The 43,556-nt window shown below is 47.3% G+C and carries 46 protein-coding genes, 5 tRNA genes and 2 pseudogenes (1 of these 53 running past the window's edge); 27 read left to right on the forward strand and 26 right to left on the reverse strand.

Features of this window, described 5'->3' with window-relative positions; all coding sequences use genetic code 11:
- A protein-coding gene (dnaN, locus tag AOG36_RS03965; protein ID WP_015106579.1) for a DNA polymerase III subunit beta crosses the window boundary here: on the forward strand, nucleotides 1–843 show its 3' portion. 240 nt of this gene lie to the left of the window's left edge; the window shows 843 of its 1,083 coding nt (coding positions 241–1,083); its start codon lies beyond the left edge, outside the window; the stop codon is at nucleotides 841–843.
- On the opposite strand, the gene AOG36_RS03970 is transcribed toward dnaN, so the two are convergent.
- From AOG36_RS03970 to der, 4 genes are read right to left on the reverse strand one after another with little or no spacing between them, the layout of a single operon-like run.
- The gene (locus AOG36_RS03970; RefSeq protein WP_015106580.1) at nucleotides 840–2,168 is read right to left on the reverse strand and encodes an NFACT family protein; all 1,329 of its coding nucleotides are present in this window, start codon (nucleotides 2,166–2,168) and stop codon (nucleotides 840–842) included. The two genes, dnaN and AOG36_RS03970, sit on opposite strands and share 4 nt — an antisense overlap.
- Nucleotides 2,165–3,634, reverse strand: a complete 1,470-nt coding sequence (locus tag AOG36_RS03975) for a DNA repair protein RecN (RefSeq protein ID WP_015106581.1) — start codon at nucleotides 3,632–3,634, stop codon at nucleotides 2,165–2,167. The genes AOG36_RS03970 and AOG36_RS03975 overlap by 4 nt, the downstream gene beginning before the upstream one ends.
- Nucleotides 3,631–5,376 carry an ATP-binding protein gene (locus AOG36_RS03980; RefSeq protein ID WP_015106582.1) on the reverse strand — a complete coding sequence of 582 codons (1,746 nt, stop codon included), beginning with the start codon at nucleotides 5,374–5,376 and terminating at the stop codon, nucleotides 3,631–3,633. Before AOG36_RS03980 ends, AOG36_RS03975 begins: the two co-directional genes overlap by 4 nt.
- Nucleotides 5,373–6,689: a ribosome biogenesis GTPase Der gene (der, locus tag AOG36_RS03985; protein WP_129593191.1), complete on the reverse strand. Its 1,317-nt coding sequence runs from the start codon at nucleotides 6,687–6,689 to the stop codon at nucleotides 5,373–5,375. Before der ends, AOG36_RS03980 begins: the two co-directional genes overlap by 4 nt.
- Before the next feature lie 206 nt (nucleotides 6,690–6,895).
- Here der and AOG36_RS03990 point away from each other — a divergent pair, with 206 nt between their 5' ends.
- Entirely contained in the window at nucleotides 6,896–7,612 is a 717-nt protein-coding gene (locus tag AOG36_RS03990; protein WP_015106585.1) for a hypothetical protein, read from the forward strand.
- A 213-nt stretch (nucleotides 7,613–7,825) separates the two neighbouring features.
- Here the strand turns inward: AOG36_RS03990 and AOG36_RS03995 are convergent.
- The 13 genes from AOG36_RS03995 to AOG36_RS04055 form a co-directional block, all read right to left on the reverse strand.
- A tRNA-Glu gene (locus AOG36_RS03995) sits at nucleotides 7,826–7,901 on the reverse strand.
- Between the two features lie 30 nt (nucleotides 7,902–7,931).
- Nucleotides 7,932–8,008: transfer RNA gene (locus AOG36_RS04000), tRNA-Asp, on the reverse strand.
- Nucleotide 8,009: 1 nt separating this feature from the next.
- A tRNA-Val gene (locus AOG36_RS04005) sits at nucleotides 8,010–8,085 on the reverse strand.
- Nucleotides 8,086–8,088: 3 nt separating this feature from the next.
- Nucleotides 8,089–8,163 (reverse strand) — tRNA-Glu (locus AOG36_RS04010).
- Nucleotides 8,164–8,165: 2 nt separating this feature from the next.
- Nucleotides 8,166–8,241, reverse strand: a tRNA-Lys gene (locus tag AOG36_RS04015).
- Between the two features lie 57 nt (nucleotides 8,242–8,298).
- Nucleotides 8,299–10,239 (reverse strand): transglycosylase domain-containing protein, encoded by a 1,941-nt coding sequence (locus AOG36_RS04020; protein WP_053825592.1) that lies wholly within the window; start codon nucleotides 10,237–10,239, stop codon nucleotides 8,299–8,301.
- Nucleotides 10,240–10,244: 5 nt separating this feature from the next.
- The gene (locus AOG36_RS04025; protein ID WP_053825505.1) at nucleotides 10,245–12,281 is read right to left on the reverse strand and encodes a methyl-accepting chemotaxis protein; all 2,037 of its coding nucleotides are present in this window, start codon (nucleotides 12,279–12,281) and stop codon (nucleotides 10,245–10,247) included.
- Nucleotides 12,282–12,307: 26 nt separating this feature from the next.
- A complete protein-coding gene (locus tag AOG36_RS04030; protein ID WP_015106588.1) occupies nucleotides 12,308–12,811 on the reverse strand; it encodes a chemotaxis protein CheW in 504 nt (167 codons plus the stop codon).
- 10 nt (nucleotides 12,812–12,821) lie between these two features.
- Nucleotides 12,822–15,260 carry a hybrid sensor histidine kinase/response regulator gene (locus AOG36_RS04035; RefSeq protein ID WP_015106589.1) on the reverse strand — a complete coding sequence of 813 codons (2,439 nt, stop codon included), beginning with the start codon at nucleotides 15,258–15,260 and terminating at the stop codon, nucleotides 12,822–12,824.
- 45 nt (nucleotides 15,261–15,305) lie between these two features.
- Complete coding sequence (locus AOG36_RS04040) at nucleotides 15,306–16,244, reverse strand: chemotaxis protein (RefSeq protein ID WP_015106590.1); 939 nt, start codon at nucleotides 16,242–16,244, stop codon at nucleotides 15,306–15,308.
- 69 nt (nucleotides 16,245–16,313) lie between these two features.
- Nucleotides 16,314–17,042 (reverse strand): UDP-2,3-diacylglucosamine diphosphatase, encoded by a 729-nt coding sequence (locus AOG36_RS04045; protein WP_306413974.1) that lies wholly within the window; start codon nucleotides 17,040–17,042, stop codon nucleotides 16,314–16,316.
- A 268-nt stretch (nucleotides 17,043–17,310) separates the two neighbouring features.
- Nucleotides 17,311–17,511, reverse strand: coding sequence for a sulfur carrier protein ThiS (thiS, locus tag AOG36_RS04050; protein ID WP_015106592.1), 201 nt, complete (start codon nucleotides 17,509–17,511; stop codon nucleotides 17,311–17,313).
- A 52-nt stretch (nucleotides 17,512–17,563) separates the two neighbouring features.
- Nucleotides 17,564–18,892, reverse strand: a complete 1,329-nt coding sequence (locus tag AOG36_RS04055; protein WP_015106593.1) for a short-chain fatty acid transporter — start codon at nucleotides 18,890–18,892, stop codon at nucleotides 17,564–17,566.
- A gap of 153 nt (nucleotides 18,893–19,045) precedes the next feature.
- On the opposite strand from AOG36_RS04055, the gene AOG36_RS04060 reads away from it, so the two are divergent.
- Genes AOG36_RS04060 through AOG36_RS04080 form a run of 5 tightly spaced genes read left to right on the forward strand, consistent with a single transcriptional unit; the run spans nucleotide 19,046 to nucleotide 22,418 of the window.
- A complete protein-coding gene (locus AOG36_RS04060) occupies nucleotides 19,046–19,666 on the forward strand; it encodes an MBL fold metallo-hydrolase (RefSeq protein WP_015106594.1) in 621 nt (206 codons plus the stop codon).
- Nucleotides 19,667–19,676: 10 nt separating this feature from the next.
- Complete coding sequence (locus AOG36_RS04065; RefSeq protein ID WP_015106595.1) at nucleotides 19,677–20,447, forward strand: HesA/MoeB/ThiF family protein; 771 nt, start codon at nucleotides 19,677–19,679, stop codon at nucleotides 20,445–20,447.
- A gap of 23 nt (nucleotides 20,448–20,470) precedes the next feature.
- Nucleotides 20,471–21,241, forward strand: a complete 771-nt coding sequence (motA, locus tag AOG36_RS04070) for a flagellar motor stator protein MotA (protein WP_015106596.1) — start codon at nucleotides 20,471–20,473, stop codon at nucleotides 21,239–21,241.
- Nucleotides 21,241–22,014: a flagellar motor protein MotB gene (motB, locus tag AOG36_RS04075; protein ID WP_053825507.1), complete on the forward strand. Its 774-nt coding sequence runs from the start codon at nucleotides 21,241–21,243 to the stop codon at nucleotides 22,012–22,014. The genes motA and motB overlap by 1 nt, the downstream gene beginning before the upstream one ends.
- Nucleotides 22,011–22,418, forward strand: coding sequence for a hypothetical protein (locus AOG36_RS04080; RefSeq protein WP_015106598.1), 408 nt, complete (start codon nucleotides 22,011–22,013; stop codon nucleotides 22,416–22,418). Before motB ends, AOG36_RS04080 begins: the two co-directional genes overlap by 4 nt.
- Here the strand turns inward: AOG36_RS04080 and AOG36_RS04085 are convergent.
- The 3 genes from AOG36_RS04085 to AOG36_RS04095 all read right to left on the reverse strand — a co-directional run bounded on the left by AOG36_RS04085 (nucleotide 22,402) and on the right by AOG36_RS04095 (nucleotide 26,773).
- On the reverse strand, nucleotides 22,402–23,127 hold the full coding sequence (locus AOG36_RS04085) for an HpaA family protein (protein WP_015106599.1): 726 nt from the start codon (nucleotides 23,125–23,127) through the stop codon (nucleotides 22,402–22,404). The two genes, AOG36_RS04080 and AOG36_RS04085, sit on opposite strands and share 17 nt — an antisense overlap.
- Before the next feature lie 109 nt (nucleotides 23,128–23,236).
- Complete coding sequence (gene glnA, locus AOG36_RS04090; protein WP_015106600.1) at nucleotides 23,237–24,676, reverse strand: type I glutamate--ammonia ligase; 1,440 nt, start codon at nucleotides 24,674–24,676, stop codon at nucleotides 23,237–23,239.
- Nucleotides 24,677–24,718: 42 nt separating this feature from the next.
- On the reverse strand, nucleotides 24,719–26,773 hold the full coding sequence (locus AOG36_RS04095) for a carbon starvation CstA family protein (protein WP_053825508.1): 2,055 nt from the start codon (nucleotides 26,771–26,773) through the stop codon (nucleotides 24,719–24,721).
- Nucleotides 26,774–26,833: 60 nt separating this feature from the next.
- On the opposite strand from AOG36_RS04095, the gene AOG36_RS04100 reads away from it, so the two are divergent.
- The 6 genes from AOG36_RS04100 to AOG36_RS04125 are packed head-to-tail and all read left to right on the forward strand — an operon-like array spanning nucleotide 26,834 to nucleotide 29,040.
- Nucleotides 26,834–27,223: a hypothetical protein gene (locus AOG36_RS04100; protein WP_015106603.1), complete on the forward strand. Its 390-nt coding sequence runs from the start codon at nucleotides 26,834–26,836 to the stop codon at nucleotides 27,221–27,223.
- Nucleotides 27,220–27,561 carry a hypothetical protein gene (locus tag AOG36_RS04105; protein ID WP_015106604.1) on the forward strand — a complete coding sequence of 114 codons (342 nt, stop codon included), beginning with the start codon at nucleotides 27,220–27,222 and terminating at the stop codon, nucleotides 27,559–27,561. Before AOG36_RS04100 ends, AOG36_RS04105 begins: the two co-directional genes overlap by 4 nt.
- Nucleotides 27,562–27,574: 13 nt before the next feature.
- The gene (locus AOG36_RS04110) at nucleotides 27,575–27,985 is read left to right on the forward strand and encodes an N-acetylmuramoyl-L-alanine amidase (RefSeq protein ID WP_015106605.1); all 411 of its coding nucleotides are present in this window, start codon (nucleotides 27,575–27,577) and stop codon (nucleotides 27,983–27,985) included.
- Nucleotides 27,985–28,209: a hypothetical protein gene (locus tag AOG36_RS04115; RefSeq protein ID WP_015106606.1), complete on the forward strand. Its 225-nt coding sequence runs from the start codon at nucleotides 27,985–27,987 to the stop codon at nucleotides 28,207–28,209. The genes AOG36_RS04110 and AOG36_RS04115 overlap by 1 nt, the downstream gene beginning before the upstream one ends.
- On the forward strand, nucleotides 28,206–28,670 hold the full coding sequence (locus tag AOG36_RS04120) for a hypothetical protein (RefSeq protein ID WP_015106607.1): 465 nt from the start codon (nucleotides 28,206–28,208) through the stop codon (nucleotides 28,668–28,670). The genes AOG36_RS04115 and AOG36_RS04120 overlap by 4 nt, the downstream gene beginning before the upstream one ends.
- A gap of 28 nt (nucleotides 28,671–28,698) precedes the next feature.
- The gene (locus AOG36_RS04125) at nucleotides 28,699–29,040 is read left to right on the forward strand and encodes a hypothetical protein (RefSeq protein ID WP_015106608.1); all 342 of its coding nucleotides are present in this window, start codon (nucleotides 28,699–28,701) and stop codon (nucleotides 29,038–29,040) included.
- A 249-nt stretch (nucleotides 29,041–29,289) separates the two neighbouring features.
- Here the strand turns inward: AOG36_RS04125 and AOG36_RS08675 are convergent, their stop codons facing one another.
- A complete protein-coding gene (locus tag AOG36_RS08675; protein WP_162200200.1) occupies nucleotides 29,290–29,430 on the reverse strand; it encodes a hypothetical protein in 141 nt (46 codons plus the stop codon).
- A 224-nt stretch (nucleotides 29,431–29,654) separates the two neighbouring features.
- Between AOG36_RS08675 and AOG36_RS04140 the strand changes: the two genes are divergently transcribed.
- The 7 genes from AOG36_RS04140 to AOG36_RS09000 all read left to right on the forward strand — a co-directional run bounded on the left by AOG36_RS04140 (nucleotide 29,655) and on the right by AOG36_RS09000 (nucleotide 34,181).
- Nucleotides 29,655–30,509, forward strand: coding sequence for a hypothetical protein (locus tag AOG36_RS04140; RefSeq protein ID WP_053825510.1), 855 nt, complete (start codon nucleotides 29,655–29,657; stop codon nucleotides 30,507–30,509).
- A gap of 5 nt (nucleotides 30,510–30,514) precedes the next feature.
- Entirely contained in the window at nucleotides 30,515–31,621 is a 1,107-nt protein-coding gene (locus AOG36_RS04145; RefSeq protein WP_015106611.1) for a hypothetical protein, read from the forward strand.
- A 12-nt stretch (nucleotides 31,622–31,633) separates the two neighbouring features.
- Nucleotides 31,634–32,563 carry a hypothetical protein gene (locus AOG36_RS04150; RefSeq protein WP_015106612.1) on the forward strand — a complete coding sequence of 310 codons (930 nt, stop codon included), beginning with the start codon at nucleotides 31,634–31,636 and terminating at the stop codon, nucleotides 32,561–32,563.
- A gap of 9 nt (nucleotides 32,564–32,572) precedes the next feature.
- Nucleotides 32,573–32,917, forward strand: coding sequence for a hypothetical protein (locus tag AOG36_RS04155; protein WP_015106613.1), 345 nt, complete (start codon nucleotides 32,573–32,575; stop codon nucleotides 32,915–32,917).
- 38 nt (nucleotides 32,918–32,955) lie between these two features.
- The gene (locus tag AOG36_RS04160) at nucleotides 32,956–33,183 is read left to right on the forward strand and encodes a hypothetical protein (protein WP_015106614.1); all 228 of its coding nucleotides are present in this window, start codon (nucleotides 32,956–32,958) and stop codon (nucleotides 33,181–33,183) included.
- Nucleotides 33,184–33,241: 58 nt separating this feature from the next.
- Nucleotides 33,242–33,754 (forward strand): DUF1804 family protein, encoded by a 513-nt coding sequence (locus AOG36_RS04165; protein WP_015106615.1) that lies wholly within the window; start codon nucleotides 33,242–33,244, stop codon nucleotides 33,752–33,754.
- A gap of 214 nt (nucleotides 33,755–33,968) precedes the next feature.
- Nucleotides 33,969–34,181, forward strand: a complete 213-nt coding sequence (locus AOG36_RS09000; protein ID WP_156294633.1) for a hypothetical protein — start codon at nucleotides 33,969–33,971, stop codon at nucleotides 34,179–34,181.
- A 127-nt stretch (nucleotides 34,182–34,308) separates the two neighbouring features.
- On the opposite strand, the gene AOG36_RS04175 is transcribed toward AOG36_RS09000, so the two are convergent.
- Complete coding sequence (locus AOG36_RS04175) at nucleotides 34,309–34,734, reverse strand: phage virion morphogenesis family protein (RefSeq protein WP_015106618.1); 426 nt, start codon at nucleotides 34,732–34,734, stop codon at nucleotides 34,309–34,311.
- Between the two features lie 66 nt (nucleotides 34,735–34,800).
- Between AOG36_RS04175 and AOG36_RS04180 the strand changes: the two genes are divergently transcribed.
- Both AOG36_RS04180 and AOG36_RS04185 read left to right on the forward strand, forming a co-directional pair.
- Nucleotides 34,801–35,628, forward strand: a complete 828-nt coding sequence (locus AOG36_RS04180) for a DNA adenine methylase (RefSeq protein WP_015106619.1) — start codon at nucleotides 34,801–34,803, stop codon at nucleotides 35,626–35,628.
- Nucleotides 35,629–35,691: 63 nt separating this feature from the next.
- Nucleotides 35,692–36,096, forward strand: coding sequence for a hypothetical protein (locus AOG36_RS04185; protein ID WP_015106620.1), 405 nt, complete (start codon nucleotides 35,692–35,694; stop codon nucleotides 36,094–36,096).
- A gap of 157 nt (nucleotides 36,097–36,253) precedes the next feature.
- Here AOG36_RS04185 and AOG36_RS04190 read toward each other — a convergent pair whose 3' ends face one another.
- Nucleotides 36,254–37,360 (reverse strand): phage head morphogenesis protein, encoded by a 1,107-nt coding sequence (locus AOG36_RS04190; protein WP_015106621.1) that lies wholly within the window; start codon nucleotides 37,358–37,360, stop codon nucleotides 36,254–36,256.
- The gene (locus AOG36_RS04195) at nucleotides 37,360–38,556 is read right to left on the reverse strand and encodes a phage portal protein family protein (RefSeq protein WP_015106622.1); all 1,197 of its coding nucleotides are present in this window, start codon (nucleotides 38,554–38,556) and stop codon (nucleotides 37,360–37,362) included. The genes AOG36_RS04190 and AOG36_RS04195 overlap by 1 nt, the downstream gene beginning before the upstream one ends.
- On the opposite strand from AOG36_RS04195, the gene AOG36_RS04200 reads away from it, so the two are divergent.
- From AOG36_RS04200 to AOG36_RS08235, 3 genes and pseudogenes are all read left to right on the forward strand, one after another.
- On the forward strand, nucleotides 38,537–38,782 hold the full coding sequence (locus AOG36_RS04200) for a hypothetical protein (RefSeq protein WP_015106623.1): 246 nt from the start codon (nucleotides 38,537–38,539) through the stop codon (nucleotides 38,780–38,782). The genes AOG36_RS04195 and AOG36_RS04200 overlap by 20 nt on opposite strands.
- Before the next feature lie 296 nt (nucleotides 38,783–39,078).
- Complete coding sequence (locus AOG36_RS04205; protein WP_015106624.1) at nucleotides 39,079–39,288, forward strand: hypothetical protein; 210 nt, start codon at nucleotides 39,079–39,081, stop codon at nucleotides 39,286–39,288.
- 186 nt (nucleotides 39,289–39,474) lie between these two features.
- Nucleotides 39,475–39,636, forward strand: a pseudogene (locus tag AOG36_RS08235) (transposase); the annotation flags it as partial.
- A gap of 278 nt (nucleotides 39,637–39,914) precedes the next feature.
- On the opposite strand, the gene AOG36_RS04210 reads toward AOG36_RS08235, so the two are convergent.
- The gene (locus AOG36_RS04210; RefSeq protein WP_015106626.1) at nucleotides 39,915–41,183 is read right to left on the reverse strand and encodes a DUF2130 domain-containing protein; all 1,269 of its coding nucleotides are present in this window, start codon (nucleotides 41,181–41,183) and stop codon (nucleotides 39,915–39,917) included.
- Nucleotides 41,184–41,495: 312 nt separating this feature from the next.
- On the opposite strand from AOG36_RS04210, the pseudogene AOG36_RS04215 reads away from it, so the two are divergent.
- Both AOG36_RS04215 and AOG36_RS04220 read left to right on the forward strand, forming a co-directional pair.
- A pseudogene (locus AOG36_RS04215) lies at nucleotides 41,496–42,142 on the forward strand (ParA family protein).
- Nucleotides 42,132–42,341, forward strand: a complete 210-nt coding sequence (locus tag AOG36_RS04220) for a hypothetical protein (protein ID WP_015106630.1) — start codon at nucleotides 42,132–42,134, stop codon at nucleotides 42,339–42,341. The pseudogene AOG36_RS04215 and the gene AOG36_RS04220 overlap by 11 nt, the downstream one beginning before the upstream one ends.
- Before the next feature lie 357 nt (nucleotides 42,342–42,698).
- Here AOG36_RS04220 and AOG36_RS04225 read toward each other — a convergent pair whose 3' ends face one another.
- A complete protein-coding gene (locus AOG36_RS04225; protein WP_015106631.1) occupies nucleotides 42,699–42,944 on the reverse strand; it encodes a hypothetical protein in 246 nt (81 codons plus the stop codon).
- Nucleotides 42,945–43,556: the final 612 nt, after the last annotated feature.

The following is a 43,556-nucleotide window of genomic DNA, read 5'->3' on the forward strand; positions in this document are numbered from 1 at the left end:
CTAGAAAATGGGGCTTTATCTTTAGAAACCAATGACGACTTCGTGCATATACGCTTCAAACGCTCTAAATTCAAACTCCCCTTGTTTGACCGCAATGATTTTCCAGCATTTCCTAGCCACGACAACCTACCCTTTTTGCACTTTAGCGACAGCGCGCTTAGCGAACACTTTAAAAAGCTCGCCCCTGTGATCAAAACAAACGCCTCTAAATACGAATTTGGAGGGGTGTTGATGGTACTTAAGGAGAGTTTGGAGCTGGCCGCCACCGACACCAAGCGTTTATCCTTAGTGCAAATGGATGCCGACAACATGCCCGCCCAAGCCCCCATGACAGAGTGTATCCTGCCTAAGCGAGCGATGCTAGAGATCAGCAAGCTCTTTGAAAGCGATTTTGATATGTTCTATGAGCCCAAAGACCCGACCATGCTCTTCTTTAAAAATGACGAAATGCTGCTTTATTCTAAGCTCATAGGGGGCAAATACCCCAATTACGAAGCGATTTTTCCCAAAGAGTTCGCCCACCAATTTGAGCTAGAAACCCAAAGTTTTAAAGAGGCGATCCAAATCACAAGTGCGCTCAGCCCCACGACTAAAATCGTGTTCTACCCTGAGCGCATAGAATTTGAATCGCTAGAAAATGAAAGCCCGAGCTTTTCTAGCACCTCCATAGAGGCCAAAACCCCACTAGAAGGCTTTGAGCTGCAGGCCCACGCCCGCCACTTACTAGATGCCCTAAACACCTCTGCAAGCGCAAATTTCACCCTCTCTTTAAACCAAAGCACTGAACCCTTTTTGGTGGAGAAAGACGGGTTTAAAACCCTAATCATGCCCTTTGTGTCCTAAAGGGCGACCACCACACTAGAGAAGTGCGTGTAGGTAACAAAAGCTTTATTGTCCCCCTTTTGGGTGAATTTGACATGCTTTTTTTGCGTGTAGTCGATCACCACCTTTAGGGCTTGTTGGCTCTCACCCGCATAAGTAAGCTTGGCAAGCAAGTGGCAGGCCTTGTGAAGCAGGCTAGTTGAGGGGCGGTTGGGGTGGGTGAAAAGGAGCATGTGTGCGCTTGGCTTGTCTTTAATGTGTGCCCAAGTGTCGCCACTGCGCCCCTCTTTTAATAGGGCACGGTTTTCGCTCTCATTGCGCCCAATGCCCACCCTCACCCCCTCAATCTCAAAACTCTCCCAATTGCTCGGCTTTTTACGCTTGCTCTGTTTGCTAGGGGTCAGCACCCTTAACTCGTCTAAATTGCTTTGGGGTAATAGGTCGATTTTGGCCTGCAAAAAGGCGATTTTAGACTCTAAATTCTCTTGTTGGATGGTGATATGTAAAGCCCTTTGCTGGCACTTCTTAGCCTCCTTAAACAGCTTATTGGTTGCATCGCTTAAGCTCCTAGAGTTCTTAGGTAGGGGGATTTGCTCGTTTTCTAAACACAGCACACCCTGATACAAACTTTTAGGCTCTAACGCGTGTAGATGGCATAAGATTAAAGAAGCTTGGCGTTGCTTTGTGTGGCTTAAATCTTCTAGCTCTTTGGGGCTAGCAAGGGTGTTTAAAATGGCTTTTAAACTCTCTTGTTTTTTGTGCCATGTGTTTTTAAGGCCATTTCTTTGGCTCTCTAGTTGCTTGTTCGTGGTTTGGGCATGCAATTCTTGCAACGCCTCTAGCAGGGCTGGAGTAGATAGTACTGCTTGGGGGAGGCGTTTAAAGGGGCGTTTTTCAAGGGGGCTTAAGGGGGTGTTTTTAAGCACGGGGCGCACACTCTGCTCTAGGGACACAAAATGTAAAGCTTCAAGCACCACGCCCTGGGGACTTAGTAAAATGGCATTGCTGTGCTTGCCCGTAAATTCTAATTGCAACACGCTTTGGACTTTTTTGTAGCTGGTGGCGCACTCTAAGACAATCTTTAAAATGCGGTCTTCATTCTCCAAATAGCAATCCACAATTTTGGCATTACTGGCGTAGCGCTCAAGCGCAAGGTTAAAGGGGGTCTTTGAGAGTTCTAGGGGCGTGGGGTCCAAGTAAATGTGGCTTACCCCCTTTTGCATGCAGGCTTTGAAGGGGTGGCTTGGGGTGTCTAGGCTTAGGATTTGTTTGGCGTGGCGGATGGTGATTTTAGATTGCTCTTTTAAAAGTTTGGCAAAGGCTAAGAGCAGAGCATAAGAAATCATGGCCTTGTCTTTAGCTTCATTTTGGCGTAGGCGATGGCTTCTTTACCCAAGTTGGCATCCACCATGCGCGCGATCTCTAGTGTCTGCTCCTCTTTGTTTAGGGGTTTGACACAGGTTTCTTTATTGTGCGGATAGACAAGGAAATGCTTGTTGGCTAGGGCGGGCAGGTGGGGGGCGTGGGATATGGCAATGATTTGGTAATGTGTGCTTAGCTCCTTTAAAATCTCTGCCACACATGCGCTCTCTTGCCCGCTTAAATTCGTATCCAACTCATCCACAAAAATTGTCTGTCCCCCCTTAGCCCTCTTATATGCCTTTAGGGCGAGTAAGCTTAAACGCAAGCGGCTGTATTCGCCCGCACTGATATTGGTGCTCTTGGTGTTAGCAAGGCAAAGCTCTAGGCTATCAAGCCCGCTTGCACTTAAAGCCGTGGCTTTGAGCTCTAGGCTGGGGGGTCTTAGAAGTAGTTTGTTTGTGTAGCCTTGTAAATCCGCTTGCATTTTAGCGAGATTGCTCTGCCTTTGCTCTTTAAGTTGCAGGGCTAAACGCAAACTCTCTTGCTCTAATTTGGTATGGCTTTCTTGCGCCTCTCTTAGGCTCTCTTGGTGGTGGTTATAGTCTTGGCAATCTTGCTGTAATTGCTCTAGCCTTTCTCTTGCAAGGGCAACACTACCATACTTTTTCACCACCCCGCCTAAACGGCTGATCTCATCTAGCAGGGTTTCAATGTCTAATGCCTCCAACTCCTCTAGGGCGTGCTGTGTGTCTAGTAAAAAATCCTGTGCCTCGCTTAAGAGTTGGTTTAAGGCACTGGCCTGGATTTCTGGCAGGGCTTTAGAAATTTTACTCGCCTGCTCTAGGGCTTCTAGGGCATCTTTCACCTCTGCGCTTTGTTTTTCTTGCATTTGGTGTTGCCTCTTGCGCTCTAAAAGCCTTTCATACGCCCCCTCGCTCAAGTCCAAAGATTGTAACTTAGACAGCTCAAAGCGGGCTAACTCGGCTTGCAGATCTAAATTTGCGCTTGTCTGCTCTAGGCTTTGCAAGCGGGCTTGGGCTTCTTGGTAAGCGGCATACACCTTTTGAAACTGCGTTAATAAATCGGGAGGGCTGTAGCTATCCAGTAGACTTAAGAGAAAATGCACTTGCAACTCTTGGGCTTGCTTGTAGCTAGAGATATGTAAGATCAGGGGAGCAAATTTTTCTTGTAATGCCTTTTTGGTGATGGGTTTGTTATTTAGAGTGTAGAAGCTCTTTTTATCCCTGCTAGCGCAGATTTTGCCTTGAGCCCACTTGGCCTTTAGGCTCTTAGCCTGCAAGGCTCTTAGCCCCACACTGGCTAAAATGCCCCCCACAAGCACGCTCTTCCCGCTCCCGCTCGCCCCGCTAATCACATTTAAATACGGACTAAACTCTAGTTTCGCCCTAGCAAACACCAGCCCGCCGACAATCTCTAAACTCTCAATCACTGTCCCACTCCAAAACCGATATTTTTAGTCGTGTCAAAATTGCCCCGCTTTTCCTTAACAATTTCAGCCACAAAGTCCTCTAGGCTAAATTTGGGGTCTTTGTAGGTGGCGACTTTGTAGGCGGTGTTTTTCACCACCAACGCGATTTGCCCCCCGCTTAGGGCATGTTTGGCAAGCTCTTTAGCAAGGCTCTTAGCATTTTCAGGCGGGGCATAGGGGGCACTCTTAGGCAAATACTTTTCCCAAAGTTGCACGCGTTGTTCGAAAGTGGGGAGTCTAAATTCTATCTTGTGGTTGAAACGGCGGGAGAAGGCGGTGTCCAGGGTTTCTAATAAGTTCGTGGTGGCGATCAGCACCCCCTCAAACTTTTCGATCTGGTGCAAAAAGATATTTTGCATTTGGTTATGCATTTTATCCGCCCCGCTGTTAGCGGTGGTACGCGTGCTCAAGAATTGGTCGGCCTCGTCTAAAAACAAAATGGGCGGGTTCTTGCACTGCTTGGCGATTTTTTGGTAGTCGTCAAAGATTTTGCGGACATTTTTCTCTGACTCGCCCACATACATAGACAGGATTTTAGAGCAGTCAAAACCCAAGACTTCTTTTTTCAGGCTCTTGGCAAGTGCGAGCGCGCTCATGGTCTTGCCCGTGCCCGGTGGTCCATAGAAAATGATTTTCGCATCAATGTCCTTATGGTTTTTCTTTTCAATCCCCCACTCTTTTAGCCGCTGTTGCATTTGCGGGTCGATTTGCTTGCGTAAAATCTCTAGGGTCTCCTTGGTCTTTTGGCTCAACACCACCGCCTCTAAGCCCTCTTTAGGCTCAAGGGCTTCGAATATATCACTGTCTTTAAGAATATGCTTTAAAGTGGCACTAGTGCGCGGGGGGGTGGGAGCAGTGATCGCCTCAAACACCATGTCTCTTAAAAAGAACTGGCGCACCAAACCATTTTCAAAGGGGTCTAAAAGCTCTTCATAGTCTATAATCTTTTTTTTAATCAGCGGGCTTAAAGGGCTCAATAAATGTGCACTCTCCACGCTGCTACCCCCATTCGCGCTTAAAAGTTGCATGAGATTTTGGTGCTGGCTTAGCGTGTCCTCCTCCTTGACAAAGTCCCGTGCGTTGTAGGCATCCTTCAAGAGCGCAAAGAATAAAAGAGTCTCTTTGGGGTTTAAGTGGTGCTTGTTTAAGAATTTTAACACCGCTAGGGGACTTTGCGTGGCGTTGGTGCGGGCGGTGATTTTATGCTCCAAAAGCTGCAAGTCTTCTTTGAGTTTTGCTTGCCCCCTTAGCCCCACTTTTAAGAGTTTTTGCAAAATCTCAATTTTTAAAAACCAATCGTTGAAGTAGTCTAAATGGTCGCTATAGGGCGTGATTTCTAAAAAGACGTGCTTGTTATGCCCCTTTTCGGCGAGCTTAAAGAAATGGTGGCTTAAAGAGAGGGTGCTATCTAGCAACTCTAAAAGCAAAATTTCCTGCCGTCTAGAGCGTTTTTCTTGTACCACCCACTCTAAATCCAAGAGGTTTTTAATGGAGTGCAAATAGGGCAGAGCCTTGTCCTCTTTGGCTTTAAAGAGGGTTTCTAGCAAATCGGCGACTTCTATGTCGCTCTGCCCCTTTAAATACTGCTTGGCTAGATATTGTAAAATCCGCCCTTCGGTGGGGTTGCACTTGAGGGCATAGAAAATGCGGGCCTTGCAAATGTCCTTGGTGTGGATAAAGTCTAAAAAATAGCTGGTGTTCATGGATTGATTGCGTCTTCCTTGCCTTTAGCAAGTAAAATAATGGGCGTGCCTAGAAAGCCAAATTTTGCCCGCAAAGTGTTGGTTAAATAGCGTTTGTAGCTAAAATGCAGGGCCTTGGGGCGGTTCATCACTAAGGCAATTTGGGGCGGGCAAGAGGCAAATTGCGTGCTGTAGTAAATACGCACAATCTTTCCATGATCACTAGGTAAGGGGTGTCGTTCAGTGGCCTCATTAATGACTCTATTTAGCGTGCTTGTGCTGATACGCATGGAGAAATAGCGGTGCACCTCTAGGATTTTGTCCTTAATCTGGGGGATATGGCGTTTGGAAATAGCACTAGCTGTCATGATTGGAGCGTGCTGTAAGAACTTAAACTTATGCCTGAAGGTTTGTAGAATATTCTCAAAGCTGGCGTGCCGGATATCCCACTTATTCAGCACCACCACCACACCTAGGCGAAACTCCTCGGCTAACGAGGCGATTTTTTCATCCAAATCCACAAAGGGTGCACTCACATCTAGGATCAAAAGCGCAATGTGTGCCCTTTCTAGCACCTTGCGGGTACGATCAAGCGCAAACTTCTCTAGCCCCTCAATCTTGCCCCGTTGGCGTAAGCCCGCTGTATCCACAAAGCAAATTTTTTGTCCATTATGCTCTATGCTCTCATCCACAGGGTCCATGGTCGTGCCCGCCACACTCGACACTAAGGAACGCTCCTTAGCCACTAGGGCGTTTAAAAGCGAGCTTTTACCGACATTGACCCGTCCAATGATGCCCACTTGGATTCTCTCTGGGGTCTCTAGCACTTGGGGGGCTTCTAGGGGTTTGAGCTTGAAATGCTTTAGTATGGCTTGGGTGAGCTTGTCTAGTCCCCGATTATGGCTTGCAGAGACAAAGAACATGTCTTTTATGCCCAAACTTACAAACTCATAGGCATTCAGGGTTTCGTTCTCATTATCCACCTTGTTAATGAGCAAAAAACAAGGGCGGTTTTTCTTTTGGATTGTCAAAATATGTTGTTTATCGGCATCTTGGGGGGGGACTTTGCCATCCACGACATACAAGATCAAATCGCAGCTTTGCACCGCTCCCATGTTGAAAGAGGCGATTTTGTCCCCAAAGATATGGGTGGGGTCAAAGCCCCCCGTGTCCCATAGCTCAACGCCATGCCCGGCGAGCAGGAAGGTTTGTTTTTTAACATCCCTTGTGGTGCCGGCAACATTGGAGGTGATCGCGCTGCGGGATTTTAAAAAACAATTAAACAGCGAGCTCTTACCCACATTGGGCATGCCTAAAATAGCGATTTTAAGCACCACACCCCCTTGCTATCGTTACAGGTTTCAACAGATTTGCAAGCCTTTCATTGCTTTAACCCACCCTTACAATCCAAATTATGATAAAATGGACATTTGTTTGCTGTAGGGTTAAAAACCCACCGAACGGGGCGATATTAGTAGCATTTGACTTAAAGAACGCTTGTATCCCTATTCTAGGGGTTTGGCGCGATAAAAGGGTTTTTATGGAGCGGATTTGGGCGCAAAGGGGGGGCTTGTTCTTGGCGTGTTGCTTAGGGGCGTTTGTGGGGTGCGGGCAACCCCCCAATGGCGGTGCACCCATCAACTACAATTTCAACTACAAGGAAGACATCACCAACACCGTCAACCACAACCACCTACAAACCACCAGGGCGACCGTCCCCGCCCAAACCCAAACCAAAACCACGCAAATCATCAAACTAAAGACAAACGGACCTAAAAAAGTGGTGTTCTCGCAAGAAAACTACTACCCCCTAAATGGACGGGAAGTCGGCATTGAAGAGTCGCATGGCAAGCTGTATTTAGACATTTTTTCCTACAAACTGCAAAAATTCATGCGCGGCGAAGACTTTTCAACTAAAAGACAAACCCAAATCTTTGCACTCAACAACAACTCCACCCAAATCACAAATATCGAAGGACGTATAAAGACTTACGAATACACCCAAACCAAGCAAAAAGACCACAGCATCAACACCCCCTACCAACGCTATGCCCTGCAACAAAAAACCCCGACCCGCTTTGAGATCGCCCTTGACAAAATCCCCTATGAGTTTGACACCCAGGGTTGCAGGATTGTGATTAGAAAGCAACTCATAGACACCTTTGCTAACAGCAAGGAGGTTATGATCAACCTGGACTTTAAACGGGAATTACGCAACAAAGCGGGCTTTGATTTATTTTTAGAATGTCCTTGGTAGCCCTTTAGCCCCTAGACTTGCTCTAAATGTGGGCTATTTCCCTACATAGCCCCCACGCCCACAAGTAAAGGGTGGCTAAGGTTGAGCACAAGGACAAACAAGGGGAGGTTAAAGGGTGGTTTTAAGTTTTACGCTGTGGTTATACTTAGGGCTATTAAGTGTTGGGCTATTAAATGTTTAAGGAGCTTTATTGGTGTTTTACGGGTTGATGGGTGGCGACCCCTGAAAGATTTGAACTTCCGTTTCCACCTTGAAAGAGTGGTATCCTTGGCCACTAGATGAAGGGGTCTTAAAATTTTAGGGGGAATTCTCGTATAGGTGGCGGAACGGACGGGACTTGAACCCGCGACCCCCTGCGTGACAGGCAGGTATTCTAACCAGCTGAACTACCGCTCCGTGGTGGTCGCTATAAGACTCGAACTTATGACATCCACCTTGTAAGGGTGGCGCTCTACCAACTGAGCTAAGCGACCTCGTGGTGACTCCTAGGGGATTTGAACCCCTGTAACCACCGTGAAAGGGTGGTATCCTAACCACTAGATGAAGGAGCCCCTGGTGACCCGTGTTGGATTTGAACCAACGGCCCATTCCTTAAAAGGGAATTGCTCTACCTGCTGAGCTAACGGGTCATTTGCAAAAAGTGTAATGATACACTATTTTAAGGGTTTTGTCAAGCCCCCAAATCCTTAGAATAAAAGCGGTGTGTTGCCCTGGCTTTGGCTAGGGATGGCTGTGCCCTTGATGGTGTAGAAGGTTTCTCCATTGATGCGCTGAGTGATGACATCCTCGGGGACCTCAAAGCGGCGTTTTAAATTGGGGTCAAACTTCAAGGCCTTTTTCATAAAGTCGCCAAAGACAGGCGCGGCCGCCATCCCCCCCGTCATCGCGTGCCCTATACCTGTGTTGTCATCCCTGCCAAACCACACGATCGTCTGCAAGCTGGGGCTAAAGCCGCAAAACCACGCATCCACATTATTATTGGAGGTCCCCGTTTTGCCCGCAACCTCTAGCCCGGGCACCTGCGCCTTGTGCCCCGTGCCCTTTTCCACGACATTTTTAAGTACCGCTAGAGTTAAAAAGGCCTTAGAGGGGCTTAAAATGCTCCTGGGTGTGATGAGTTTTAAGGGTTTATCATGCCCCTTAGAGTCGGTAACGCTTTCAATCAAGGTTGGTTCTATGATACTGCCGTAGTTGGAGAAAAGCGAGTATTGCATGCTCACTTCTAGAGGCGAAATGCTAAAACTACCCAGCGCGATGGACATGTTTTTGGGCAAGTCCTCAAAGCCAAAGGAGCTAAGCCCTCGATAAACGGTGTCAAAGCCCACATAGTCCACAAGGTTGATGGTGGCGAGGTTAAGCGAGTGGGTGAGGGCTTGTTTTAGGGTGACGAGGCCATTGACCTTGCGGTTGTAGTTTTTGGGCCGCCAGTGGCGTTGTTTAAGGGTGATGCCGCCTTTGTTATTAAAGCTGCGCGCCACATCAGGGATCAAAGATGCGCTAGAGAGTCCATTGTCAAAAGCAATTTGGTAAATAAATGGTTTTACAGCACTGCCCAGTTGGCGCTTGGCCTGGGTGGCTCTGTTAAAGGCACTCTTGTTGTGATCCACCCCCCCCACAAGGGCTAAAATGTGTCCGCTCTTGGTGTCTGTTACGACCATCGCACCATTGAGCGTTCTGTCCTCTTTTTCGTGTAGGGTGTGAGCGATTTTGTCATAGCCCGCCCTTAAAGAATCTCGGGCGAGCTTTTGGTAGTCCAAATCAATGTAGAGCTTGATGGTGTAACCCCCGGTTTTTAGGTCTGGCAAAAAGCCCAAGGTACGCACCACTTCATCCACCACATAAGGGGCGACATTTTGCGTGGTGGTGGTGTGGTAAACTTTGGGCACTTCATTTAAGGCGGTGTTCATCTCCTCTTGGCCAATCCAGCCTAGATCATACATCCGCTTGATGATGCTGTTGGCCCGTGTGAGCGAGAACTCGAGCCGCCTTGTGGGGTCGTAAAAGGAGGGAGCGCGAGGCAAGGACACAAGCATGGCGATTTCTTTCAGGCTCAAAAGGGCTAAGGGCTTCTTAAAGTAGCCTAAAGCCGCGGTTTTGATGCCATAAAAGCCATGTCCGAAAAAGGTTTGGTTGAAGTAGCGCTCTAGAATCTGCTCTTTGGTGAGCATCCGCTCTAATTTCAAGGCAAGCACCATTTCTCTAAGCTTGCGATCGAGCGTCTTGGCGCGGGTTAAAACCATGTTTTTGACCAATTGCTGGGTTAAGGTGCTGCCTCCCTCGGCGTATTTTTGGTTGCGTAGGTTTTTGATAAACGCGCGCATGATCGCATCCAAATTCACCCCATTATGCTCAAAAAATAGCGTGTCTTCCACGGCCAGCAGTGCCTCTACTATGCGCGGGGGAATTTCGTTGAAGTGGGCGTAAATGCGAAACTCTTTATCGTAGATGTTGGCAATGAGCCGCCCTTTCACATCTAAAACCTTGGTGGTGAGGTCTGGCTTGTAATCCACCACCCTTTTCAAATCTGTGGGAGCCTGCTCCCACAGATAAAACACATACCCACCCCCCAAAAAACCACCCAAAACCACGGGTAGAATGAATAAGACCCATAGGACTTTTTTAAGAATCTGCATTAAAATTTCTTCTTGTTTGCATCCTCTAAGATGTCTTTAGAAATGCGGTCAATATTGTTGCCCACTTCTAAAGAGGTGTTGGCGATGTTTAGGTTATTCTTTGTGTCCTCTTTAAAGGTTTGTAAAGATTCGTTGATGCCTTCCACGCTTTGGCTCTGTGCTTTGATGGATTCGGCGGTGTCGGCGATGCTCTGTACGAGGATATTGATGTTGCTCTCGATCTCACCTAAAGACTTTTGCGTTCTTTCGGCGAGCTTGCGCACTTCATCGGCGACCACAGCAAAACCACGTCCATACTGCCCCGCTCTGGCTGCTTCAATGGCGGCATTCAGGGCGAGTAAATTCGTTTGATCGGCGATGTCCTTGATGATCTCCACCACATTCCTAATGTCTTGACCCTGTACGATCATCTCCTCGCTCTTGTGGCTGATACCGGCGATGTTTTCAGTGATGGTCTCAATGGCTTGAGAGGTTTGCAATAAACTTTTATTTTGTTGGTTTGCGCTGTTGGTGAGCTGGTCCACACAGGTTTTTAAGCCTTGCGACTCTTTACCCAAGGCACTGGCAAACTCAAGCGAGGTGCGTAATCCTTTGGTGATCTCAGCTCCCAAAGCGTCTACAGCCTTTTCCATATCGCCCGAGGGGTTAGCAATGCCCTTGCTAAAATCCATGGCCTTATAACGCTCAAACGCCTCGTTGATTGTTTGCATGTGTGCACCGATGTGTTGTTGCAAGTAGACCACCACATCGTTGAACAAATCTCTAAGCTGTAAGAGATCAGGGTTGTTGGGCATGGCGGTGATTTGTTGTGTGAAGTCCCCTTCTTTGATGTGGCGCACCACGGTGAGCATGTTTTCAATAGTCGCGCTGTCGGTCTTGGTGTTCTCGTGGATTTTTAGGATGTTCTCGTTGATAGATTGCTGCATGTGGCCGATCTCATCGAGCATTTTGGGCTGGATGATGTGGACATCTTGGTTGTTTTTAGGGTCGTTGAGCAGTTTAAAGAAACTGCGCAAAGTGTTGGACACCACCCCGATGCGGCTGCCCACCAAATAGCGCACCAAGAAATACACCACCACCATCAAGACCACCACCACAATGAAACCCATCACGATGATCAATTTTTGGATGTAGTGGGCGGCGGTGAAGACCTCGTCCTTGCTGGCAAAGCGTGCCAGTGCCCAGTTGAATTTAAAATCATCCGGGCCAATCTTGCTGAAAATGTCAAAGGTTTTCACCACTAAAAAGCTGTCTTTGTTGTTGGCAATGGCGTGGTAGTCCAACACTCCTGAATGGTTTTGTTGCACCATTTTCAGCAAGTCTTGAGCTGTGTGGTCTGGGTTAATTTCGCTCAAAAGCCTGCCTTGGTATTTTTTATCAAAAACCAAGAGCAAATAGCCATTTTCTTGCAGTACAAAGGTGTCGTTTTTGCTACGCATCACGATGTCGCCAAAGCTGTCGATGTCGATGAAGGCGACCATCAGTCCCATTAACTTGGGGTGTTCATGTTCGCCCCGCACTAGGGGAATGGCGATATCAAAGCCAAAGATCTTTTGCCCCGCAATCTCTTTATAGTGGGGCTTGGTTTTTAACATCCTTTCATTTTTCACCACTTCGTTATAGATGTCAGAGTTGTAAAAACCATGTTTATATATAGTTTCAAAGGTATTGCCTATTTTGGTTGTAACATACGAGCCATTGGGATCGCCTATGGCGGTAACACTGATGATGCGCACATTGTTGTTACTGCTTAAAAAGCGGTGTACGAGGCGTTCTTGCTCCTTCGTGTTGTGCAATAAATCAATGGAAGCTAGATCGAGGCTTAGGGTGTTGAGCTGGGCAAAGGTGCGGTTCATCACCCGCTCTAAGCGGGCAGCCCCCTCATCGGTATTGAAGTGTAAGGTTTCTAGGGTGTTGACCTTAGTAACATCCCTGACTTGGCGGCTGATCACAATCCCCAGTGCCAAGATACCCAGCAACACCACCACACACACCCCCACAATGATCTTTGTACCAATCCCCAACTTAGAAAACATCAAATCCCTTTCTTGCACGCGTGCACTTAAAAGTCTTTTTTAAGGATTTCTTCCACTTTGAGGATGGAAACCAGTTTATCCTCTCTCTTACCGATGCCATAAATGAGTTGGTTGTTCTCCAGTAGGGTCTCTGGTACAGGATCGATGTCGGATTGTTTGATGCGGATTGCCTCAGTGAGCCGGTCGATGTAAAAGCCGGCAATTTGGTCGTTGTGGCGCACCACTAGATAGCGCATGTCTTTATTCAGCTTTTCAGCGGGCAAGCCAAACTTTAAGCGCAGACTAATTAAGGGAAACACATTGCCCCTTAAGTTAAACACCCCCAGCACATAATTAGGGGTTTCTGGTACACGGGTGTAGCCGATGGGCTTTACGATCTCTAAAATATTCAAAATGGGGATGGCATACTCTTCATTGCCAATGATGAACCCGATGAATTGTAGAATCTCTTCATTGTCCTCGGGCTTTTCATCCTTGCCACCCCTTTTTTGCTTCTCAAACAGCTCTTTTAGTGCCATCGCGTCTTGCATGCGCTCTCCTTTAGTCCTCTAGTTTAATGCTGCGTTTGACCACACTGGCTAAGTATTCGGGGCTGTAGGGTTTGGTGATGTATTCGGTCATCCCGCTCTCCACACCCCTGATGCGGTCGGTTTTAGTCACCCTTGAGGTTACGGCGATGAGAGGCAGGTTTTTAAACTTGTTGTATTTGCGCACTTCGGAGGCAAAGGTGTAGCCATCCATTTTGGGCATTTCAATATCTACCAACACGGCATCGGGCATTTTGTCGGCATTTTTCACCATTTCTAACCCCTCGATGCCATTGGTTGCCTCGAGCACTGTAACGCCTAGGGGTTTTAAAGATTTGCGCATCATTGCCCGGTCGGTGCTGCTGTCGTCAATGGCGAGCACGATATAGTCGCTGGGGGCGTTTTTGACATTAGAGTTTTGCGCCTCGCTCATGAGATTATTGACATTGACCTTGATATTTTTTGCCATCTCCATCATGGTACCCACATCCACGATCAAGGTGATCTTGCCATCTCCGCGTACCGTCGCCCCCGCAATGCCCTTCGTGCTTTTAAGGTAGTAGCCCAAAGACTTGATCACCACCTCCTCTTGTCCGACAAGATAGTCCACAATCAAGCCGATCTTTTGATCCGCTAACCCGATGATGACGACATACACCTCCCTAGAGCTCTCTAAAATCGCATCCACCTTAAAGATATCGGCTAGGCGCACGAGAGAGAGCACCTCATCGCGCAGGCGCAGTACGCTCTTGCCATCTACGCTGTAAATCTCGTCTTGGCTGATGCGCACGGTTTCAAGCACAGAAGAGAGCGGGATGGCGTAGTATTCCTCTTGCACACCCACGAGCAAAGCTTGGATGATCGCCAAAGTGAGGGGGATTTTGAGCTTTTGCGTGGTGCGCACACCCACCTCAGACTCTAACTCGATGATCCCATTAAGTTTTTCAATGTTGGTTTTGACCACATCCATGCCCACGCCCCGCCCAGAGACATTGCTCAAAGTCTTGGCAGTGGAAAAGCCGGGCTTGAAGATGATGTTTAGGGCTTCTTTATCTGTCATGGTGGCGGCTTCTCTTTCGGTGATCACGCCCTTTTCGACTGCTTTGGCTTTGAGTTTTTCAGGGTCTAGTCCCGCCCCGTCATCGCTGATCTTAATCACGATGTGGTTGCCCTCATTATAGGCACTTAGCTCCACGGTGCCCGTTTCAGGTTTGCCCAGCATTTTGCGATCCTCCGGCTTCTCAATCCCGTGGTCGCAAGAATTGCGGATGATGTGGATCAAGGGGTCGCCAATCTCCTCCACGATGGATTTATCCAGCTCAGTCTCCTCCCCATTGATGACCAAATCGATGCTTTTGCCAAGTTCGCGGCTCAAATCGCGCACCATGCGGGGGAATTTATTGAACACCTTGCCGATGGGTTGCATCCTTGTTTTCATCACGGCGAGTTGTAGGTCTGTGGTTACGGCTGAAATGGAAGACACCACTTGGTTCAACTCCTCTAGGAATTTCTCCCCATCATAGCGCTCCTCCACATCCCCGTAAATACGGATCAAGCGGTTTTTGCCCAGCACCAACTCCCCAATCAAATTCATCAAGTGGTCTAGCCGTCCCACATCCACGCGTACAGTCTGCTCGACCCCGATTGCGACCGACTTCTCGCCCTCTTTCTTGGGCGTGCCCGGCTTAGCGGTGGCTTGAGTCGATTTTACGGGTGTGGACTTAGGCGTGGGGGCATTTGGGGCTTTGGGTGCAGGAGTACTTTGGAGGTGTGCGCTTGGAGAAGGGGTATTTTGCACAGGGGTGTGTTGCACTGTATTGCTTTGCGCTTCTTCCTTCCTTTTCTCTGCACGGCGGGCTTTATCCGCCTCTTGGCGCAGTTTCAAGAGCCTTTCGATCTCTTTCTCCACCTCTTGGGGGCTCATGTTAGTGTAGTCGGGTTCGTTTTCGTGGCCAACCTTTGCCTCTACCTCTTCGTGGGGTTGTGCTTGGGGTTCTAGGGCGTGGTGCTCGGGTTTTGTTTCTTGGGCATTGGGGCTAACATTAGGGCTTTCTGACTCAGGCTCTTGTACGATCGCTTGCAACTCCTTGGTGATCCCCTCAATGTCTAGCCCAGCATTGGAATCTGTGCCCGTGTTGCGGATGTTCACCAAGAGCGTTTTCATCATGTCCACAGAGCGCAAAACGATGTCCATCACATCTGGGGTGATTTTCAGCTCGTTTTTGCGCGCTCTGTTGAGCACATCTTCCATGTTGTGGGTCAAGTGAGTCAAGGTGTCTAGGTTGAGAAAAGAGCTCGAGCCCTTGATGGTGTGTGCAACCCTAAAAATGCGGTTTAAAAGGTCTAAATCCTCGGGATTGTGCTCCAGCTCCACCAAATCCTGATCGAGCTGTTCGTTCATCTCAAAGGCTTCAACTAAAAAGTCCTCCATGATTTCTCTCATATCATCCATCAAGCACCTCTTTCTTTATCTGTATTATACTTAAGATTTTAACACTTATCCCAAAATCTTGCCCACTTCATCCATGAAGCGGTCCACATCGAACTTCACCAAATATCCCTTTGCACCCAAGTCTAACGCCTTTTGTGCGCTGTAATCGTCGCAGATCGAGGAGTTGAAGAGCACGGGGATTTGGTAAAATCTAGGGTCTTCTTGGATTTTAGAGAAGAAATGATAGCCGTCCATTTTGGGCATCTCTACATCCGACACAATAATCTTTAAATGTTGTCCCAATTTGTCTTGGTATTGATTATAAAGCATCTCTAATTTAGCTAACCCGTCTTTGCCATCCACCGCCTCCACGACTTTAAAGCCCATTTTGAGCAAGGTGCGCTTGATGATGGTGCGGGCGGACTTGCTATCATCTACAAACATCGCAATCCCATCAAACTTTTTTGTCTCTTGTTTCTTGGTGTAAGGCTTGGGGGCTTTAGGGATGTGCATTTGCAAGTCGTTTAAAATGCTCTCTAAATCCAAAATCAACATCGTTTTATCGCCATCGATCTTGGTCGTGCCTGTGATTTTATCCTTACTGAGTGTGCTGTGGCTGCTAAAGGCAGCGGGCTCGACATTGCCCCAGTCGATGCGCCGAATGCGTTTAGCCACATGCACCACAAAGCCCATTTTAATGCTACTAAACTCCGTGATCACCACGACCTTTTCCGTAACCCGCTTTTCATCCTCTACAATCCCCAGCCACTTGGACAAATCGATGAGCGGGATCACAGTCGAGCGCAAATCAAAGACCCCTAAAACATAGTCTAAATTCGTGGGGAACTCGAAAATCTCGGGCATCATGATGATCTCTTGCACCTTGGCCACATTAATCCCATAAATGCCCTCAAAGGGCTGATTGCCTTGCAAGCCAAAGATTCTAAAGTCCACCAACTCGATCTCTCCCAAATTCAAGGCAGTGTTTAAATTTTGCTCTGTCAAGCGTGTCCCCATTTCACAAAATTTAAAGGAATCTAAATTTTAGCCTATTTTCTCTTAGTTTAGCGTGGATCAACGCATGGCGGGGCAAATGACCAGCCCCTCTACGCTTAATTTGGTAACCTCCCTTGTACAATAAAAGGAGGGTAGGGATATATATAGCGGATCTTTGAATATACGACCGATATGAAAATGCCCCTCAATCACGCCCGCTAAGGGCTTTGGGCTCTCCTTAGCGTAGTGCTCTAGGCGGACTTTGGCAAAGTGTATAAAGTCTAGTGCACTTTTGGGATAGGTCTTGATTTTCTTGGCGTAAAGGGGGGTGCTGATGGCCCTATAAAGGGGCTTAATGTGGGATAGTAGCCCTAAGGTTTTAAGGCTTAAAGGGTTTGCAAGTGCGCGGATATAAAAGCCATAGCCAAAGCCCAAGAACAAATCCCCATGTGCTAGGGCATAGAACTGGTTTTGGTGGCCAAAGATCACGGGTTGAGCACTTCTTTTGTAAATGGTGATGTGCCTTAGCTGGGGTACATTGCTTAAGCCAAAATCATGGTTGCCCTCAAAGTAAAACACGGGGATGTGGTGGCTTAAACTCTCGATTTGCTCTAAAACCTCCAAATTGTGGGTGGGTTTGATGGTGCCCACGCAAATTTGAAAAATGTCGCCCATTAAAAAAAGTTGGCTGGGCGGATGTGCCCTCAAGTACTCTAAAAAATGGGGCAAATCGCGCATGCCCTGTTGATGGTGGGCATCGGCGATGAACAGGGCATTTTCTAAAATTATGGGGAGCAGTGTTTTCAGGGATGATGGCTTTCTTTAGGATTTTGGACTTACAACCCAAGGGAGGTATTTTAACCTTTTAGGGCGATGGCAATCTTTAAGGGCTTGCCCAGCTGATCTTAAGAGCAACCCTTTTCAAGACACTTAAAACCAACCTTAAGGGTAGCTATCATATCAACCCTTAACACTAAAGGTCCTTGAGTTTGAGAGGGCAACACCAACCCACCAAGGTCGTAGCACCAACCTTAAGGGTGCTCGATAATGTCAACCCTAAGGGAGGCTGATAACATCAGCCCCCTCCCATAAACTGCAAACACTCTAAGCGGTCGTTTTCTTGAAGGGGAGTGCTGTGCCACTTCTCTTTTTTCACCACAGACTCGTTCAAAGCCACCGCACACACCTGCGCCTCAATGCCCAGTTCTTTAATGGCGGTGTCGACATTTAGGGGCTTGTCAAACTCTTTGGCCTGCCCGTTGATAAAAACTTGCATGCTCATCCTTTGGCTTAAATAGGGCTTGATTATAACAAAAACACCTAAAACTTTAAGTCAAGAAATACAAACAGCCCGCGCTCACCACCCCCGCATACACAAACGCCACGAGCAAGTAACCCACAATATGGCGCACATCCAGCCTGGCAATGCCAAGCAGGGGGAGCGCAAAGAAGGGTTGGATCATATTCGTCCACGCATCCCCCCACGCGATCGCCATGCAGGTTACGGCTGGATCCACGCCCAAAGCCGCCCCGCTAGGAAGCAGCACTGGCCCTTGCACGGCAAATTGCCCTCCACCGCTGGGGATAAAGATATTTAAAAGCCCCGCACTAAGATAGCTCAGCAGCGCGAAATTATCATGGGTAGTGATTTTTGAGAACGCATCGGCTAGGGTGTTGGCAAAGCTTATGCCATTTGCGCCCTTAAGCCCCATCACTCCGATGATGCCCGCATAAAAGGGGAACAAGAGCACAATGCCGGTCGTGCTCTTTAATCCTTGCTCTATGGTGGCGTAATACTTATGCGGGCTGGCATGCGCGCACAGCCCCAAGAATAGAAACAGTAAAATCAAGGTATTGAGGTTGAGCGCAAAGCCCTTATTAGCAAAGTAAATCCCCAAATACACCACGCCCAAAAACCCCAAAAACGATCCCAAAAAGGGGCTGTGCTCCAAGCGGTGGGCGAAGCACTCAATGCGTGCGGGTTTGTGGGGCTCTTCTTGTAAAGTAGCGGGGTCTATTAGGGTGGGGTTTTTGGGGTGCATCAAAACATTGATTAAGGGCAGACCTAGCAAGAGCAAAGCCACCATGACTAAATTGTAGCTAGAAAAAATCGTGTGGCTTAGAGGGACGGGTGCGTGCAAAACGCCCCCGCTAAGTTTAGATAAATCCCCATCATTGGTGGCAACTTTAAGCGGAATGCTCCCAGATAACCCGCCATGCCAAATTAAAAATCCTGAATACGCGCTTGCCACCAGCAGGGGGTAATCCACGCCCTTTACCTTACGCCCCAAGACTTTAGAAAGCACTGCCCCCACCACCAACCCAAAGCCCCAGCTAAGCCAACAGCAACAAAGCGAAACGAAGCTGATCGTCCAAATGGCCATTTTGGGGGTGTTGATTTTTTCGGCTAGGGCGTTGAATGTCTTTTTTATAAGGGGGGCTTGGGCTAGGGCGATGCCTGTAGCCAACAATAAGAGCATTTGCATGGAAAATTTTAAGAGCAAAAAGAGGCTCTCTCCCCACTTGCCAAGCACCACCACGAGGCTAAGCCCCGTGCAAACAAGTGCGCCGATGATGGCGGCTAAAGTGAGAACAATGGCAAAAATAAATGGCGAGGGGAAGTAATTTTGCAAGGCTAGAAGTATCCATCTAAACATGGCAGCCCTTTCTAGCGAAATTAAGAGAGTTTAAACCAAGAAAATTACAAGGCGGTTTAAAGGGGGTTTTTGCAGATCAAATTTTGCCCATGGGGTTTAAAATTGTAGCAACAGCTAGGGCGAACTTTAGACAAATTTTGCTAAAATGGAAAAATGTTTAAAATCAAAGTGCAGGCTTTTGGCAACACACAGACAAATTGTTATGTCTTGCAATTAGCACAGGGTGATTTGGTGATCGATCCGGGCGTGGGGGCGGGCGTGTGGGTGCAAGAGCAGGCCAAAAACCCCCTAGCGATTTTAATCACACACGGGCATTACGACCATGTTTGGGACGCAGCCGCTTTAAAAGAGCAATGGCCTAGCGTGCCCTTGTATGCGCCTAAAGAGGATGTGTTCTTCCTTACCACGGATTGTTTTCATTTAGGCCAGCCCACTTGCAAAGAGAGCGACATTAACCCCATTGAAGGGGGTAAAAAAAGCCACTCTTTTGAAGTGGGGGGGGTGCAGATCACTTATTGGCACTTCCCCGGGCACACGCCCGGTTGCAGTGTGGTGGAGGTAAAGGGGGCGTTTTTCAGTGGGGATTTTATCTTTTACCGCAGCATCGGGCGTTACGACTTCCCCTATTCTAACCCAGCGGACATGAAAGAGTCGTTGCAACGATTTTATGCTCTAGACAAGCCCGATTGCCCCATTTACCCCGGGCATGGGCGTGCCACGAGCCTTAAAGCCGAACAACCCCACATGCCAGCGTGGATTGCACAAATTAATTAAGGAGACAGCCATGACAGAGAGCCAAAAAGAACGCTACAAACGGCATTTAATGCTAGAGGATGTGGGCGAAGAGGGGCAAGAGCGGTTATTGCGTGCCAGTGTGCTTGTGATTGGAGCGGGGGGTCTTGGCTCGCCTAATTGCTTTTACTTGGCAGCGGCGGGCATTGGACGCATTGGGATTTTGGACTTTGACATCATCGAGCTCAACAATTTACAGCGTCAAATCATCCACACCACGCCAGAAATTCACAGCGCCAAGGTTAAATCCGCCGCACGCAAGATGTCTGCCTTAAACCCTGAAGTGCAAGTAGAAACCCACTTTGAGAAACTGACCGCCGCCAATACTCTGGAGTTGATCCAAGAGTATGATTTTGTCATCGATGCGACCGACAATTTTGCGAGCAAGTTTTTGATCAACGATGCCTGTATCTTGGCAAACAAACCCCTAAGCCATGCGGGCATTTTCAAGCACCACGGGCAAACGATCACCATTTTGCCCAAGAAAAGCGCATGCTTTGCCTGTATCTTTGACAAGCCCCCAAGTGTGGAGCTAAACAGCGTGTTTAGAGCGGGCTTATTTGGGGTGGTGCCCGGGGTGGTGGGCTGTATCCAAGCTTCTGAAGCGATCAAGTATTTTCTAGGCTTTCCCCTGCTCACCAACCAACTCTTGCATGTGGACACCAAGAACATGGACTTTAGAAAAATCGTTGTTCAACGCCACGAAGAGTGCCGGGTGTGCGGCAAACATGGCATACAAACCTTAACGGATTATCCGCAATAGCAAAACAGAAAGGGTAGTTTCTCATGGATTTGTCATCGCTTTTAGGGGTGATCTTAGCGATTGCGTCTATTTCAGTGGGGGATATTTTAGAGGGGGGCAACCCCGCCCATGTGGTGCATTTGAGCTCGATCATCATCATTGTGCCCACAACCCTTTGTGCGGCGATGGTGAGCACCCACGCCCACCATGTCAAGGCGGCTTTTAAAGAGATCAAGATTGTGTTTTTAAACCCCAAGGTGAACCTGCAAGACACGATCAAGAACATCGTGGAGCTCTCCACCATGGCAAGAAAAGATGGGGTGCTTTCTTTGGAATCTCGGGTGGCACAGATTGAGGACGACTTCACCCGCAACGGCTTTTCGATGATTGTGGATGGCAAGGACATCAAATCCGTGCAAGAGAGCTTGGATGTGGCGATTGAGGAGCTTGAGGAGTATTACCATGGGGCAGCACACTATTGGATCACTGCGGGTGAGAGCGCGCCGACCTTTGGACTGGTGGGGGCGGTGCTAGGGCTCATGCTCGCACTGCAAAAGCTAGACAACCCCCAAGAAATGGCGCTAGGGATCGCGGGGGCGTTCACGGCCACGGTTACGGGGATCATGTGCTCTTACGCTCTCTTTGGCCCCTTTGGCAACAAGCTTAAAAACAAGTCTAAGGACATCTTAAAAGAAAAGGTGGTGATTTTAGAGGGGATCATTGGCATCGCCAATGGGGACAACCCTAGGGACTTGGAAATGAAACTCTTGAACTACATCGCTCCGGGTGAGCCCAAAAAATCGCAGTTTGAATAATGGCAAAGAAAGCAAAAAAGGTTGAGTGTCCGGCAGGGGAGCGTTGGGCGGTGCCCTATGCGGACTTTTTGTCCTTGTTACTTGCGCTTTTCATCGCCCTTTATGCGATCTCAGTGATCAACAAGGCTAAGGTCAAAGCCCTTAAGAAAGAATTCATCAAGATTTTTGACTACGCTCCCGTGCCCGATGCCGTGCAACCCGTGATCCAAATCCCACCAGCTCCCGGCGAAACCCAAAACACCATCGAAGCCGAAGAGAAAGAATCCAAAGAGCACTCCAGCCGTTCGCAAGTTACGATCACCAAAGTTGGGGAGGGTTCGATTTTAGAGCAAACCGATCAAGGAGCGGTGTTGAAGCTGCCCTCGAGTCTGCTCTTTGAAAATCCCTATGGCGACACCATCAACGCCAGCATGCGCGAATACATCCGTCGCATCGCTAAGATCATCCAGCTCTTACCCGACCAAGTGGAGATCAATGTTAGGGGCTACACCGACAATACCCCCCTGCCCCCCTCCAGTGGCTTTAAGGACCACTACGCTCTAGGGGCAAGCCGCGCCTATAAGGTCATGCATGCTTTGTTAAATGACGGCATCAGTCCGCAAAAGCTCTCTTTCACCTCCTATGGCAAGAACAATCCTGCGGTGCCTAATGACAGCGTGGAAGACCGCATGCGCAATAACCGGGTGGAGATTTATTTTTACACGAATGCTCAAAATGTGGAGAAAATCCGCTCCATCCTAGACCACAACAACATCAATGGGGACAATAATTGAAAGCCCTTGTACTTGCTCTAGTCTTTGGAATGCTCCATGCTTTGCCCACCGGCGAGGAGGTGCTAAGAGAGGCGCAAACACCCCCCCCGCCTAAAACCCCCTTAAGTGTCTTGTTTTTCAGCCAAAGACAGCCCTACACTTCTTGGAGCCAAGATTATGGCGTGTGGCAAACCAAGCATACTTTAGAAATCAGGGCTTTAAGCAAACGCGTGCATATTAATAAAATCACACTCAATCGGGGGCGTTGTGCCCTCTTGCCCATTTTGCCTAGCTTCGTGCTCACACGGGGCGAAAAGATGGATTATGAAGTCTTTTGTGAGGGGCACTTAAGGGTGGAGGTGGACACGGACTTTGGGCCACAAATCTTTGATTTGCAAGAAGATCTGCCTAGTGGCCCTTCTTGAACTTCTGCACCAAGTAGCGATAACCCATGAGTTGATCGGAATCTAGTGCCTCACTGATCTTATGCACCCCTTGGGCATAAATTTGCATCAGGATTTGGTAAACATTGCTGTCAAAGCCCTCGCCACGGATGGGTGTTACCACACTCGTGGGCATATACCCCCCAGAAACGCCCCGCTCTTGACGCACTGTTACCCTTGTGCGCACTTGATAACCGGGCAGCTCTAGGCTGGTCATGTTTAAAGGTTTTTTGCTCTTGGGCTCGAGCACTTTTAGGGTTAAATAACCCATGGAGAGATTGGAGTTTTTACCCTCTAGCCCGCCATTTCTTAAGCGGTCCTCTCTTAGACTGATGTCCTCCAATACCTTCACAAACCCACTCACCTCCACCAGCGCATAGCCCTGCTCTTTCTGGGTGGGTGTTAAAGGCATCTTCACCTCTTGCACGCTAAATCCGCGTTTTTCTAGGATTTCTTGGATTTGATCGCGCATCGAATCCTTAAACCCCTGTTGCATGTTCGTGGGCACCGTCTTGCTAAAAGTGATCGCCAAGGGAGGGATCAAGACCAATAAATGGTTTTTAGGCTGGGGTTTTTCGTTTTCCTCATAGTAAGAAAAAGGAAGAGGGTCTTGTTCGTGCTTGTCAGCAACTTTAGGCGCACAGCCAAACCCTAATAAGCCAACTAAAAACAAAAGCGAAGTTCTTTTCATGTTTTTCCTCAATATTTTTTTAAGAAACGCCAAAGGCTCTTAAGCAGGCGGGTGAGTGCTTTAAACTTTTTAAAATTATCGTAAAACGACCCGCCTCGCCTTTTAGCCATCAGCAAGAGTAAGTGGTTTTGAACTCAAAGGGGTGGGGGCGGCTCTCCCAAGGAAAGACTTCAGAGCGGAATTTAAAACTTTGGTAGGCTTGGATAAATTCCTCAGTGAAGACCTCGCCCTTTTTCAAATACTCCTTATGCACCAGCATCTCCTCCAGTGCGCTGCGCAAAGTGTGAGGGAGTTGTTTGATCCCCTTGTCTCGAATCTCATCTAGGGTGAGTTGGAAGAGATTGATGTCCATGGGCGCGCCCGGATCCATCTTTTGGGCTAGCCCATCTAAGCCCGCCATTAAAATCGCCGCAAAGGCCAAGTAGGGGTTAGAGGAGTTGTCGGGAAAGCGGAACTCAAAGCGCGCCGCCTTGCCCTTCACCCCATAGGGGATACGCACGCTCGCGCTCCTGTTTTGGGCTGAGTAAGTCAAAATCGAGGGGGCTTCAAAGCCGGGGATCAAGCGTTTGTAAGAGTTGCTCGAGGCGTTGGTAAATGCCGCCAAACTTCTAGCGTGGCGCAAGACTCCGCCCAAAAAGTGCAGTGCCATTTGGCTTAAGTTCTTATACACATCGCCGCTAAAGAGATTCTCGCCGTTTTTCCACAAGCTCACATGCGTGTGCATGCCACTGCCATTGTCGCCGTGTAAAGGTTTTGGCATAAAGGTGGCGGTCTTGCCATTTAAATGGGCGACCATTTTCACCACATACTTAAGTTTTTGCACATTGTCCGCCGCCTCGACCAGTTCCCCAAAACGCACGCCGATCTCGCCCTGGGCCTGGGCCACTTCGTGGTGCACAACATAGGTTTCTAGCCCCACTTGGTTTAAGACTTTCACGATTTCAGCCCGAATATCCATCATCGTGTCGGTGGGGGGAGTGGGCAAATACCCGCCCTTATGCCCCGTGCGGTGTCCAAAATTCACACCCCCCTCAAAGCTACGGTCTCTATTCCACTCCCCCTCTTCGCTGTCGATTTCATAGTACTGGCAGTTCGCGCTGTTTTTGATCTTGATGGAGTCAAAGATAAAAAACTCATTCTCTGCCCCAAAGTAGGCCATGTCGGCAATGCCAAGGTTTTGTAAATGCCTAAGTGCCCTTTTGGCGATGCTTCTAGGGCAACGCTCGTAGTCCTGCTCTTTATAAATGTCCCACACATCGCAAAACACCACCACCGTAACATCCGCGCTAAAGGGATCGATGAAGTAGCGGATCAGATCGGGCTTTAAGATCATGTCCGATCTATCGATGCTCTGCCACGCTTTGATAGAACTGGCATCAAAAGGGATGCCTTGTTGTAACAAGTTCTTATCCACACCGCCGATAAAGTAGCCCATGTGGTTCCAAGTCCCCTTTACATCGGTGAACCGAAAATCCACGAACTCCACTTCCTTTTCCTTGCAGAAGACAAAAAACTGCTCTACATCTGCATCGCTATTATGAATGTCCATCAACGTTCCTTGAATTTTTCCTTTATTTTAACATGCCTAGCATTAAGACACAGCTACAAACACGCTTTCGGCTAAGGGCGGGTGGATGTGCCCCCTGTAGGCATTGGCGCAAATGCGCACGCTTGCCACCAGCACCAGGAGCGCGACCACCATGAAGAACACGCATAGCAGAGCGTCTATGCTGTGGTTAAAAATGGCTTGTTTGAGCAGGCTAATTTGTTTAGGATCGCTGGTGTGGGCGAGTTTTGCACTTAAAATTTGGGCGGTGGCAACATGCGACACTTTGTTTAAGATAAGATTGTCCCCCCTTGGCAACACTTTTAAAACACCGCTGTAAAAGGTGATGCATAAAATAAAAGCCGCAGGCAGTGCGCTCACTAGAGCGTATTTGAACCGCCCCATTTTAAATAAAATAGTCGTGCCAAGCAGCAGTGCCATCCCTGCGAGCATTTGGTTGCTCACGCCAAAGAGCGGCCATAAAGTGTAAATGCCCCCTTTAGGATCGATCGTGCCCTGATACAAGAAATACCCCCAAAGCCCCACCGCCAGTAAAGTCGCCACAATGCCGGCCGTGTAGGAATTGGTGTCGCCAAGGGGCTTATAGACATGCCCTAGCATGTCTTGAATCATGAAGCGGGCGGTGCGTGTGCCCGCATCCACAGCGGTTAAAATGAACAAGGCTTCAAAGAGGATTGCAAAGTGATACCAAAAGGCCATCACGCCCGGATGCCCCACCACTTGATACACAAGCAGGCTAAGCCCGATGGCAAAGGTGGGCGCACCTCCTGTGCGGCTTAAAATGCTCTGCTCGCCTATGTGTTTCGTGATGTCTGTAATCTCTTGGGGCGTGATTTTAAACCCCCAAGAATTGATGGCGTGCACGGCGGTGGCAATATCCGTGCCCAGCGCACTTTGGGGGGCGTTGATCGCAAAATACAGGCCGGGATGCAAAATGCCCGCCATTAAAAGTGCCATTAAAGCAACTATGGACTCCATGAGCATCGAGCCGTAGCCAACCAAACGGGCGTGGCTCTCTTTGGCGATGATCTTGGGCGTGGTGCCTGAAGAAATCAAGGCGTGAAAGCCGCTGATCGTCCCGCAAGCGATCGTGATGAATAAAAAGGGGAAGAGCGCGCCGGCAAAGACGGGTCCGCTCCCATCTACAAAGTGCGTGATCTTAGGCAGGTGCATGGGCGGGGCGACAAAGATGAGGGCTAAAGCCAAAACCAGCACCACTCCGATTTTTAAAAAGGTGCTGAGGTAATCTCTAGGGGCGAGCAAGAACCACACGGGCAAGATGGAGGCGACAAAGCCGTAAGCGATGATGATCCACGCTAGAGAGCTGGCCTGCAAGGTGAAGTGAGCGGCTAAAGTCGGATCGTTGGCCACCACCTTGCCATAATAAATCGCTAGAAGCAAGAGCGCAAAGCCCATTAAAGAGCTTTCTAAAACCTTGGGGCGCACAAAGCGCATGTAAAGCCCCATAAAAATGGCAATCGGGATCGTGCAGGCGATTGTAAAAAGCCCCCAGGGCGAGTGGGCGAGGGCTTTGACCACCACCATGGCTAAAATCGCAATGATGATGACCATGATGCCTAGCGTGCCTAGCATGGCAAACCAGCCCACCAAGGGGCCCATTTCATCTTTAATCATTTCGCCTAGCGAACGCCCATTGCGACGCATGGAACAAAAGAGCACGATGAAATCATGCACACAGCCACCCAGCACACTGCCGATCAAAATCCATAGTATGGAGGGCAAATAACCCATCTGCGCGGCCAAAATGGGCCCCACTAGGGGCCCCGCGCCCGCAATGGCGGCGAAGTGATGCCCGAAGGTGATCGCCTTGTGCGTGGGGACAAAGTCGCGCCCATCGTTGATCACGCAGGCGGGCGTGGCGCGCTTGTCGTTGAGTCGCAACACCCGATAAGCCACAAAATGGCTGTAAAAGCGATAGCCCAAACTATAGATACACACCGCTACGCACACGAGCCAAAGCGTATTGATGCTCTCGCCCTTATGCAGGGCTAGCACCCCCATAGCCCCCGCTGCCACGATCGCCACCAAGCCCCAAAGCAAAGCCTTGATTTGTTGCATGCCATCCCCTTTCAGAAAAAGCAGAGTCTAGCACAAGGGAGTAAATCACGCTAGGAGGCTATGCAATTAGAAGAATTGAAGGCGCATTTAAGCGCGGGGCTCATCAACCCTGAAGCGTTAAACACAAACCCAGAAGTTTTAATTTGGGTGCATAAAGAAATTAAAGAGCTAACGCATGACAAAGATGTACCCGCCTATGCGCTCTATGATTTCGCTTTAGTTAGGGCTAAGCGGTATCTTAAAATCCCCCTTGAAGAAGAAGACTTAGCGATCTACAACGATGCCTTAAAGGCAATCAAACAAGCCCCTTTAGTCAAAGACTGCACACAAAGGGGCAAATCGTTTTTGCAAATCGATCAGGCTGGCAACATCACAGAGCATGCCAGCACAAATACAGATAAAGGCTTTTCGCCCTTGAAGTGGTGCAAGAAAAGGAGTTTTGAGCTGTGATTTTACAAAGGGCAAGGCAGGTGGTCAAAGCAATTTACCCTGAAGCGTGTTACCACGATGGGGCGTTAAAAGAAGCGGGGCTTTATTACCGCTTTGAGGGGGTGCGCCATGCACCCTTAAAGGCCTTTGAAGTGTCCACACGGCTTTTTTATGGATTCATTGATACGCCTAATGCTAAGGAGACTCTAGCCACCATAGATGGGCTCTTAGAGCAGATCATAAACGCCCCTGCCTTCACCTTTGGGCGGTCGTATTTTGAGGGCGCGGGGCTGGTGCAAGAAGCGGGCTTTTTTGGCCTTTGGGAAATCCGTTTTAAAATCAAACTGCTACAAGAATAAAAGAAGGATGACAATGCGCAAAATTACAAAAATCATTATCCACTGCAGCGACACCCCAGCGGGGATGGAGTTTAGCGCGGCAGATATTGACCGCTGGCACAAGGAGAGGGGCTGGGATGGGATCGGCTATCACTATGTGGTTAAGCTAGATGGAACGATCGAAAAAGGGCGGGAAGAAGATGTAACAGGGGCGCACTGCAAGGGGCATAACCTAGATAGTATAGGCGTGTGCTACATCGGCGGGCGGGATGATAACGGCCTTTTTGTGGATACAAGGACCAAAGAGCAAGAGGAGGCCATGGTCTTCTTGTGCAAACAGCTTTTAAGCAAATACCCCAAAGCTAAGCTTTACGGGCACCGCGATTTTGCGCCCAAAGAGTGCCCATGCTTTGCCGTAGGAGAATGGTGGAAAGAGGCTAACTAATGGAAACAATCTTAAAAAGATTAGAATTTTTAAGCAGTATTGGCGTGTTTTTGCTGCTCATTTGTTTTTTGCAAACGCTGGGCTTATGCTTTATTGTTGTCGAAAGCTCTAAGACTTTAGATCGCGCCGACATCGCCGTGAGTCGTTTAGAAAAACTAGATGCTAACTTAGATGTGATCGAGCACAAGATCGACAAGGTTAACAAAATAACTAGCCTGCAATGAAAAACGATTTTCTTATTCTTGGTCTATCCATCAAAGATTACCTACCCTATCTATTCATGCTGGTTGTAGGCTTTTTAGTGGGCTGGTTATTTGTCTTGCGCACGATCAAGAATGAAAACTTTAGCGGGGTGCTGGATAAAGTCCGCTACATTTCATGGGGGGTGGGTTCATCAATGCTGACCACTTGGATCAGCTTTGAGCTGATTAACTATTATTTCCATTTCCCAAGCGGCCTATCTATTTCCATTAGCGGGGGGGTGGGCTACATCGGCGCGGAGGTGGTAAGCGAAATAGTGCTAAAGCTCTTTGCTAATAAGATTGGTGCAAAAATCGATACCACCCCTCCAAAATCACAATTCAACGATAAGGATACACATGGATTTAAAAATAAAATCATTATAGGGATTTGTAGCGCGCTTAGCGTGCTGGCCTTTGTCTTTCTTTGGGCACTATTTAGGTAGGCTTAAATGCGCGTTAAAGGGGCGTTAAATGTTTAGCATAGACACTAAGAGCATTGGCATCGCTTTGGCCTTAGCGATTTTGCTAGGGGCTTTGGGCGCGTTAGGCTGGTATTGTAAGAAAATCTTAGTGGAAAGCGAAACATGTAGGGTCGCGGTGGCCGCGCAAAATAAGGCTATCTTAGATCAGAATTTAGCCACAGCTGAGTATGTGGAAAAGTTACAAAAATCTAAAGACGCGATCGCGCAAAAATACCGCAACCACACTCTGCCCCCTTTAAGTCCTAGCGGGGCCAAGCTTGTGTGCGCTAAGCAAGATCAAGAGCTAAAGCAGATTGCGCAAGATTTACAGGTATTTAAGGGGGGTCGTTAATGTTTAGCTTAAGTGGTTTGCAAGTTTTACGCTGGCACAATAGCTATAGCGGGTCCCCCCTAAAGCGGGGGGGTTTTCATCAGTGTAACGGCATGGCCAAAAGAACCGTTGCAATGAACGCTATAGCTAGCGTTTTACGCGCAGTACCTCCTATCAGCGTGCCCCCGCTACACGCCCAACCCCCAAAAGGCTAACGCCTTCTAGTTCTCCAAATGCCATTAAGAAGTCTGCTTTTGTGCAAAACTCATTTTATCTAAAATGCTTAAAATTTGGCTTTTTGGCCTTTTGCGGGTGCACCCGTGTATATAAGCCCGTATACATCCCCACGAAATGCAACATCCCCAAACTAGAGCGTCCCGCTTTAAACAGCCCCTCTTTGAGCGCAAACATCTGCGCTTTACTGATCTACACAGAAGCGTTAGAGCAAGATGTGCGCTTTTGCATTGAGGGGCAAGGGCCTTTAACCCAAAAAAAGGAGCACCCATAGGCAAGACTTATAAAAGGCGGGGCAAGTCCCCTAATAGAGCACAGCTACACAAGAAACAACAAAAACCAAAAAACCCCCAAAAGGCCGAGCCGCACTGGGTGTTTAAATATTCTTAAAGGAGGTTAATTTGAGTCAAAAAGATAATTTATACTTTGGTGGGGGATCGCTTTACATCATCCCCTTTAATAACGGGGTGCCCGATGAAAGTCAGTGGCTAGATATAGGGTGCTTAGAGCTTTCTTTAAGCAAGGATAGCCAAAAGACCACGGCATGGACAAGGGCTAACGGGGCTAAACAGAAGTTAGCCGAAATCACCACAGAGGAAAATTACACCCTTAAGATCAAGGGCAATAACTTTAGCCCCGAGGCTTTAAGCCTTGTGGTGGGGAGTTTTGTAGAAGAAACCACCATTAAACAAGGCCAGCCCCTGCCCTATGGTGGCACGGCTGCAAAAGATACTTTCATTAAAAGCTTAAACGCCGGCAGCCGATCCGAGCAAGTTACTTGCCGGCTAGAATTTATAGGCCGCCCTGTGATGGGTAAATTTGTCCACGCTATTTTTTACGAGGTGAATTTAAGCCTAGATGGGGATTTAAATTTGATGGCAGAAGAGTTTAGCAGCCTTGGTTTAAGCGGGGCATGTGTAGCCACTGATCAGGGCGTGTACACCTACTATTACTCGGATGAAAGCGGGCAAACCCAAAGCACGCAAAGCAATGCACCCACACAAACCACCAGCCAAAGCACCACCACAGGTGGGCAAAGCACAAGTGCACAAACCCAAAGCACGCAAAGCAATGCACCCACACAAACCACCAGCCAAAGCGGCGCGCTGCCTAGCAATGATAACGACTTAGAAAAGATGGTTGAAGACTTAGAAGATCAGGCAATTAAGGACGGCACGGCAAGTGCTAGCGCGGTGAAAGCGGCGCGCGCTAAGACTAAGGCGGCAAACCCAGATTTACAAGTTGAGGGCGCTTAAGAGTTATGGCGGGCGTTAACGAGAAGGTTTTACGCATTTTAGATAAGCGTATTTCTTCTTTAGAAAATATGCGCTACCGCTACGCGCTAAACCCCCCGCCAAATGACACCCAAAGAAAAATACAAGATTTAATCACAAGAGCTACCCCGCCTACAGATGCCGAGGTAAGGGATTTGGGGCTTTATTTTAACGAGTTTGTGGACTATGGTGGGGATGTTGCGCTTGATTACAGAGATGGCGGGTATACGGATTTTTACCGCTGGTTTTCAGATTTGGATAGCCCAACACAGGTGGCCCTAATCTTTTTAGCCATGCAAGGGGTCTATGATCGACAAAAGCTAATTGCGCTAGCCAACACACAAGCCCCGCTAATGATGGAATCTTTTTATCAAGCCGCATGCCTTATACTGCCAAAATACTATGTAAGTCAAAATCTGTTGCCTGAAGGCATAGATCCTAACTTAGCGGGCGCGGCGATCGTAGCTTATATCCAGCGTGGATTTAGCATTAATTTAGGCTTAATTGCTTTGATGAATCCGGACAGCACGGCAGCACTGGGAGCCGATGTAACGGCTAAAATGGCTGTGCTTAGCGCGCGCTTTAAAGTCTTTTTGCGTTACGCCCCCGATCTTTGGCAGGTGGCCACGCATTTTACGGTCTATTTTTTATCAAAAGACTTAACTCGAGCGGTGGGCAATTGCACATTTAGGCAAGCCGTTTACATCCGCGCCAAAATGCTTAGCGGGTCTGTGATTCATAAGTTAAACATGGCCTTTAAGCAAAAGTTAGCTGCAGCAGATAACACACAAGCAGATGACACACAAGAGGCTATTTATGGTCACGATCGTGTTTACTTTTTAGCGGGCTTGTTGTTCATTGCCGATCAGCTTCTTAAAATATGCCCTGAAGTTACAGAGGATTATAACCCTAACTCTGGGTTTTGGCAGGCCATCAATGGTGGCGGGGGGCTTATGGGTGGTTTGCAGGGTTTAGCTAGAACCCCCCTAGACAATGCGACCGCCCGCCATGTCTTGCAAGCTTTCAGGGCGTGGCTAGAAGAAGTGGATTTAAGCCAAGCCTACTTAGGTGGGCACGAATACGAAATTATGTAAAAAGGAGAAAACATGGATAAAGCCCAAGTTTATAAACAATTAAGCGCGCGTAAAGCGGCCGTTAGTGTGATGATGGATCGGGTGTTTGCTTTGTTCAACGCCCCTAACTTTGTGGAGTGCAGTGCGAGCGCGCCACTAGACTTTAAAGATGACAATGTAAGGAGCTATTTTAGCGCGCTGGATAGGAGCACCGCTACCGCCTTAGTTTATTGCGCCCTGCCCGATTCTGTGCCCCAAAGTCCACAGGGCCAAGCACTTTCGCTAAGCGATCTATTTTCCCCTATCCTGCAAGCTTTAGCCACCTGTTACGATTATTCTAACAGCCAAAACAAGCCGGGCTTTGCACGTCCCTACAACTACACCCCGCACCCTATCTTTAATAGCGTGTTTGCCTATATGGCGCATTTATTCAGCCTGCACAAGGCCGACCTTGACACGCTAGCCCACCCCCCTGCACAAGGTGTAGATACACAAGACAAACTAGACTCCTTTAACCATTTAAAAGAGCGGCTAGACCCCCCCTTTATGCAGTTTGTCAGCGCGCACCCTGTAAGTAGACTGGACTTAGCTAAAGTTTTCGCTCTGCAGCTTCTAAACTGCGCTAATGAGAGCAACCCCCCACAAACGCCCACGGGTGATTTAAGCCTTAATGCTGATTTGGTTTTGATTTTGGCAGAGAAGCTTGGCCCAAGCAAGAGCGCCGCCCTGCTCAAAGACTATTACGCCCACAATGACGGCGTTGCTAGCCTGCCTTTAAGCGTGGCTTGTTATTTTCAAAATACGATTAAAAACGCGCCGCCTATTGTGGACAACTACACTCTGCCCGCAGAATTTAACGATCTCTTTGGCGAGCAAAAGCCTACGGATGAGCAAATTTGCACATACCTTAAGGGCTTTAGGGAGTTTGTGATCAACACAGATTACACAGAATACACACTTTAAAGGACTTGCATGACTCAAGTTTTTAAATTAGATCGCAATTACATGGAGTTTAGCGCGGATTTAGGCGGGCTTAAATGTGATTTCCGCTTTTACGCTAAAAGCGACCTGCAAGAGCAAAGGGGCTTAGAGTTTTCGCAAAAGGCAGATAACCCTTTAGGCTTAGCCCAGCTGATCAACTACCACTATCAAGTTATCTTAGAAAACCTAGTTTGTTTAAGCCACAAGGACGCGGGCAAAGAAGCGGAGTTTTTAGAAAATCTAAAAGAAAATGGTAAAACCATTGAGTTTTTAAACTTTGTGGATGAATCTTTAAAGGCCGCCTTTAGCCAAAAAAAAGCACCCTTGAAGCCTTAATTAAAGAGCAAGCTTTATTATTAAGCGGGGTCAAGCTCTTGGCCCCTACACAAACAACAGATTTAGAAATCTTAGAAATCTTAAGAGGTTTTAACTTAGCGACCCGTTTAGAAATGGACGGCTTTAGCGGTGCAGTGCATATGCATTTAGATTACCTGCTTACTAAAGACTTTGCTAAGGACCACCGCTATGACCACTGGTTTTTATTCGACTTGTTTAAAGGCTTTTGCGCGGTGATTGAAGGGGTTTTAAACGATCGCGCTTAATTCACAAAAACAAAACCCCGCCTTAAAGCCGTGTTAAACTAACCTTAAAGGAGTATGGATGGCAAAGAGTTTTAATATCCTTGGCAACCGCAATAATTTAATTCTAGCCGAGAATATCCGCACTCTATATTTGCAGGGCAAGAGCTACGACTATATCTGCCAAACCCTAGGCATTTCTAAAAGCACCATCAACACCTACCGCAAAAACGCGGCCAAAGAAGGCGACGACTGGGATACGCTGTTGCTGCTCAATAGGCGCAACACGCAAAACATCGCCATGAGCGAGGCCTATTTTGTGGGGTGGCTCATCGACGGATTCGAAGCACAGCTTTTACACACCCCCGAGCTATCTTTACACGAGCTGGCCAAATACACCAAACTTTATTTTCAGCTTAAACAGCCTAGAAACACGGACGAGCTTAAGAGCAAGGAGCAACAATACGAAAACGCCATGCGGGTGATCAAGGCAGTTGCCGAGCTAGCTTTAGAGCAGGATAACCGTGCGGTGGTAGAGTTTTTGAGCGCGCAGGCAGATGTGATCATTAAGGCCGTTTTTAAAGCCCAAAAATAAAACGCGTTTAAACGGCTTTTAAACGGCTCCTTTTGTTTAAATAGACTCAACTATACAGCCTAACCCTAAACTTGCAGAAATAAACGCGCCTAAACGGCAAGTAAACGCTATAAGATAAGTGCACTCCCCCCCTTTTTTAACAAGTCAGCCAAATAAGCCAAATTTTAGCCCCCTTTTATATCATGTGTTGATGGGCACTAAAGAGCGGTTAAAATTGGAGTTTGATTTATTAAAGTTGCTGATTGTGGTGTTTGTATCCGCCATTTTAAGCAGTGTGGCTTATGGGTTCATCCACTATGATAAGTTAAGTTTGTTACGTCTGATGCTGGTTGCGTGCGGGGTGTTTGTCCTTGCGCTTATCTTGTCTTTTTTGCTCAAAAAAGCTTTTGCGTGCCTAAATCAAATAGAAGGGTTAAACGATGGGTGAAGTTCTATTTTTTGTATTTGGGTTAACTGCAATCGGCGGGCCTGTGCTTTACTTTCTTTGGCTTTTAGATCAGGACGACAAAAAGCGCGAAAAGGAGCGGCGAGAAGCCGGGGCTAAGGGCAAAAACTTACCCCCGCTTTAACACCATAGTTGCCACCTGCTTTAAAATTTCTTGCCCTCCAAGGGCGTTAGGCTCTAACAAGGCTTCAATTTCTCTATGTAAATTAGGTGCGGGTTTGCCCGTATCATCAAAGGGTAGGTAACGCCTTTGGGGGATGTTCTTTTTAGGGCTGCCAAATTGGTGGACCGCTGCATAAGGCAAGTTAACCCGCGCTTGCACACTTTGGCCGACAATATCCACCCTGCAAGAGCTCCTTAAAAGCCCGCTTTGCTCTAAGATAGGTTTATAGGGGTAGCGGCGCGTAATAAGAGTGGTGCCCTTAAGCGGTTTCCACTTCTTTAAGGTTACGGGGTCTCTTTGCTGTGTAAAGCTTTGCCTTATTTCATCTTCCACAGCGTTTTTAATTTCGTTTAGTAGGATAAGGGTGTTCATAGGGGGCATGATACTTAAAGAAGTCTGTACTAAAATCCCACACCATACATCACATAAAGGTTAGCTTTGGATTTAACGAAACCAGCCAAAAACAAGACCAAAAAGTTACTAAGCTGGATTGGCGGTAAACATTATCTAGCAAACACCATTAAGGCCTATTTGCCCTTGAAGTATAAACTTTATTGCGAGCCTTTTTGTGGGGGAGCTAGCATATTTTTTAAAAAGTCTAAAAGCCCCTTAGAAGTGATCAACGACATTAACGGCGATCTGATTAACTTTTACCGCTGTGTGAAACACCACCCGCAAACGCTTTTAGAATATATCCACGCCCACCCTATTAATAGGGAGTGGTTTGAAAACGACTTAAAAGAGCCCACGAGCAACAAGATCGAGCGCGCGGCGAGGTGGTTTTTAAGAATCCGCCTAAGCTACAGGGGCACGACTACAGGCTTTATCGGTGGGCGGGGGGCAACTATAAATACGCGTGCTTTGCAAACCATACAATACATTAAAAACCTAGACTTTACAGACTTTGCGCGCCGCCTTAAAGGGGTGATGATTGAGAATATGGATGGGGTAGAGTGTATCCAAAAATACGACTTGCCAGACAGCCTTTTTTATATCGACCCACCCTATGTGGGCAGCGAAGATCAGTATGCCAAACACTTTGGCGTATCTATTTGTGATCAGCTGCACACTAGACTTAGCCCCGCGCTTAAAGAGCTTAGGGGGCGGTTTCTCTTAAGTTATAATGATTGCGAGGCGGTGCGGGAGTTATACTCGTTTGCGTATATAACTCCCGTGCAAACCACCTATGCTATGAAAATCAACGCGGGGCAAAAAACCACGCAAGAAATCCTAATATCTAATTTTAAGTTAAATTTACTGCAATAGATGAAAGACACACAAGGCATTTTTACCCAGCTCTTGCAAATGCCGGAAATGGCTCCATTAAGAATGCGCCTACAGCTGGATCAGCTTAAAAACGCTTTGCCTGTAGGTGTGCAAATGGGTTTAGGCTCCATTGCCCTTAAAGATCGCACGCTTTTACTTGCCTTCAAGCACCCCAGCGCGCTAAATTACTTCAATGGACAAAGCGCGCGCCTAATTCCACTGCTCTTAAACGCCGCGCAAAAGCTCAGCATTCCCACCAAACCCACAGCAGTAAAAGCCCTTCTCCCTAGAATGGTTAGCCAAAGCTTTAAGCCAAAGGCGGTTAAATTTCACTACCAAGAGCGCGCTAAGGGGGAGTTTGAAAACCCCTTTAAAGACCCTAAACTAAAAGCTATCTTAGAAAATATCCGCGCCTGTATTTTGCAACAGCAAAGCGCCCAAAATATGCTAAAACAGACATGGGAGTAAGCGACCACGGCTGTGCCAGGAGTAAGCGCGCCCCCTAATTCAAGCATGGGGTATTTGGTTGGGGGCTACCCTCCCTTAAGTCAAACAAGCCTTTTAGGCACAACTAGAATAACCAAAGGTGCGGGGTCCTGCCCGTCTAACTTAAAGTTAGTAATTTCTAGGGCTGTGCCGGACCACCCCATGCAAACTCAGGGCTTTTATAAAGTAGGGGATTTCTTGCTAATTGCTTCATGATCTTCTTCCCGTTAGAGCTGTGCAACAAACTCGCAAATCCGTTTAAAGTTTCATGCACCCCCACACTCAAGCGATACCACCGCCCAAACTTCACCCCAATTAAAATAATTGTGGGGTCTTTTAGGTCTTTAAACACCGCTAAAGGCTGCTCTAGAATATCTTGCACTAAGTAATAATCAAATAGATCGGTTTCGGGGTGTTTGTCTAGGTGCTTTTGTAAAGTTGCCCCGCTTAACACGACTTGATCCGCGGGTGCTTCAACCGCCTTGACCACCACAGGGGGCAGCGTGGCAAAGTCCATGACCTGATCGGGGTTCAATTGCACTAGACTTAAAAACCTTTGCTTCTTTTGCTCAATAGAGTTTAACACCGCTTTTAAAAGCCCTGTGGCCTTAGCATTGTTTGCGTATCTTTGCAGTTTTTCGCTAAAAAAGTTGTGTAAAAACTTAGAAGTATCGGGCTCAAAGCCCCCCGCTTCTTGAAAGCGATCTTTAGGCGGGGTGGTGGTAACGGCAATGCCTTTAGCCTTAATTTGCCTTTCGCTAAACATTTGCAGCTCACACCTACACCCCCAATCTAACGGCGGGGTGTGGGTGTGCCAAAATTCATGTTTTCTAGGCAGGCACACGCCGTCGAATTCTAAGTGCCTTGCGCGGCTATCGTGCCGGCTGTAGTAAATGTAATACCAGCCGTCCCCATCGCTTGAATCAGTGATGGGCGGGGCGTTTTCATAGCGCAACATTTTGCCCCTAGTGTTTGCGTAAATGGCGTTGTATCTAAAAATGCGCTCTTGCTGTTTTTTGTGGATATTTGCTAAGAGGTCTGGGTTAGCTTTTTGAAACTGGTTAAAGGTTTGGCCTTTGGCTAAGGCGGTTTCAAGTGCACTCTGATACGCTATTAAAGTATCAATCTTGCCCACCCCGCTAATGCTAAACGCCCTTAAATACTCGTTAAACTTGAATTTAGCGGGGTTAGATATTAGTTTAGGCTCCCTTGCCTGAATGCTCGCGATCGCTTCTAAGAAGGGCATTAAAGGCCTTTGGCGACCTGATCTAACAGCTCTTCTATTTCCTTATCATCAATGCTTAAGGGGGTGGTTTTGGCAGCATTTGGGCTTTGGTTTAACCCCCCGTTAATGCGGCTTAAAGGCACTTTAAAGGTCTCTTCAAGGGTCTTTAAATCCACTTCAACCCCCATGTCATACAGGGTTTTATACACCTGCACCTGCCTTGCCTCGTCAATTTCTGTATTTGTATCTAAGCTCAAACTAAAGGGGGGTACTTGCTTGAAGTAAAGACTAAATTGCGCCTTTAAAGCGGTGTTGAGCACAGGCGTTAAAAAGCGCGCGTCAAATTCTAAAAAAGCCTTACTGATGTTTTCATGCACCGTGCCTAAAGCCTGTGTGCCTTTTTCCACGGCGTTTCCGGCTAACACTTGCCCGTTAATGGCCTTGCTGATGTTTTCATCGCAGTAACGGATGAAATTTAAAAACGCGTCCTTGTCCACATTGCCGCTTAATAAGTCTAGCTGGTCATCCGCGCCAAACACGCCCACAGAGGCGGCGCGCAATTCTTCTAAATTGTCTAAAAGCCGCTCTAAGCCCCTTTCATCAATGTCCGGGCTTTTGGCAATTAGGGGGGGAATGCTCAAATTTTCTAAATAGGTCATGTATTTAGACATGGCCAAATATTTTAGGGCCACAATGCTGATAACACGATAGCCCACACTTTCATACACACTTAAGGGGCACACGCTCAGAACATCGGGTTGTTCTTCTAAGTATACTCTAGTGCCGTTGCAATAGACAAAGGGGAGGTTATTTTCGCAATATATGTAATTGTGGGGGATTAATTGAAAGTTAAAAACCCCGTCTTTTAGGGTTTTGACAAAGTAGGCACAGCCAAAGAAAAGCGCGCTGGTGCAGTCATAAAGAAAAGTGGTAAAGCCCTTGTTTTGGATTTCTTTAAAGGCGCTTTGGGCTCTTTCATCTTCACATTCAAGCACTAAGGGTAAACGGCTGACTAATAAACGCCGTTTAAACACCTCGCTACTCACCTGCGCGTCAAAACGCAAGAAATAGCGGTAAACCTTAACCAGCTCCTCGTACCTTTCGGTGCTTAGAGCTTGTTTTATGCTCTGGTAGTCTAAAACGCTTGGGATGGGGTTTTTGGCCGCCCCTTTGAGATTAAAGGACATTGCCACAAAAATGCATGGTAGGTTTTCCATTAAAAAAGTCCTACCTGCCTTGGTACCCACCTTTCAAGATGCCTATGCCAAATTGGATTTGATCCATGATGGTGCAGACACTGCTACTTCTTATGATAAAATGCCCCAAATACCACAAAAACAGCAAGAACGGACCAAAAAAGCCCTTTTGGAGTATTGCAAGCTCGACACTTTGGCAATGGTGAAGGTGCTAAGGGTTTTAAAAAGGTATTTGTTTCAATACTGAGTAAGCAAATTCAAACCAACACACATCATTAAGGAATGCAATATGAAAAAGAAACTTTTTAGACCATACATTGTCTTGCCATCTGCCCTTTGGTTTGAAAGGCTTTGAGGACAAGTTTGGGAATTTGTGAGATAAAAGGTCTCTGTAGACATGTACATCTAATGTGCGCACGCCGAAAGGACTAAGGTGAGCGGGTATGGGGTTTTGTTCATCTTGTCTTGCAAGGACAACGACAAAACATCCATGAGAGTAAAGGAAGATCGTTTCTTGGCAACACTTAGTACACCTTACAAGGCGTGCCCCCGGCCAGCGTGCTGTTTTGGGATTTGGATCAGATGTATTTATGCACTCTCTACAAGGTCTTAGGGAGCATTGGGCGGCCGGCCTATATCCTTTTACATGCTAAATCCACCTATCTCTTAAAGCATGTCCCCCGCTTTAGAGCTTTGGATAAATGCTACACAGAACACACAGATTTTACCGGTGCGTTTTGGAGTATCTGTTGAACAAACACACCCTCGTATGTAGTTCCAAATTGTATGAAAATGTGTACTTTAAATTTGCGCGAGAAAGCATTAACACCTCTTTACCCCCAAAAACCCCCTAGCTTGCGTTAGGCATATACTCTGCAAGAGCATAGCAACAGACAATGATTTTAAACATTGTTATGATTATTGTATGCAATGCATTGTATGAAAGCCTCCATCCAATACAAAAGCAACAATAACATTGTCTAACGCTCTGCGTTAAATCCCTCTTGCAAACACCACATTGTGTGGTGTCCCAAATACATGAGAAAAGTCCTTGTGGATCAGGTGAAAATAAGGTTGAAACAAATCATTTTAGAAAGAGCGGACTTACTCTTGGAGTAGGATGATAATGTCCACTTAAGATAGGCAAGCCTGTTAATCCCAAAATCCCCTAGCTTTTTGACTTGGGCTATAGCTGGGGGGTTAAACAGAGTGCAGAGAAAAAGAAAAGAGTTAAAGGGCATCATGGTGCAATCAAAACAACGCACACAGCACTAGAGGCATACCAACACACCAAACTCAAATAGCGCACCATCTATAGTTTTGCCATGGCAAAACAGGGGACAAAAAGAAAAGGCCCCTAGCCCCACAAACACATGAGCTTAAGCGTCCATTACTTCCGTGTCGTCATCATCTGCGCCCAACTCTAAAACCTTCAAGGGGGCGATGGCATTGCCTGCAATGCCCTCAATGCAGCCACGCGTACGCGCCACAATGAAATGCAAGCCCTCTATTTGTTTCTCCCTCTTTGCCCATTGCTTTTCAAGCTTACTCATGTAGTTTTTGGCGGCCTTTTTCTCTTCATTAAGGCTATGTTGCATGGCTTGAAAAAGTGCAATGGCATCGCTCACCTCCCTTGCAAACTCCACCCCCACTAAATAATTATAGAGTTCGCGGACCTTGTCACTCTTGTTGTCTTGGCTTCTTTGTGCTAGGGCGACACTTAAGACCATCTCCCTTAAAATCCCGCAAAGCCCCTTAAATTCTTGAAAAGTGCAAACATACACACCCTTATAAAGCCCCATGCGCTCTATGCCCTTAGGCAGAGCCTGCGTAACAAGCACCCCCAAATGCGCCCCACATTCCCGTTTATTCTGCGTGAGTTTGTCAATCCACTCCTCTTTGAAGTGTTGGGCGCGTTTGCTTTCATAGCAGATCACACCGCAATCTTGCCCCCTCTCATCCCGCACGATTTGCAAACAATCCGCCCCCTTTGCGCCTTTGGGGACCTCTTGGATGCCATCTAGGGGGAATTTAAGGCGCAAATGCTCTTCAATCGCCAATTCTTGGACTTCGCCCTGTAGTTGTTGCGAAATCGTAGGTTGTGCTTTTTTCGTGAGTTCTTGCACGGCTTTTTGCAAATCTTCAATTTGCTTTTTTGCCTCTTTTAATGGGAGTTCATTTTCCTCTTGAAGCTTGAGCCTTAATGTCTTTTCCATCATTTCTTGTTGGGCTTGTAATTGTATGGCGTTTTGGACTTGCAGGCGGGCTTGCTCTTGTTGTATCTGCTCTTGCATTTGGGCGCGCTCTTTCTCAAGGGCTTGTGCGATGCCATGTTGCACTTGCGCTTGCATGGTCTGTTTTTGCAACTCTAATTGCCTCAGGGTTTCTTGGGTTTCTTGTTGGTTTTTAGCCATTTGTGTGCTTAAGCGGGCTTGCTCTTGTTGTATCTGCTCTTGGATAGCCTGCTTTTGGGATTCTAGTTGTCTAAAGGCTTGGGTGTATTCTTGCCGTTTTTGGGCAACTTCTTGCGCAAAATTCTCTTTCTCTTGCGCCATTTGGTACTCTAGCTCCTGGGCGACTTGTTTAGATAGAATTTCGCCCACACTAAAAGTGTGTTGGCAATGTGGGCATGTGATGCTATCGTTCATGGGGGTCCTTTGTGGTTGATGAAGGCGCATTATAACCACAAAAGGCTAACCAACCCCCTAACACCGTTTTTAGTGTCCTTGTGGGAATGAATACCTTAGTAAATACAAATAGACATAAAATAATTCATGGTGTGGTGTTGTGTAGCATTGTATGGAGCATTGTATGGTATTTTGTAATATGGTGTTAAGCTGTGCATTGGCACCACACTTCCAAACCTATAAGCACGATTTGTAAGATTTATATTTTGTTACATTGTATGATATTGTAAGGTATTTTAGAATACGGTACTGTATGCGTTGTATTTTAAAGTCTTGCAAAATGTTTTGCAGGATCTTAAAGCTTTATATTTTAAAGTATTTTACACAAAAGAGCAAAAAGACATTGTGGTGCTAGACATCAACCCCCAACAAAGTGTGGAAGTCCTTGTCAATATTCGGGGAAAAACCGACCTGTCCACTTTCCCTCTTTTCAACAAAACGGGCAACATTACCGATACACTCAAACAAATGATAGATAAATATGACACCTTGTTATAGATACCAAGAGTGAGCATTCCAAAGAGAGCCTACGGATGGTTTACTCAGCGACATCGTGCTTATCCCCACCACTCCAAGCCAGCTAGGCACCGCCGTCTTGCTTGAAATATTTGAGCACATTGAAAACCTCCAAGCCCTCAACGAGAAGCTAAAAGTCCTCATCCTCATCAACCGCATGCCATCTCCATCCCCAAGGAACGGCAGGCGTTGGTAGAGTTTATCAAACAACGCAACACCAATGATCGGTTTTTTTGTTAGACAGCAGTCTGTGCGAGCGCATCGCCTTTAAGCACAGCATCGCCGAGGACTTAGGAGTGATGGAGTACAACGACCCTAAAGCTAAGACCGAGTGGAAACAATTTTTTCACGAGTTTAGCACCCATTTCTCCACCCATATTAAGGAGAATAACCATGCAATTTAAAAACACCAAGAGAGACACTAATATGGGAGCAAACGAACTAGAAGCCCTAGATTCCGAATTCACCAACGAACTAGACAAGGACACCAAGAAATACTACACTTTGTTTTTATCCCAAGCCACGATGGCGAAACTAGAAGCCTACCTTAAAGAGTTCGGCGTTTTAATGAGAATAAAAGCACCTTCATCCAAGAAGCCCTAGAATAGCATTTAAAGTGCAAAAAAGAGTAGATGAGACAAAATCTGTCTAATAAACTAGATAAGTTAGACTAAATAGTTCTTATTTTAGCTGGCTTTATTTGCTTTGCAATGCTTGCGCCACCACTTTCTTGGCGGGGGCCTTGCTCTTTGGCAAATGACTTGGCTTAAAGTGGCAAGAAAACTTGCGGAAAGGCTATGTTTAAGATGGGGTCTGAAGCTACAATTTTCAAGCTTGTCTAGAAGTTCTAAACTCTTGGGCGTGGCGTGCCTTTGAACGAGCTTGTCAAGGCGGTGATTAAAATAACTTTAAAAAAGGGATACTTGCGTTTGAGCTTGAAATGATGGATGATTAGGAACTCTACCTCCCTTGAATGAAACTGATGAGTGCGCGCCCATTATCAAAAATGGGGGCGGGTTTAATGATCTCGTTTGTGTCATTATCTATCAATATTCCAAAATTGCCCAAATACCGATCCACATTGCCAGTAATGGCATCAAAGAGCATCAAATCACTTAGGGTCTGCTTACCCATCACCTTCTCTACGCTCTCTTGTGCTTGTGCATAGATAAAGCCTTGTTTACAGACTTGCGAGCAAATACTCACAAATGGCTAAAAACCACACTTCTTGGCTTGTAAAGAGCCCACAGGCACCAAACCTTTCTTCATTAGTTGCTCTAACGCATAGGCCACACAATCTAAGTCCAAAGCCTTAGCCACTTGCGGCATATAGTGTTCGCATAAGTTGCCCCCTACGGTTCATCCACTCCACACCCCCTTGACTCGCTTCAATGCTCTTGGCACTCTTGCACAAATATTTCTTGGGCATGTCAACGGGGTTAAAGGGGTTTCGTAGAGATTGACACGAGCCCACGCATAAAGGTGCGCTGTTGGTGTGGACCACACAAAACTATTTTTTTTAAGTATAGAGTAACAGCGGATTTATGGATTTACGCTCTATAATTCACGCCAATAAGCGGTTTTCACCCACTCCATTAAGGTGCAGATAGTGTGGCAGTAGACGATCATTGAGAACTTAAAAGCGTAGGTTTTTGCCCTCGTTTAAAACTTCAAACTCTAAAAACAGGCGGTCTCTGTCGAGTAGGGTGTAGTGCACGGGTTTGATTGGTGACATCGTACTTGCCGGTGTTGTCGTGTGTCTTGACTGAGAAACAGCTCAAGATTGATTTAATTTGCAATTTTACCCCCATTCCACAG

Source organism: Helicobacter heilmannii (genome assembly GCF_001283065.1).
GTDB lineage: Bacteria > Campylobacterota > Campylobacteria > Campylobacterales > Helicobacteraceae > Helicobacter > Helicobacter heilmannii.

Bases quoted from the DNA above. Each gene is read 5' to 3' on its own strand.
- AOG36_RS03980 (WP_015106582.1), bottom strand. From the start codon at position 5,376: ATGAACACCAGCTATTTTTTAGACTTTATCCACACCAAGGACATTTGC.
- AOG36_RS04125 (WP_015106608.1), top strand. From the start codon at position 28,699: ATGTTTAGCATAGACACTAAGAGCATTGGCATCGCTTTGGCCTTAGCG.
- AOG36_RS04200 (WP_015106623.1), top strand. From the start codon at position 38,537: ATGCATGGTAGGTTTTCCATTAAAAAAGTCCTACCTGCCTTGGTACCC.
- AOG36_RS04155 (WP_015106613.1), top strand. From the start codon at position 32,573: ATGACTCAAGTTTTTAAATTAGATCGCAATTACATGGAGTTTAGCGCG.
- AOG36_RS04175 (WP_015106618.1), bottom strand. From the start codon at position 34,734: ATGAACACCCTTATCCTACTAAACGAAATTAAAAACGCTGTGGAAGAT.
- motA (WP_015106596.1), top strand. From the start codon at position 20,471: ATGGATTTGTCATCGCTTTTAGGGGTGATCTTAGCGATTGCGTCTATT.
- AOG36_RS03970 (WP_015106580.1), bottom strand. From the start codon at position 2,168: ATGATTTCTTATGCTCTGCTCTTAGCCTTTGCCAAACTTTTAAAAGAG.
- AOG36_RS04095 (WP_053825508.1), bottom strand. From the start codon at position 26,773: ATGCAACAAATCAAGGCTTTGCTTTGGGGCTTGGTGGCGATCGTGGCA.
- AOG36_RS04150 (WP_015106612.1), top strand. From the start codon at position 31,634: ATGGATAAAGCCCAAGTTTATAAACAATTAAGCGCGCGTAAAGCGGCC.
- AOG36_RS04190 (WP_015106621.1), bottom strand. From the start codon at position 37,360: ATGCCCTTCTTAGAAGCGATCGCGAGCATTCAGGCAAGGGAGCCTAAA.
- motB (WP_053825507.1), top strand. From the start codon at position 21,241: ATGGCAAAGAAAGCAAAAAAGGTTGAGTGTCCGGCAGGGGAGCGTTGG.
- AOG36_RS04210 (WP_015106626.1), bottom strand. From the start codon at position 41,183: ATGAACGATAGCATCACATGCCCACATTGCCAACACACTTTTAGTGTG.
- AOG36_RS04065 (WP_015106595.1), top strand. From the start codon at position 19,677: ATGACAGAGAGCCAAAAAGAACGCTACAAACGGCATTTAATGCTAGAG.
- AOG36_RS04115 (WP_015106606.1), top strand. From the start codon at position 27,985: ATGGAAACAATCTTAAAAAGATTAGAATTTTTAAGCAGTATTGGCGTG.
- AOG36_RS04120 (WP_015106607.1), top strand. From the start codon at position 28,206: ATGAAAAACGATTTTCTTATTCTTGGTCTATCCATCAAAGATTACCTA.
- glnA (WP_015106600.1), bottom strand. From the start codon at position 24,676: ATGGACATTCATAATAGCGATGCAGATGTAGAGCAGTTTTTTGTCTTC.
- AOG36_RS04100 (WP_015106603.1), top strand. From the start codon at position 26,834: ATGCAATTAGAAGAATTGAAGGCGCATTTAAGCGCGGGGCTCATCAAC.
- AOG36_RS04110 (WP_015106605.1), top strand. From the start codon at position 27,575: ATGCGCAAAATTACAAAAATCATTATCCACTGCAGCGACACCCCAGCG.
- thiS (WP_015106592.1), bottom strand. From the start codon at position 17,511: ATGCAAGTTTTTATCAACGGGCAGGCCAAAGAGTTTGACAAGCCCCTA.
- AOG36_RS04035 (WP_015106589.1), bottom strand. From the start codon at position 15,260: ATGGATGATATGAGAGAAATCATGGAGGACTTTTTAGTTGAAGCCTTT.
- AOG36_RS04185 (WP_015106620.1), top strand. From the start codon at position 35,692: ATGCGCCTACAGCTGGATCAGCTTAAAAACGCTTTGCCTGTAGGTGTG.
- AOG36_RS04220 (WP_015106630.1), top strand. From the start codon at position 42,132: ATGCAATTTAAAAACACCAAGAGAGACACTAATATGGGAGCAAACGAA.
- AOG36_RS04165 (WP_015106615.1), top strand. From the start codon at position 33,242: ATGGCAAAGAGTTTTAATATCCTTGGCAACCGCAATAATTTAATTCTA.
- AOG36_RS04030 (WP_015106588.1), bottom strand. From the start codon at position 12,811: ATGCAAGACGCGATGGCACTAAAAGAGCTGTTTGAGAAGCAAAAAAGG.
- AOG36_RS04025 (WP_053825505.1), bottom strand. From the start codon at position 12,281: ATGTTTTCTAAGTTGGGGATTGGTACAAAGATCATTGTGGGGGTGTGT.
- AOG36_RS04145 (WP_015106611.1), top strand. From the start codon at position 30,515: ATGGCGGGCGTTAACGAGAAGGTTTTACGCATTTTAGATAAGCGTATT.
- AOG36_RS04060 (WP_015106594.1), top strand. From the start codon at position 19,046: ATGTTTAAAATCAAAGTGCAGGCTTTTGGCAACACACAGACAAATTGT.
- AOG36_RS04085 (WP_015106599.1), bottom strand. From the start codon at position 23,127: ATGAAAAGAACTTCGCTTTTGTTTTTAGTTGGCTTATTAGGGTTTGGC.
- AOG36_RS04195 (WP_015106622.1), bottom strand. From the start codon at position 38,556: ATGGAAAACCTACCATGCATTTTTGTGGCAATGTCCTTTAATCTCAAA.
- AOG36_RS08675 (WP_162200200.1), bottom strand. From the start codon at position 29,430: ATGTTTGCGCTCAAAGAGGGGCTGTTTAAAGCGGGACGCTCTAGTTTG.
- AOG36_RS04055 (WP_015106593.1), bottom strand. From the start codon at position 18,892: ATGTTTAGATGGATACTTCTAGCCTTGCAAAATTACTTCCCCTCGCCA.
- AOG36_RS03990 (WP_015106585.1), top strand. From the start codon at position 6,896: ATGGAGCGGATTTGGGCGCAAAGGGGGGGCTTGTTCTTGGCGTGTTGC.